A 56,327-nucleotide genomic window follows, 5' to 3' on the forward strand; every position below is an offset into this window, starting at 1 on the left:
CGCAACGTTATCCGTTGCGGCCTCCATTAAGATCTTAACTGACAAGCATTATGCCGATTGGCGGCCCTTTTTTTGTGCGTTTCGTCAGGTGCGCATTTGTGCGTACCAGGTTATCCTGCCCGGCATGAAAACACCTCGCCTGCCCATTGCCCTGCAACAAGCCGTGATGCGCTCGTTGCGTCACCATTTGCAGCTCGCCAATGAAAAGCTGGAGCGTCACTATGACGAGCCGAAGCTGGTGTATCAGCAGCGCGGTACCGCTGCCGGTACGGCCTGGCTGGAGAAATGGGAGATTCGCATCAACCCGGTGCTATTGCTGGAGAATCAGCAGGCCTTTGTGGATGAGGTGGTGCCGCACGAGCTGGCGCACCTGCTGGTATGGAAAACCTTTGGTCGCGTGCCGCCGCACGGCAAAGAGTGGAAGTGGATGATGGAGAGCGTGCTCGGCGTTCCCGCGCGTCGTACCCATCAGTTCGAAATCGCTTCGGTGCGCAGCAACACCTTCCCCTATCGCTGCCGCTGTCAGCAGCACCAGCTCACCGTGCGCCGTCACAACCGCGTGTTACGGGGTGAAAGTGAATACCGCTGCGTGCAATGCGGAACTCTGCTGCAACCTGGTGAATTTTCAGCAGGTTAATCCGTTTATCTGATATCCCATACTGCGCCATTCTGCTACCCTGCCGCCTTTTTACGCATCAGGTAATTTTTGGAATATGTCTCGCAAAACGCTGTTGTTACTCTCCTTATTAGTTGCCCCCATTAGCGCCTTCAGCCTCAGCATTACCCACTACAATCAAAATAACTTCCAGCAGGCCAAAGTGGTCGCCGCGCAGATCAATGCCGATGCTCCGGCAGAATTTTACTGCGGTTGCAAAATCAGCTGGCACGGCAAGAAAGGCGTGCCCGATCTCAGTAGCTGCGGCTACAGCGTCCGTAAAAATGCCAATCGCGCCGAACGTATTGAATGGGAACATGTGATGCCGGCATGGGAGTTCGGCCATCAGCGCCAATGCTGGCAAAACGGCGGTCGTAAAAACTGCAGTAAAGATGCCGATTACCGCCGCATTGAAAGCGACCTGCATAATCTGCAGCCAGCGATTGGTGAAGTGAATGGCGATCGCAATAATTTCCAGTACAGTCAGTGGAACGGCGGCGACGCGCAATATGGTCAGTGCGCAATGAAAGTCGATTTCAAGCAGAAGCTGGCGCAGCCACCCGAGCGCGCACGCGGCGCCATCGCCCGCACCTACTTCTACATGCGTGACCAATATCAGCTGCGTCTGTCACGCCAGCAGACCCAGTTGTTTACCGCCTGGAACAAGCAATATCCGGTAAGCCAATGGGAGTGCGAACGCGACAACCGCATCGCGCAGGTGCAGGGAAATCACAATCCCTATGTACAACAGGCTTGCCAGCGCTAAAAGCGCTACCCTACACTAGCTTTTTTCCGATTGGGCCGTGTCCGATGACACGGCATAACGCTGGCAGGAACCGCATGCGCATACCTCGCATTTATCATCCCGAACCTCTTGAAGTTAACAGTGAAGTCTTCCTCGATGAAGATGCCGCTAACCACGTCGGGCGCGTGCTGCGCATGACCGCCGGTCAACAAATTGAGCTGTTTGATGGCAGTAATCTGACTTTTAACGCCGAAATCACCCAGGCTGATAAAAAGCGTGTAAAAGTAAGGGTCCTTGCCAGTCAGCCTGATGACCGTGAATCTCCGCTCCATCTCCATCTTGGGCAGGTGATGTCGCGCGGCGAAAAAATGGAATTCACCATCCAGAAATCGATCGAACTCGGCGTGAACGTGATTACACCCTTGTTTTCGGAGCGCTGCGGCGTAAAGCTGGATGCTGAAAGACTGGCGAAAAAGATTCAGCAATGGCAAAAAATTGCGATTGCCGCCTGCGAACAGTGCGGCCGTAATCGTGTGCCGGAAATCCGTGAAGCGATGACGCTGGAAGCCTGGTGTGCTGAGCAGGAGAGTGGCTTAAAGCTCAATCTGCATCCACGTGCCAGCCACAGTATTAACACCCTGCCGCAGCCGGTTGAACGTGTTCGCCTGCTAATTGGTCCGGAAGGTGGTCTCTCAGCGGACGAAATTGCCATGACGGCGCAGCAGGGTTTCACCGATATTTTGTTAGGCCCACGCGTGCTGCGCACAGAAACCACTGCGCTCACGGCCATTACGGCACTTCAGGTGAGGTTTGGTGACCTCGGTTAAGGGATACTTTCGGGTTGTAAAACTACGCACGTGAAAAGCCGCAGCGCTGTCACGGAACGGGGCAAGAAATCCCCCTTTGAGGAGAGAATAATGATTAAGCTTGGCATCGTTATGGACCCAATTTCGTCCATCAACATTAAAAAAGACACCAGCTTCGCCATGTTGCTGGAAGCACAGCGCCGTGGTTACGAAATTCATTACATGGAGATGGGCGATCTCTCCCTGCGCGGTGGCGTGACCTACGCCCGCACGCGCCTGCTGAGCGTGGAGCAAAACTACGACAAATGGTATGAGTTAGGCAGTGAGCAGGTGATCCCGCTGGCCGATCTCAACGTAGTGCTGATGCGTAAAGATCCGCCGTTCGATACCGAATTCATCTATGCCACCTACCTGCTGGAACGTGCAGAAGAGCAAGGCACATTGATCGTCAACAAACCGCAGAGCCTGCGTGACTGTAACGAGAAGCTTTACACCGCGTGGTTCGCCGACCTGACGCCAGATACGCTGGTGACCCGCAACAAAGAGCAGTTGCGTGCCTTCTGGCAGGAGCACGGTGATGTGATCCTGAAGCCGCTGGACGGTATGGGCGGTGCCTCGATCTTCCGCGTGAAGCAGGACGACCCGAACTTTGGCGTCATCACCGAAACCCTGACCAACCACGGCCAGAACTTCTGCATGGCGCAAAACTATCTGCCAGCGATTAAAGATGGCGATAAACGCGTGCTGGTGGTGGATGGTGAGCCGGTGCCTTACTGCCTGGCGCGTATCCCACAGGGTGGCGAAACCCGTGGTAACCTTGCAGCGGGTGGCCGCGGTGAAGCACGCCCGTTGAGTGATAGCGACTGGGAAATCGCCCGTCGCGTGGGTCCAACGCTGAAAGCTAAAGGGCTGATTTTTGTCGGTCTGGACATCATTGGTGATAAACTCACCGAAGTTAACGTAACCAGCCCAACCTGCGTGCGTGAAATCGAGGCTGCATTCCCGATCTCGATCACCGGCATGCTGATGGATGCCATTGAGAAACGCCTGGGCTGATGTCAACGGCGTGTAAGCGCCGTGAGAACCCAAAACCGACGTGGCTGCGGCCGCGCCGGTTATTTTTGGTATACGAGTGAGAATGAATTTACAGCACCATTTTTTGATTGCGATGCCGTCGCTGCAGGACCCGCTGTTCAAACGCTCGGTGGTGTATATCTGCGAGCACAATGAAGATGGCGCCATGGGCTTGATCGTGAATAAGCCGATGGAAAACCTGACGGTCGAAGGCATTCTGAAGAAACTTAAAATCAGCCCAACAGAACGTGACCCTGCCATTAAGCTGGACAAGCCGGTGTTCGCTGGCGGCCCGCTGGCGGAAGATCGCGGCTTTATCCTGCACTCGGCCCAGAAAATTTACTCTTCCAGTATCCGTATCTCTGATAACACCGTGATCACCACTTCACGGGATGTGCTGGAAGCGATCGGCACCGCAGAACAGCCTGATAACGTGCTGGTAGCGTTAGGTTACTGCGCATGGGAGAAAGATCAGCTGGAGAACGAGCTGTTGGAAAATGCCTGGCTGACCACCCCGGCGAACAGCAATATTCTGTTCCAGACGCCAATCGCCGAACGCTGGCGCGAAGCTGCGCGCAGCATGGGCATTGATATTCATAATATGACCAGCGACGCAGGGCACGCCTGATGGCCAGTGAAACTTTACTGGGCTTCGATTTCGGCACCAAAAGCATCGGCGTGGCTGTTGGCCAGCAGCTGACCGGCACCGCACGCGCTCTGACCGCGCTTAAAGCGCAAGACGGCACGCCAGACTGGAAGCTGATTGAGAAGCTACTGAAAGAGTGGCAGCCTGATTACGTGGTGGTGGGCTTGCCGTTGAACATGGACGGCACCGAGCAGCCGTTAACCGAACGCGCACGCAAGTTCGCCAATCGCATTCATGGCCGATTTGGCGTGCGCGTTGAGTTGCAGGATGAGCGGTTAAGCACCGTGGAAGCGCGCGCCGACCTGTTCGAACGCGGTGGCTTCCGTGCATTGCAGAAAGGTCAGGTCGATTCACAATCGGCGGTGATCATTCTGGAAGATTGGTTCGACACGCATTGAATAAAATCCAGGTGCGCGTGAATGCGCACCTGGCAAATTATGCCCGCCCTTTTGAATCGACTCGCACACACTCAAATCAATCCCGCCTGTTGACGTGCCTGTTCGCTCTGCGCGAACGTCTGCATCCCTGCCTGCGCGCCGGTTTGCAGCACGCCAGGCAATTGATGCATCTTGCCCTCGCGGATTAAATTGACCACCGCAGGCGTGGCCACCAGCACCTCGAACAAACCAATCCGACCGCCATTTTTTGCCGGCACCAAACGCTGCGCCAGCACCGCTTTCAAACTGCCCGCCAGCTGGGTGCGCACCAGGTTTTTTTCCTCGGCTGGAAACACATCCACCAGCCGATCCACCGCTTGCGTGGCACCGCGCGTGTGCAGCGTTGCCAGTACCAGATGCCCGGTCTCTGCCGCCGTCAGCGCCAGCCGAATGGTCTCGCTGTCCCGTAGCTCACCCAGCAGAATCACATCCGGGTCTTCGCGCAGCGCCGCTTTCAATCCTTGCTGGAATGACGCCGTGTGTGTACCTACTTCCCGCTGCTGTATCAACGAGCGCTGGCTGTGATGCACAAACTCAATCGGATCTTCCAGCGTAATAATGTGGCGTGCCTGTTCGCGATTGAGGCTGTCCACCATCGCCGCCAGCGTGGTGGATTTACCGCTGCCGGTGGCACCCGTGATTAAGATCAGCCCCTCTTCCTGCTGCAACAATTGCTGTGCCACATCGGGCAGTTGCAACTGGTTGATGTTGGGTGCCTGGCTGGCAATCAAGCGCAGCGCCAGCGATAAACCGTGGCGCTGCATAAACAGGTTGGCACGCAAACGCACGCCGCTTTCCAGGGTGATGGCAAAATCAACGTGCCCGCTCGCTTCCAGCTCATCCTGCTGCACGCCGCTGAGCCACTGTTGCAAGAAGGTTTCCAGCCAGTCACCATCCAATGCGGTTTGATGAGGGATCGGCTCCAGCACGCCCTGCCGTCGCCAGTGCGGTAAATGTCCGCTGCAAAGGTGCAGATCGGCGGCGTTATGCTTTACACTAAGGGCCACAACTTCATCCAAATCCATTTAACTTCTCCTGACTATGACTTCCATTGAGCACAACCTACAGCAAGTGCGTGAGCGTATCGCCACTGCCGCTGCACGCTGCGGCCGCGCGCCAGAAGAAATTACCCTGCTTGCAGTGAGCAAAACCAAACCTGCGAGCGCAGTCGCAGAAGCGATTGCTGCGGGTCAGCAGGCATTCGGTGAAAATTACGTACAGGAAGGGGTTGAAAAGGTGGCTGAGCTGGCCGCACATCCTGATCTGCAGTGGCATTTTATCGGGCCGCTACAATCCAATAAAAGCCGACTGGTAGCGGAGAATTTTTCCTGGTGTCACACCGTGGATCGTGAACGCATCGCACAACGTCTGAACGATCAGCGTCCGGCAGCGTTAGCACCGCTTAACGTGTTAATTCAGGTAAATATCAGTGACGAGAACAGCAAATCTGGCATCATGCTGGAGGCGATTCCGGCGCTGGCGGCACAGATAGCCGCATTACCACATCTGCGCTTGCGCGGATTGATGGCGATCCCGGCACCGGAGCCTGATTACGATCGACAGTTCGCGGTATGCCAGCAGATGGCTGACGCGTTTCGCGCCCTGCAACAGAATTACCCTGACGTCGATACGCTTTCTCTGGGAATGAGCGACGACATGGATGCGGCAATCGCCGCAGGCAGCACCATGGTGCGTATTGGCACCGCCGTATTTGGCGCGCGAGATTATGCGCGACCTTCACAACAATAATTGAGGAACCTCATGTTAACAATGACGTTTTTAGTCAAAACGCTGATCGACCTGTACGTGATGGTATTGCTGCTGCGCATCTGGATGCAGTGGTCACGCTGTGATTTCTATAACCCGCTGTCACAGTTTGTGGTGAAGATTACACAGCCGATTATCAAACCGCTGCGTCGCGTGCTGCCAGCAATAGGCCCGATTGACACGGCCTCGCTGGTGTTGGCCTTTGTACTGACCACCCTGAAATATCCGGTGCTACTGTTAATTCAGGTTGGCGTATTCTCCGTGGATCCCACCAATCTGTTGGTCGGCCTGCTGTCACTGGTGAAATCCGCCGGTTATCTGGTGTTCTGGGTGATTATCATTCGTTCACTGATGAGCTGGATCAGCCAGGGACGTGGCCCGATTGATTACGTGTTGATTCAGCTGACTGAACCGCTGATGGCACCGATTCGCCGTATTCTGCCTGCGATGGGCGGCATCGATTTCTCTGCCATGATTGTGATTCTGGTGCTGTACGCGCTGAATTTCCTCGGCATGGACCTGTTCCCAGGCCTCTGGTATTTGCTGTAATTCGTTAATCTGGAACTGTTATGCAAAAAGTCGTACTCGCCACCGGTAATCCGGGCAAAGTTCGTGAACTGGCCGATTTGTTAGCGGCCTTCGACCTCGATATCGTGGCACAAACCGAGCTGGGCGTTGAGTCAGCGGAAGAAACCGGCCTGACCTTTATTGAAAATGCCCTTCTTAAGGCGCGTCATGCGGCGCAGATCACTGGCTTACCAGCGATTGCCGATGACTCTGGTCTGGCGGTAGATGCGCTCGGCGGCGCGCCAGGCATCTACTCTGCGCGCTATGCCGGTGAAGACGCCAGCGATCAGCAAAATCTCGATAAGCTGCTGGTTGCATTAGAAAATGTGCCGGAGGGGCAACGTCAGGCGCAGTTCCACTGTGTGCTGGTTTATGTGCGTCATGCTGAAGATCCCACACCGTTGGTGTTCCACGGCAGTTGGGCGGGTGAAATTACCCGTGCAGCCGCAGGTGAAGGCGGCTTTGGTTACGACCCGATTTTCTATGTTCCTGAACTAGGCAAAACCGCAGCAGAGCTGAGTAAAGATGAAAAGCGTGCTGTTTCTCACCGTTGCAAAGCATTGACGCTGTTACTGGATGCGATGCGCGATGCCTGAGTTACCTCCGTTAAGCCTGTACATCCACATTCCGTGGTGTGTACAGAAGTGCCCGTACTGTGATTTCAACTCTCACGCGTTAAAAGGCGAGGTGCCGCACATCGAGTATGTGCAGCACCTGCTCAGCGATCTTGAACAGGACCTGCCGCTTACCGCTGGCCGTGAAGTGCGCACCATCTTCATTGGCGGCGGCACACCGAGCCTGCTCAGCAGCAACGCCATGCAAATGTTGATGGATGGCGTGCGCGCGCGCCTGCCGCTGGCGGCCGATGCAGAGGTCACCATGGAAGCCAATCCGGGCACCGTGGAAGCGGATCGCTTCAGCGGCTACCAGAAAGCCGGTATTAACCGTATTTCGATTGGCGTGCAGAGTTTTAGCCCGCAGAAGCTGGAGCGCTTAGGGCGCATTCACGGCCCTGATGAAGCGGTACGTGCCGCCCATCTCGCCGCCGGTCTTGGCCTGCGCAGCTTTAACCTCGATCTGATGCACGGTTTGCCCGATCAGTCACTGGAAGAGGCACTGGACGATTTGCGTCAGGCGATTGCGCTGAATCCGCCGCACCTGTCGTGGTATCAGCTAACCATCGAACCGAATACGATGTTCAGCTCGCGTCCGCCGGTATTGCCGGATGACGATGCGCTGTGGGATATCTATGAGCAAGGCCATGAATTGCTAAGTGCCGCTGGTTATCAGCAGTACGAGACTTCAGCCTATGCCAAGCCGGGTTATCGCTGCGAACACAACCTCAACTACTGGCGCTTTGGTGATTACCTTGGCATCGGCTGTGGTGCCCACGGCAAACTGACGCAACCGGATGGCAGAATTGTGCGTACGGTGAAAACCCGTCATCCGCGCGGCTTTATGCAAGGTAAGTATCTCGACAAGCAGCACAACGTGGAGAACGATGATAAGCCGTTTGAGTTCTTTATGAACCGCTTCCGTCTGCTGGAAGCCGCACCGCGTGCAGATTTTAGCCGCTATACCGGGTTGGATGAGCAAGTGATCCGTGCGCAGATGGATGAAGCGATCAAAGCGGGTTACGTGGTGGAAACCACAGAGCAGTGGCAGATAACCGAGAAAGGGAAGTTGTTCCTGAATTCGCTGCTTGAACTGTTTATGTAGGCCAAAGCCCATACGCTTAGACCTTAGTACGAAGCTGCGCTGAGCCGCCCCTATGTTGAGACACCCTTAGTGTTCAAAAAGGCTTAGCCGTCTCCCCTGACATTCAAGGCGGCGGCTAATTCTAAACGGCTTACCCGTCTCCCCTGACATTCAAGGCGGCGGCTAATTCGAAACGGCTTACCAGTCCCCCCTGGCATTCAAGGCGGCGGCTAATTTAAAACGGCTTCGCAACCAGGCCATCAAAGCGGCTAAGCCGCCTGTGCACAGCGGCGCACCTGCTGAAGTGACCCCGTTCCCGAAGACATTCGCTGTCCACATGACGAGGCCTTTTCGAAGGCCGCGACACAACTTACTTAACGTTCTGCACCAAACCTTTACGCTGTGCTTCCAGATCCGTCACGCGATTACACACCTCATGACCGAAATTCTGGAAGTCCTGTTCCTGCTTATTCCATTCCGCCTGAACCGCCTGCTGCAGACCGCCAAGGTTGCCCATAATCGCCTGCAGTGGATTGCTGCCGCTCGCGGCCTGGCTGCTGCCCATCTCGTTCAGGCTGTCCTGCATAATGCCGCCCAGCGTGCTCTGCACCAGCTTTTCGCCATCGGCGCGCACCTGATCAATCGCCTGATGGTGGAAGGTCAAACCATCCGGGCGATGCTCAATGATACGGTTCATCTGCTGCTTTAGCTGTCCATCCAGTTTGGTCAGACGATTGCGCACGTTGCTGTTGGCACCGAGCTTTTCCACAATCACTTTATCCAGCGCTACGCGGCTGCGCTCCAGACGCGTTGATGCACCGTTATCAACCCACGGCAAATCACGGCGTAACGCATTCTGATAGTCGATGGCCTTCTGACGCGTGGCGTTATCCACGTTGGCTTTCTGCCCGTTAAAGGTCACATCGCCCTGCGGTGAGATTTCAAGATTACCGTTAGTGCCCACCACCTGCACACTCTGCGGTTTGATGATCACGTCATCCTGAGGATTAACACTGCACTGATAATCAGCCTGGGCCTGTGATGCAGCAGCCAGCAGCAGTGCGGTAAGAAGCGCCTTACGAACCATGAAATCTCCCTAAAATGAAAAGCCGCCCACGCCTTGCTGTAAGAACAGGTCAGGCACAAGCGGCGCAGCGAATTGGAAAACGGTCAGCGCACAGCAACTGGCGCGCATCGGAGTACATAAGAATGACTCGCGACGCTCGCCCCTTTAGGGGCCGCCCTGTGGGCGTTCAGATTGCTATCGCAACTTGTGCAAGCACTGCCCGGCGCCCAAAGCGCAAGTGAGCTAGCCTGAAGCGATCTCTCAGGCTGGTAAAATAGTTAGTCCCACCAGACGTCAAAGAGTTCAGTCACCTGAACATCTGACAGCTCGCGTTTCTCCAGCCATTTACGCACCAGCTCACGGTGCTCATCAGTGCACTTACCGGTTTCCTGCAGGCAAACCAGGCCTTCCCACACCAGATAACCGCTGCCGTCATACGCCAGGCCATTCGGATCAATCACTTCAGTAATAAACTGATCCAGCGTGGCATCAATTTGCTCCTCGGTGGTGCCTTCGGCAAAACGCCAGGCAACAGAGAAACCTAACTCCTGAAACTCATCGATATGCAGTTTTTTACGTAAACGACGGCTACGCTGTACGGCCATTATTTAATCCTCTCAAACATCAGATCCCAAACGCCGTGGCCCAGTCGCTGCCCGCGCTGCTCAAATTTCGTTAACGGGCGCGTTTCCGGACGCGGCACGTAATCGTTAGCTTCTGACAGGTTTTTATACCCATCCACGCTGCTCATGATTTCCAGCATGTGCGTCGCGTAATCTTCCCAGTCGGTGGCCATATGGAACACGCCGCCCAGTTTCAGCTTACGCATCACCAACTCGGCAAAAGGTACCTGCACAATGCGACGTTTATTGTGGCGCGCTTTATGCCATGGATCCGGGAAGAACAGTTGAACCATGCGCAGTGAGTTATCCGGAATCATCTGCTGCAGCACTTCCACTGCGTCGTGACACATCACGCGCAGGTTTTCCACGCCAGCTTCTTTTGCCGAAGCCAGGCAAGCGCCCACGCCCGGAGCATGGACTTCAAGTCCAAGGAAGTTCTGATGGGGATTGTTTTGCGCCATAGTCACCAGTGAGGCGCCCATACCAAAACCGATTTCCAGCACCACTGGCGCTTCGCGACCAAACAGTGCAGCTAAATCCAGCGGCTCCTGCTGGAACTCGACGCCCATCTCCGGCCAGTAATTATCGAGCGCGAGCTGCTGTCCTTTCGTTAAGCGCCCCTGGCGGCGCACAAAACTGCGGATACGGCGTAATGGCCGCCCGTTCTCATCAAATTCCGGGGTGATGACGTCATTAATCATGTTGAAGCCTGCTGGTTAGCCTTTTCTGGGAAACGGGCATTATGCAAAGTTAGATAGCAGAAGCAAGCCTTTGCAATCTTCCGGTTTACACCCCGATGTCTCTGTGCTGGAATTCCTGCCTGATTGTAGAGCAAACACGGAATATTTCCTCAAATGATGCAAGCGCCGCAGTTCGCGCAACAGGTGCTGGAGTGGTATCAGCGCTTCGGCCGCAAAACCCTGCCGTGGCAGCAGGAGAAGACACCTTATAAAGTGTGGCTCTCTGAAGTGATGCTGCAGCAGACGCAAGTTGCCACCGTTATCCCTTACTTTGAACGCTTTATGGCGCGCTTCCCGACGATTGCCGATCTGGCCGCTGCACCGCTGGACGAAGTACTGCATCTGTGGACCGGCCTCGGCTATTACGCCCGTGCGCGCAATTTGCATAAAGCGGCAAAACAGGTGGTCGATAAGCACGGTGGCGAGTTCCCGCGCAATTTCGATGACGTAGCCGCGCTGCCCGGCGTTGGGCGCTCCACGGCGGGTGCCGTGCTGTCCCTGTCGCTGGGCCTCCACTTCCCGATTCTCGATGGCAACGTCAAGCGCGTGCTGGCACGTTGTTATGCCGTCGGCGGTTGGCCGGGCAAAAAAGACGTTGAGAAACGTCTATGGCAGATCAGTGAAGAAGTGACGCCTGCCGAAGGCGTTAGCCAGTTTAATCAGGCGATGATGGATCTCGGTGCGTTAGTGTGTACTCGCTCACGTCCCAAATGTGAGATTTGCCCGGTCAGCAACGGCTGCGTAGCGTATGCCAACAATAGTTGGGCGGAGTATCCAGGTAAGAAGCCCAAAGTAACGATTCCCGAGCGCACCGGCTGGTTCCTGATGATGCAGCACGGCGACGACGTGTTTCTGGAGCAACGTCCGCCAGTGGGATTATGGGGCGGCCTGTTCTGTTTCCCGCAGTTCACTAGTGAGCAAGCGCTAACTGACTGGCTGGCCGAACGCGGCATTCACGCTAAACCGCAGCAGCTAACGGCGTTTCGTCATACCTTCAGCCATTTCCACTTAGACATTGTGCCTATGTGGCTGGCGTGGCCTTCTGCCGGGTCGCTGATGGATGAAGCGAGCGGTCTCTGGTATAACTTAGCGCAACCACCGTCAGTGGGTTTGGCAGCGCCCGTTGAGCGTTTGCTGCACGAATTGCGCCATCCCCAGCAACTGGCACTGCACACGCGCGTGATCCAAGAGGAAGAGTAATGAGCCGCACCATTTTTTGTACGTTTCTGCAACGCGACGCTGAAGGGCAGGATTTCCAGCTCTATCCAGGTGAGATCGGTAAACGCATCTACAATGATATTTCCAAAGAAGCCTGGCAGCAGTGGATGTCCAAGCAGACCATGTTGATCAACGAGAAGAAGCTCAACATGATGAATCCGGAAGATCGCAAAGTGCTGGAAAAGGAGATGATCAATTTCCTGTTCGAAGGCAAAGATGTGCACATCGAAGGCTTCACCCCGCCAGAAAAATAATCGTTCAGGGCCTTCCTTTGAGGCCCTCTTTTTCGAATCAGGCACGCATTTACAATGAATAAAAAACTGATAGCGCTGTTAGTGATTGCCCCACTTTTGGTTTCCTGCTCCGGACAAAAAAAATCGCAGTATCACGAAGAGTGGGTCAAGGACACCAACGGTTTCGACATCCTGATGGGGCAGTTCGCCGCCAACATTGAAAATATTTGGGGAATCAACGAGGTCCTGATCGCCGGACCGAAAGATTACGTCAAATATAGCGACAGCTATTACACCCGCAGTCACATCAACTTCGACAGCGGTAGCATCACCATTGAGACCATTGCCGGCACCGATCCGATGGCCAGCCTGCGTCAGGCGATCATCACCACGCTGCTGATTGGTGACGATCCCGGTAATGTCGATCTCTACTCCGATGCCAACGATATTCAGATCAGCAAAGAGCCGCTGCTTTACGGCCAGGTACTGGATAACACCGGTCAGCCGATCCGCTGGCAGGGCCGCGCCGCCAGCTTTGCCGATTATCTGATTCAGAACAAACTGCAAAAACGCACTTCCGGTCTGCACGTTATCTGGTCGGTGACCATTCCGATGGTACCGAACCACCTCGACAAACGTGCGCATAAATATCTGCCGCTGGTGCGTAAAGCCGCTGAAGAGTACGGCGTAGATGCATCCCTGATTCTGGCGATTATGCAGACAGAATCGAGCTTCAACCCTTATGCGGTCAGTAACTCTGATGCGCTCGGCTTGATGCAGGTGGTTCAGCACACCGCTGGCGTGGACGTGTTCCGCATGAAGGGCAAATGGGGTAAACCAAGCCGCAGCTATCTGCTCGATCCGGCCAATAACATCGATGCGGGCACGGCCTATCTGTCACTGCTGCAGAAGAGCTATTTAGGCGGAATTCAGGATCCAGTGTCACGCCGTTACGCGGTGATCACCGCCTACAACGGCGGCGCGGGTAGCGTACTGCGCGTGTTCTCCAGCGATAAAGATCGCGCCTTCTCGCTGATTAACGGCATGTCGCCGAATGAAGTGTATCAGACGCTGACCACCAACCACCCATCGGGCGAGTCACGTCGCTATCTGTATAAGGTGAACCAGGCGCAGCGTAGCTATCATCGGTATTAATCGTCTCCGAATGAGATGACGTATCCGTTATTGCAGAGGCAGACAGAGGGATATTGATTGAATCTGACTGCCTCTTTTTTATTGCCATGGGCGATATAAAAGAGGCATCACTGCACATGAATGGTGTCTATTCGCGTACCATCATGTTCGCCACTAAGTGTTTACGACCGCTGTCATCTTCCTCGGTGTAAACCCCTTGCAGCTCCGGCGAGAAGCCCGGCAGCAAGTTGATGCCCTCCTCCAGTGCGAGGAAATAACGCTGCACCGCGCCTCCCCACACTTCTCCTGGCACTACGCACAGTACGCCCGGCGGATAGGGCAGCGCACCTTCGGCAGCAATGCGCCCTTCGGCTTGCGCAATCGCTACCAGCTCGACCTCACCACGGATGTAAGCCTGATGCGCGTCCTGCGGATTCACTTCCACTTTCGGGAAACAGGCTTCGCGGAACATCGCTTTCTGCAGATCTTTCACATCATAGCTGACGTAGAGATCGTGCATCTCCTGGCACAGGCGGCGCAGGGTGTAGCCTTTGTAGCGTTCCATGTTTTTGCGATAGACGCTCGGCAGCACTTCAGCCAGCAGCGCATCCTCTTTCACATGGTGTTCAAACTGCTCGAGCATCGCCACCAGATGCGCCATCTTCTCCGGATTCTCGGCTGGCGTCAGCAGGAACAGGATAGAGTTGAGATCGCACTTCTCCGGCACAATGCCGTTCTCACGCAGGTAGTTCGCCAGAATGGTCGCCGGAATACCGAAGCTGGTGTATTCGCCGCTGGCGGCATCAATGCCAGGCGTGGTCAGCAGCAACTTGCAGGGATCGACCAGATATTGCTCGCTGGCATACCCCTCAAAGCCGTGCCATTTCTCGCCTGGCTCCAGGCTGAAGTAAGCCGGATCGGCGGCGATAACGTCAGTTTCCGCCGACTGCCATAGCTTGCCGTGCACCTTCTCCGGCAGGAACGGCTGAATCATCTCGCAACGTTCCAGAATCGCTTTGCGCGCATCAATGCCGATGGTGACGCATTCGTGCCACATGCTGCGCCCGGCTTCACCTTTGTGCATACGTGCGTTGATATCCAGCGCGGCAAACAGCGGATAGAACGGGCTGGTTGAAGCATGCAGCATGAAAGCGTTGTTGAGACGCTTGTGCGGACAGAAGCGTTTTTGACCGCGGATGTGGTTATCTTTTTTGTGAATCTGCGAGGTCTGCGAGAAGCCCGCCAGCTGTTTGTGCACCGACTGGGTGACAAAAATGCCGGGATCGTTCTCGTTCAGCTTCAGCGTCAGCGGCGAGCAGCCTTCCATCAGCGGGATAAATTGCTCGTAGCCTAGCCACGCAGAATCAAACAGGATGTAATCACACAGATGACCGATGCGATCCACCACCTGGCGCGCGTTGTAGACGGTGCCATCGTAGGTGCCGAGCTGGATGATTGCCAGGCGGAACGGGCGCTGATCTTTAGCACGATGCGGCGCGACTTTCTGCACCTGTTCGCGCAGGTAAGCTTCATCAAAGCAGTGCGCATCAATCCCGCCGATAAAGCCGAACGGGTTACGTGCCGCTTCCAGATACACTGGCGTCGCGCCCGCCTGAATCAGCGCGCCGTGATGGTTGGATTTATGGTTGTTGCGATCAAACAGCACCAGATCGCCGCGCGTCAACATGGCGTTAGTCACCACTTTGTTGGCGCTGGAGGTGCCGTTCAGCACGAAATAGGTTTTGTCTGCGTTGAACACTTTCGCTGCGTACTTCTGCGCATCTTTCGCTGAACCTTCGTGGATCAGCAGGTCGCCCAACTTGACGTCGGCGTTGCACATGTCAGAACGAAACACGTTCTCGCCATAGAATTCATAGAACTGACGCCCGGCCGGATGTTTACGGAAGAACGCCCCGCCCTGATGGCCCGGACAGGCGAAGGTGCTGTTCTGCATATCAACATAGCGCGTCAGGGTATCGAAGAACGGCGGCAGCAGGTCAGACTCATACGCCTGCGCGGCCTCCTCCAGCGCTTCCCACTCTTCCGCTGCACCGTTGATTTCACCGGTCACGCCCGGCAGTTTCAGCACTTCTTCATCGAACGCGTTGGCGACAAACACCGGCAGATTAAAGCCGGTCTGACGCAACAGCGTTAACACGCCACTGCGTGTATCCGCCAGTGAGACGACCACAGCCGCCACATCGGTAAAATCAGTATTGTCGAGTGTCACCACATCACGCGCGGTGTTCAGGCTCAGGCTTGGCGCTACCGCAACGCTGGCAGCGATTTTCAATGGATTCATAACACAAATCCCCGTAATGAAGGATGAGTGGGTGCCAGTGGCACAGCAATGAGGAAAATTCCCCGGCGAATAACGTCTTCGGGCGGATCAACCGCCGCAACCGATAGACATCAGTAAAGTCAGATCGCGTCTGTCTTTAGTCATGTCCAACAGCATAGCGCGTTAAGCTGGCCTCACCGCATGGTGAGCGAGAAATGCGAACAATAGATGACGGAGGGACGCTTATCGTAAAGCGAACGGAGACAAGTGCAAAAGCGCATTGTACCGAGCATGGCGGCGTCCTCAGTGTGAATGGAATCATTGAAAAACTGCGGCGCAATGATGGCATCTTTTTTTTGCTGGAACAACCCGTTGCAACGAGATTGACACGCATAAGCAACATTCAACAACCATTTGATTAATAAGTGAATATTAAATCAACCTTTGATAAAAACGCTTAAATATCCTTGTGTTATGCGAATTTATGCAAGGTGTGTCCGCCTTCGTGTTGCTCCCTGTTTCCAGAGGAGTAATATGACCCGCACTTTCCTCAATCAGCCGGAGGCTGCATGTTCAAAGCATTGGTCATTGAAAATGATGAGCAGGGATACCGCACTTCCCTGCAGGATCTGTCAGAAAAACAGTTGCCCGATCAGGACGTCACCCTCGAAGTCAGCTACTCCACGCTCAACTATAAAGACGCGCTGGCCATCTGCAATAAAGGGCCGATTGTGCGTCAGTTCCCGATGGTGCCGGGCATCGATTTTGTCGGTCGGGTGATCAGCAGCCGCCATCCGGAATGGCAGCAGGACGATGTTGCACTGCTCACCGGTTGGGGCGTAGGTGAGAAACATTGGGGCGGATTGGCACAAAAGGCCAGCGTTTCCGGTGACTGGCTGGTGAAAGTGCCTGCTGCGCTCAGCTCGTTGCAAACCATGGCCATCGGTACCGCCGGGTTCACCGCCATGCTGTGCGTATTGGCGCTGGAGAAACAGGGCATCACGCCACAGCAGGGGCCGGTGCTGGTAACGGGTGCCAGCGGCGGCGTGGGCAGCTTCAGCGTCAGTTTGCTGGCTCGTTTAGGTTATGACGTGGTGGCCTCCAGCGGTCGCGCCAGTGACAGCGACTACCTGATCAATACCCTTGGCGCCTCCTCGATTATCGATCGTGCTGAGTTGAGCGCGCCCGGCAAACCTCTGGCGAAAGAGCGCTGGGCTGCGGCGATTGATAGCGTCGGCAGCCATACCCTGGCCAATGTGCTGGCGGGCATCAAGCGCGATGGCGTGGTGGCTGCGTGCGGCATGGCGCAAGGTCTGGATCTGCCCACCAGCGTGGCACCGTTTATTCTGCGCGGCGTGGTGTTAGCCGGTGTGGATAGCGTGATGTGCGCTAAGCCATTGCGTGAGCAAGCGTGGCAGCGTCTGGCTGAACTGGTGGATGGCGCACTGCTGGAGCAGTTGACCAAAGTGATCCCACTGAGTGAAGCACGTGAAGGTGCTGAAGCCTTGCTGGCGGGCGAAGTCCGTGGCCGTTTGATTGTGGATTGCCGTTAAGAACGTATAGCGGCGCAATTTATTGCGCGTTTGTCAGCAGCATCATCGCTTCAGATATGCGCGATATATCGCGCCGCTACGATTTGAATCGGCTTTAAGCCCGCAGCTGAATTTGCGGCCTGCCCTGCTCTTGCGGCATCACCACGTGCAGCTCAGCCTGATACCAGCGCGTTAGCGTCGTTTCCGTCATCACCTCTTGCGGTGAACCTTGTGCCACCAGCTTGCCCTGATGCAACAGCAGAATGCGATCGGACCACAGCGATGCCAGATTGAGATCGTGCAGCACGGTACAGACGCTAAAGCGGCCGTTACGCGTCAGCTTATGCAGCAATCGCAAACTGTACTGCTGCCAATAGAGATCGAGTGCCGACGTCGGCTCATCAAGAAACAGCCAGCCGCGTGGACCGTCATCGTGCCATAACTGTGCCAGTACTCGCGCCAGCTGCACGCGCTGCTGTTCCCCGCCAGAAAGCGAACGATAATCGCGCTTTGCCAGTTCCAGACTGCCTGTAATCTGCATCACTTCCTCGATCACCGCTTTGGATTTGCTGGCAGGCCAGGGCGCACGGCCCATCGCCACTACTTCTTCAGCAGGCAGCGGGAAAGTTACGCTGTTTTGCTGGCGCATCACCGCACGACGTTGCGCCAGCGGTTCACGCGGCCAATCGCTTAACGGGCGATCGCCGAGCCAGCACTCACCCGCTTCGGGCGCCAGAAATCCAGTCAGCAGGCGCAACAGCGTGGATTTACCCGCGCCGTTGGGGCCAATCAAAGCGATCATTTCGCCTGGCTGTAAGGTGATAGAGACATCATCAATCAGCGCACGCGTGCCATGACTAAAGCGCAGGCCGCGAGCCTGCATTGAATCACTCATTCATCCCCCTTTTCTGGCGCAGAATCAGCCAGAGAAACCATGGACCACCGATCAGGCTGGTGATCAATCCCACCGGCATTTCCGCCGGGACCACCACCGTGCGCGCCAGTGTATCCGCCAGCAATAGCAAGATGGCTCCCGCCAGCGCCGAACCCGGCAACATCCAGCGATGATCGCTCCCGACATAGAAACGCATCACGTGCGGCACCACCAATCCGACAAAGCCGATAATCCCGCTCACCGACACCGCCGTGCCCACCAGCAGCGCACTCAGTACCAGTAACTCACGCTGGGTGCGCTTCACATCAATCCCCATGTAATGCGCGTCTTCCTCACCGAGTTGCAGCAGATTAAGACGGCGCGCACGGGTCTGGATGGCAATTAGCGCAGGAAGAATCAGTACAGCACACACCGCCAGACTCGGCCATTGTGCGGCGCTCAAACTGCCCATCCCCCACAGCGCCAGCTGGCGTAACTGCTGATCATTACTGAGCCAGGAGAGCACGCCCACTGCCGCACCGCACAAGGCGTTGATGGCGATACCGATCAGTAGCAAACGTGACAAATTCCCCAGCGCCAGCCGACTAAAACTAAAAATCAGCAGTGTGACGATCAGGCTGCCGATAAACGCTGCAATCGATGGCAGCCACAGCGCCAGTAATGGCGGCAAACTGAGCGGCACTACAATCGAAACCGCTACCGCCAGCCCGGCCCCGCTGCTGATGCCGAGCAACCCCGGATCGGCCAGCGGATTGCGAAACAGGCCCTGCATCACTGCGCCAGACACCGCCAATGCCATACCGAGCAACACCGCCAGTAACACGCGAGGCAGGCGGATGTTCAGCCAGATTTGCCACGCCATATCGCTGAGTGGCGCATGGAACAGCGTGCGCATCGACAGCGGCATGGCGCCAAAATTGGCGGCCATCAGCATGCAAATCACCATGCTGATGCCCATCAATAGCAGCCAGCGCATCACGGCACTGTTAGTCATGTTTTACCGCTTCGGCGGCTTTGCGCAGCTTCACGATAGTCTCCGGTGTATCGAGACCAAAGCTCAGTAGCGCCATCTCATCCACCACCAGCAGCGCGTGGTGCTGGCCCGCTGGCGTCAACGCCAGCCCCGGCAGCGACCAGATTTTCTCTTCGCCGCCGAGGGTGCGCAGGCCATCTTCACCCACCACCACCAGATCCGGCGCGGCAGCAACCACACCTTCCTGTGACAGCTGCTGATAATGCGGGATCGCCGCCATGGCGTTGACCAGACCGGCACTGCGGATTGCGGCATCAGCGCCCGTTTGGTTGCCTGCTGCCTGAGTGCGCATGCCACCGTGCGCCATTACAAACAGCACCTTCACCGGCAACGGCTGCTGGGGAATCTGCGCGCGCTGCTTGTTCACTTTCTCGATCAGCGCCTTCGCTTCGGCATCACGATGCAGCGCTTTGCCGATGGTGGCGATCTTTTCCGGGATGGCGTCGAGGCTGGTTTTGCCGGTGACATCCACCACCTTCACCCCAGCGCTCTCAACCTGCTGCAACACCAGCGACGGTTTCGCCAGCTCGCTGGTCAATACCAGCGTGGGCTTCATGGCCAGAATGCCTTCGGCATTGAGCTGGCGCATATAGCCGATGTCCGGCAGCTTGTTAGCCTGCGCCGGATGCTGGCTGGTGCTGTCGCGCGCCACCAGATCGGCCTGCGCATCCAGCGCATAAATGATTTGTGTCACATCACCGCCGATGGAGATCACCCGTTCAGCAGCAAATGCCGGCAGCGCCAGCGCGCCCAGCAGTAATAGGGTCAGACGTTTCATGCTGTCGCTCCCAGCGCGGTGACCTGCTCACGCCAGCGCGCCTGCTCTGGCGTCCCTTCGCTGCGCTGACCATACAGTTGCGCGATCTGCGTGCCGTCGGCGGCAAACAGTTCGAGGCTGGTGACAAAGCCATCGCCACTCGGTTTCCGCGTTACCCAGCTCTCGGCGATATGATCGGCCATCAGGTGCAGCGTAAAGGTTGGGTTGAAGATGTTGACCCAGTTGTCCATCGGCATCAGTTTCTCCACCGCACCAGTGAAGATCTGCGTGCAACCACGGTTGCCGATAAAGATCATGATTTCGTTACCATCCTGCTGCGCCTGCTCCAGCAGTTGAGCCAGTGAATCGTTGCTGACCTGGCGTGCCAGATCTTCGGGCACCGCGTGAAACGCTTGCTGGCGTGAAATATTGTGGCGCTTCAGTAGGCCAAAGAACTGATGCACATCGGTCATGGCGCGCCATTCGGCTTCCACTTTGCTGGCATCAATGGCGCGGCTATGTTCTGGCGCGGCGGCAGGTTGTGGATCGAGTGCCGCAGCGGCTTCGACGGTGAATTCTGCGATCAGCGTATCCCATGCCGCCATGTCGGTATTGTCGGTGGTGTAGATTTTCAGCACCGCATCCGCATGGCGATCAAAAATCTGGATGCTTTGACGCTCACCGCGCGCGGTCTGCTCACGCAGGAAGAAGGCGCTGTGCCACTGTGCCGGGAACAGACGCTGATCGAGCGCGCGTGGGTTAAGAATCAGTCCGGCATGTTCACCGAGGTGCAGGTTTTCATATTTGCCCACCTGCTCATGCACCGCATATTCGTTGCGGGTGATGCTTTTGGTTTCGCCGACGGCTGCCAGTGCCTTCAGCAACGCCGGGAAATCCGCTTTTAACGCTTGCGCATCCTGGTCGACGCGCGCTTCACACAGCTGCGCTTCGCCAATGCCCATCAGGGCCGCCAGATCGCGGGCATACTTCTTCGGATGTTCGCCTTTCAGCGCCAGGTAGTGATCGTAACGTGGGTTCATTGCACTTGCTCCATGAAAAGGCCCTGCGCGAACGCAGGGCGAAAATGCGATTAGAAGTCGACGTTCACACCGAGCTGGAAGGTGCGGCCTGGCTGAGTTGCCAGTGCGATATCGTTGCGATCCTGTGCGGTATCGCTGGTCATTTCGCGGCTGCTCAGGTAATCCCAATATTTACGATCTGTCAGGTTATACACGCCACCGCTCAGCTTGACGTTCTTCGCCACCTGCCAGTACGCCGTCAGATCGACCATCCCGTAACCCGGCACACGCGCGTAATCGGTGGTGGAATCGGTCAGTGCAGAACCGGTATTGGTATAGCTCTGGCGGTTGGTCGCCGTGGCCTTCTTGCCCTTCACGAAGGTTGCCGTCACCGCTGCACCATACTGGTTCTGTGGCGCATCCCAACCCAGCCCCAGCACCGCTTTCATTGGCGGTACGCTTTCCAGATCGACGTAACGGTCGCCGAGGTAGCTCGACTTCGATTTACCTTCGTTATAGCTAAAAGCAAAGCGTGCGCTCAGGCCCTGCACATCTTCATACCAGGTGCCGAAATTCACTTTTCCACTCAACTCTGCACCATAGATATAGGCTTTATCGCGGTTCTCTGCCTGATAAGTGGTGTAAATGTTGCTCGGAACGTTAGTGAATTTATTCGGGTTGCCGGAACGGGTGTAACGGTTATAGGCGATGAAGTTTTTGTAGGCGTTGTAGTAAACCGCCGTGTTCATCACCACGCCTTCGGTCGGCTGTCCTTTCAGACCCCATTCGAAGTTGTTGCTGGTTTCAGTGTCCAGATCCGCGTTACCAATCAGCGCATATTGCGCTCTACCCGCATAGCTGGAACCCAGGTTCCATGAACCATACAGCTGGCTGGCGTTCGGGAACTGCGCGCCGCGTTTGTATTGCAGATAAGTCATCAGGGTTGGCGTGAGCTCATACTGGAATGCCAGCGATGGCAGAACTTGCGTATCGCTGTTGCCAGAGCCGTACAGCGTGTCGACTCCTGATTCGGTCAGCACGGAGCTGCCGCTGGTCAGGCTGCTGAGGTTCTCGGGCTTGGTATTTTGGTACGCCACGCGCACGCCCGGCACCACCGCAAAGTTGTGGCTATCCAGGTCGAAGTTGATCTTATCCTGCACAAAACCGCCGAGCGTATAGCTGCGGCTATCTGCTTCAGGCTGCATGATCACACTGAATGTACTTGGTGTCGGTGACTGGCGGAATGGGCGTTCGGTTTTTTCCAGACATCCATTCAAACCGGCAGTCAGCTCATGACGACCCAGCGTTTTAGCCAGATTGGTTTCAAAACCGTAGCTGTCCGTGTTGTAGTCAGAGTAGACCGTCTCATAGGCTGTCGCGCTTGAAGGCATATAAGTATTGTCATGCGCTTCGGTGTGCTGCCAGTAGACACGTGAGGTCAGGCTGTCGATGAAATCGTTGTACGGCGTGTATTCGTCCGCCAGGCTCAAGCCAAAGCGACGGGTATCGCTCTGCTGTTGTGCCGTGCCGTAAACGGTATTGCCTGAAGTATCCCAGCTGTCGTAATGGGTGTGATTAGTTTTGTGATAGAAGTCGGCGGTACCGGTGATTTTGTGCGCATCATTCGGCTCCCACACCACGCTGCCCAGCAGTGCGTCAGAGTGCCAGTTGGCTGGATATGCCCCACGGCTCGCATCGTTGTTTTGCGTTTCCTGACCATCGCGGCGGCTGTAGACAAAGATACCGCGCAGTTCCTCATCACCTGCTGCCGCAGTGATGCCGTTGTGCCAGCTGCGATTGGAAGAATCGAAGTCGCTCTGGTAGCCAAAATAGGTGGTTTTATCCGGATGTAAGTAGTCGTCTGGCGTCTTATTACGGAACGAGACCGCACCACCAATCGCGGTGTTGGGCTGAGAGACAGACGTCGCGCCTTTATCGATATCCACGCGACCAAACATATAAGGGTCGATGTAATCGCGGCCAATACCAAAGGTATCTAAACCGGCGCGGCTGACGTAGCTGCGTCCGGTAGCATCCGGCAGAGAAACGCCGTCAACGTTGATATCGACGCGGTTACTTTCCAGACCACGGATGTTGTAGCCAGTGTAACCCGCACGATCGAAGCCACTTTTACCCGCAGAAGAACCACCGCTGGCACCGGTTGCTGTTACGCCGGGTTCGTAGCGCATGATGGTACCGAAATCATTGCCGCCATCACGCTGCATATCGGCGGCGGTAATGGTGCTTTTGCTACCGGCTTGTTTCTCCAGCTTCGGTGCAGTGACCGTCATGACCGACTCTGCAGTGGTGGATTTGTCAGAAGATAAAGCAAGTGTCGTGTTATCGCTGGCCGCGTAGCTGCAAGCGGCGTGAATAGCGGAAGACAAAATGGCAACTTTAAACAGACGTTGCTGGGTCATTCCCTGAAAGAGTGAAGACATGCGCGAAATACCTGGTTAATTGTTAGTATTCGCTCACTGGATTGCCGCCAAAAAAACGCGATATGCGTTAATAAACCGTAAAATGTGTGGACTTATTTTATGTAATAAATAATTTCGTCAGGAATGTAATGCAATTGGTAATCATTATCAATAAACTTTACACTAAGATGTATCTTAGACCGCACATTTTGTTAACTTGTTTATAATCAATAATTAAGAAGAGGCTCCTGATGGCGCAAAAACCGGCTGTGACCATTTACTACTGCACTCAATGCAACTGGCTGCTGCGTTCGGCGTGGATGGCACAAGAACTGTTGCACACTTTTGCCGAAGATTTGAGCGCAGTGACGCTAAAACCCGGCACCGGCGGTGTGTTCGAAATCAGCATTGATGGCACGGTGATTTGGGAGCGTAAACAGGAAGGCGGATTCCCGGATGCAGCGGCGCTGAAACAGCGCGTGCGTGATTTCTGCTGGCCGGATCGCGAGTTAGGACATGTGGATAAGAAGAAGCCGGGCTAATCCCCGAGCGGATAGATGCGCACATTCGAATGGCAATGAACATTCCAGAACGGCGATTTATTGCGATCAATGGCTTAATTATCGGCCTGCTGTTTCAGCGGCTGTGACGGGCGATTTTTCGCGATGACTAACGTGGCCATGTCAGAAAGTGAGATAGCTAATCGGCACGGAAGGCATTTATTCTGCTGGCCAGGTACGATTAGCTATTCGCGATTTTCTCTGTCGCTTCGTTCAGTGCATTTATCACAATTTCCAGCGACTCAGGCGAAATATCTTCTTGTGATAAACGATGATTCAGCGTGTGGCGAATATGATGAATGGCCTGCTCGACTTCTGGAATACTGCGATTATTGACCAATATCGCCAGCGAAGTCAGACGCTCAATAATATTGGCAATATTCTCGCCGTTCTCGGCTAATAACGCGCGACCGCCATCATTGAGCGCATAAGCTTTACGCGATGCATGCGCATCCACCACGCGGATCGCATCCATCTCTTCGAGCAACGTGAGGTTAGGATAGATGATGCCAGGGCTGGGAGAGTATTCCCCTTTGGACAGCTCTTCTACTGACTTGATCAGCTCATAGCCATGCGCAGAACCGTTGGCGAGGAAGTGCATCATTAACAGGCGGATATCACTGGCATCCAGCATCCTTTCGCGGCGCTTTTTACGCGCACCAGCACAGATTGCACGTTGTGCATTATCGGACTGCCATGGAAAATCCCGCTGCTGTTTCATTGCCTTCCCTGAGGTCAATTAAGGGAGGTTGATAGTAGTCTGCCGCCTGGCAAAATTCAACACAGGCGGCAGCGGGCGCGGCGAAGTCAGTTATTTCTGATGCCAGTACGCCACCGCACGCACGAAGTCGGTGTGGGCACCACGGCGTTGCGTGAAGTAGTCGCTCAGCAGTTTTACCGCCTCACCTTCACCCGTCAGCCAGATGAAATACTCTTCTGTTGGCAGTGAGATCTTATCCAGCTGCGCAATCAGCGGGCCGAGGTTATCCACCTGCATGCTGCCACTGCCGAGCCAGGTCACCTGCACATTCGGCAGATCACCGAGGTAATCGCGCCCGGTGGTTTCATCGGCGTAGGCCAGCAGATGGATCTGCTGCGCCTGCATCTCAGCGTAACGACGCTTAAAGGCTGGCAGCCCGGTCTCATCGCACACGTAAATCTGGCAGGCATAATCCACGGGCACTACGCAGGAGCCACGCGGGCCGCCCATGGCGATCTGATCGCCTGGCTTCGCCTCATTCGCCCAGTTGCTGGCGACGCCGCCATCATGGATATAGAAATCGAGCGTCAGTGAATCGGTGCCGTTGAACGCCAGCGGGGTGTAATCGCGAGCTGCCGGGCGTACGCCGCCCGGCCAGACGATCCCCTCTTCGGTCATTTGCGGCAAAGCCAATGCGCTGCCCGCATTGTCCGGGAAGAAAACTTTAATGTGATCGTCGAATGACGGTGAATTAAAGCCCGCCAGATCGCTGCCGGTAAACTCAATGCGCCAGAATTCACCGGCAATTAAAGTTTTGCTCGCCACGGTGATATGACGGAAGCGTAATTCGTTGCGTACGCGCTTGGGTGCGCGATCGTTAATGTTTTTTTGCAAGTGTTCTCTCCAGGCAAAGGCGTGAATGAGTGTGCCCCTGCGATGACTTATCCTGAGTGGCAAGATGCCTCCCCTAAACTGAGATTACCGCAGCTTGAGAGTCGTTCACGCCAAACGTTATCGAAAATCATTCTCATCTGACGTTGGCTAGCATAGTTATGATATATCTTCGATGCAATGCCGAAAAATGCTATTGGGAAAAGTTGCAGAATTTTCGGCGTGGCTTGCACCGGTTGGAGCAGGGACTAACGCCAACTGAGTTTTAGGGGGAGAACCGCAGTTAATGCAGTTAATGCAGTTAATGCAGTTAATGCACTTAAAGAGGATTGCGTTCGATGAGCGGGCAACGTCAGGCAACGATCGCGCCGCAACAAACGTGCGGCGTGTCATCGATAGTCATGGGGTAACGCGCGGTAAAACGAGAGGGAAATCAGGCCTGATGATTACCGCAGTTAACGAAGCTATTGTCATCCTGGCTGTGTTGCGGCAGCGGGTTATCGCCCAAAATTTCATGCTGCTGGCAGTGAGTCTGATGAGGATGCAGGCCGCCCGGCGGAGAGAAAGGCTCAGCCATCTGTGCACTTGCCAGCGAGGAAAACGCCACAAGCGCTGTCATGAGGAACAACGGTAAAAGTCGCATAATTTTTTCTTTTTCACTTTGACGGTCCAGAGCGGACCAGGAATGCAGGTGATTATCCAGCCTGATGTATGGCGGCTGGTGTTTTACGCGGCCAATCAGGTTTCGATGAAGGATTTTACGCCAGTTACGGCGAATATTTTATAAAATCGTGCGGTTAGTCACAGTTAACCGCACGATTTATGCATTAGCAGGTGGAGACCGGAATGTAGAACGTGCCCTGCAACAAATCAGGCGTGCTGTATTTCAGATCCAGTTTTAGCAGATCTTTACCTGCCCGACGCGCCACGCCCAGTGCCGGCAAGTGGTTGTAGTAAATTTCTGCGGTAAATGCATTGATCTCTTCCGGTGCGCCATGCCAGTCAATCTCGGCATACAAGCCGCTTTCTCCGGTCCAGTTCTGCACATTGCGCGGCAGCACATCGGCATACTGGCTTTCCAGCGCCTGGAATAAGCTAATGTGCTGCTGGTCGGCAGAATTCACGCCTGGGCTGAACTGGAATCCCAGCCAGCCACGGCTGACATGCTTACCGGCAAAGCGGACAAAATCGCGGGTATGCTGCGCGACCACCTGATTATGATGATCGATGTACTCGCCAAAGCGGCATTCCCACTCAATCACTTCACCACACAGTTGCAACTCCGGCTTCTCGGCCAGACGCGCGTTGACCCACGAACGCTGCGTGGAAATACGACTGTGGAAATCCTTCATCAGCATGTCCGGGATGCGGCGATAGGCGCCGGGCGTCATGGAGAAGTGGCTTTTGAATACCCTCGTGAAATTCTGCTGGTTATCGAAGCCAAAGCGCACGGCAATATCGATGAGCGGCATGCTGGTCAAACGCAGCGCCATCGCTGACATGGTCAGGCGACGCTTACGCGTATATGAGGCCAGCGTTTGGCCGGTCATCTCTTTGAACATGCGCTGCATGTGCCACTTGGAGTAACCAGATTTCAGGGTAATCAGATCGATATTGAGCTCATCGGTCAGATTCGCCTCTATCCAGTCCACCAGATCGTTGATGTACTGTTTTTTAAGATTCAGGCTGAGCATGATTTTTTCAATCGAGTGATAAGTGTGAAGGTAATGAATTTGCGCGATTAGTCACATAAATATAACAAAAACGTATTACTTACGTAAGGAAGAGTAAAGGCAGCGAGGCGGGAAAAGCATTAATTGCTTAGGTTACTAACGTTTTCAGGTCAATTTTACGCTGCGATAATGTGAATAAGGTCGCCATTACCGGCGACCTTCACGCGATTTTTGTAATGGAGTGCACACTGTTGTAAATCTTGTTACTCCGCAAACCTAGTGCGTATGCATGCCTGCTGCGTTCATCATCATACGAAACAGTGATGCCACTACAGCGAGTGCCAGCACACTGGCTCCATAGATGATGACCAGCCACATCACCCGCTTCCACCATGGAGACGGCGTTACTCCGTCTTTCATTTTGCTGACTTCGATTGGCATATTAATGGTACCCCTCATCGGCTTTGATTTTTCCGCGAAACACGTAATAACTCCAGAAGGTGTAACCCAGAATCACCGGGATAATCAGTAAACCGCCCACCAACATAAACGCCTGGCTGCTGGCCGGAGACGCGGCCTGCCAGATGGTGATCGACGGTGGCACGATGTTTGGCCAGATGCTAATGCCCAGTCCGGAGAAGCCGAGGAAAATCAGCGCCAGCGTTAAAAGAAACGGTGAGTAATGCGCCTCACGTTTGATGGCACGCACAATCCCCCACGAGCACAGCACCACCAGCAGCGGAACAGGCAGGAACCAGAACAGGTTCGGTCGTGAGAACCAGCGTTGCGCGATATCCGCGTGGGTGAGCGGCGTCCAGATACTGATAATGCCGACCACCAGTAGTAACGTCAGGGTGAGTGGCGTCGCCAGCGCTGACATTTTGCGGTGCAGGTCGTGCTCGGTTTTCATAATCAGCCAGGTGCAGCCCAGCAGTGCATAAGCGATCACTAAGCCCACACCGCAGAACAGTGGGAACGGTGCCAGCCAGACCATTGCTGAACCGACATATTCACGGCCTGATACCGGGAAGCCATTAAGGATGGCGCCCACTGCAACGCCCTGACTAAAGGTCGCCAGCAGCGAACCGGCGATGAACGACTTATCCCAGAACGGACGATGCTCTTCGGTGGCCTTGAATCGGAACTCAAATGCCACACCGCGGAAAATCAAGCCGATTAGCATCGTGGTTAATGGGATCGATAACGCATCCAGCAGCACCGAATAGGCCAGAGGGAATGCACCAAATAGCGCAGCACCACCCAGTACCAGCCAGGTTTCGTTACCGTCCCAAACGGGAGCCACAGTATTGACCATCATGTCGCGCTCAATCGGATCTTTATTGAACGGCAGTAGCAGACCAATGCCCAAATCGAAGCCATCCATTACGATGTACATCAGGGTGCCAAACACGATGATGGCGAACCAGATAATAGAAAAGTCGATCATGGTTACTGCTCCCCGCGCTTATGAGTATTGGCAGCAGATAACGGGCGAGCTGGAGTGAGCTGCTCTCCGGGACCACCGTGCGCTACTTCTCTGCCTTCTCCGGTCACTGGACCTTCTTTAATCAGCCGCATCATGTAGTGATAGCCGACCCCAAACACCGAGCAGTAGACCAAAATGAAGGCCATCAGGCTGATGCTCATGTGCAGATTGCCATGGGCAGAGACCGCATCAATAGTGCGCTGCACGCCATACACTACCCACGGCTGGCGGCCCATTTCGGTGGTAATCCAGCCAGCCAGAATGGCGATCAGTCCCGATGGCCCCATCAACAAACAGAACCACAGGAATGGTCGCGACTGATACAAACGCTTCTTCACCCGCAGCCACAGGCTGATCACGCCCATGCCGATCATTAACAGGCCTAGCGCCACCATCACGCGGAACGACCAGAAAATCACGGTAGAGTTTGGGCGATCCTCTTTCGGGAAGGTTTTCAGTGCCGGAATTTGCTTCTCCAGACTGTGGGTCAGAATCAGACTGCCAAGGTAGGGAATCTCCAACGCATATTTGGTGCGCTCCTGCTCTATATCCGGCACGCCGAACAAAATCAATGGCGTGGGCTCACCCGGCTTGTTTTCCCAGTGCCCTTCAATCGCCGCAATTTTCGCAGGCTGGTATTCCAGAGTATTCAGACCGTGCGCATCGCCGAGAAATGCCTGAACTGGCGAGACGATTAATGCCATCCACAATGCCATGGAGAACATCTTGCGCACTGCGGGATTGTCATTGCCGCGCAGCAGATGCCAGGCCGCAGAGGCGCCGACAAAGAAGGCACTGGCGAGAAAAGCCGCGGTGGACATGTGCAGTAAACGGAACGGGAATGACGGATTGAAGATGATTTTCAACCAGTCCTGCGGCACCACGACCCCATTCTCAATAATGTAACCCTGAGGGGTGTGCATCCAGCTGTTAGAGGCCAGGATCCAGAACGTTGAGAAGATGGTGCCCAATGCCACCATGCAGGTAGCAAAGAAGTGCAGCCCCGGCCCCACGCGGTTCCAACCGAATAGCATCACGCCAAGGAAACCGGCTTCAAGGAAGAAGGCGGTTAACACTTCATAAGTGAGCAGTGGCCCGGTGATACTGCCGGCAAACTGAGAGAAACCACTCCAGTTAGTCCCGAATTGGTAAGCCATTACCAGCCCGGAGACCACGCCCATACCGAAGTTCACGGCAAAGGCTTTAGACCAGAAATGATAGAGATCGCGATAGGTCTCATTACGGGTTTTCAGCCACATCCCTTCGAGCACCGCCAGGAAACTGGCGAGGCCGATGGTGATAGCCGGAAAAATAATATGGAAGGAGACAGTAAAGGCGAACTGTATCCTTGCCAGGTGAAAGGCATCTAATCCAAACATTGCTTACCTCATTGCCACAAAGTGCACTGGAATTTTTACTTATAATGAACAACAGCGTGCGGGAATCTATTTCGTCTTATCGGATGAAAGGTCGCACTAATGTAAAAGGAAGCAGTCAGAACGAAAATAAACAGAGGAAGTCTTTAAAACTATAACAGTGTTTGTTGATAACGATCATTGTCTTCATCAAAGACTAATTGATTGATATCACAGACCTAAGGTTAACAACCCTCGGTTATTGTAGCGATGTTGTTATTAATCTTCGCGCTAAGATCTCATCGTTACCAGTTAACTCTCTCATTTGATTATTTTTTAGTGCGGATAACAGGAAGGTTAATTCAATCTTTCGCCAGATAGCGTGTCAATAATTCCAGACAATATGATGTTATCTCGATTGTTAATTAAAATAGCCCTCTTTTAAAACCAAAGGATATATTTTCACATGCCTGGGCCAGACACATTTCGCTCCTCTCTCTCTTAACGCTTTGCGGCATAGCGTTTGCAAGCGTTAACCCACTGTGCTTTTTTAGAGCAGCAAAGCCATCGGTTAATCAGCGAAGGAGAGGTTATGACCCGTCTTACCGCACAAGATTTTCCCCAGGAACTGCTTGAGTTATATGACTATTACGCGCACGGCAGGATCAGCAAACGTGAATTCATCACCCTTGCAGCTAAGTTCACCATCGCCGGCATGACCGGCGCCACCTTGCTCAGCGCCATGAGCCCCAACTACGCGCTGGCGCAGCAGGTTGAATTCACCGATCCCGACATTAAACCCGAATACATTCACTATCCCTCACCACAAGGCCACGGTGAGGTGCGAGGCTATCTGGTGCGCCCGGCCAAAGCCAGCAGCAAAGTGGGTGCAGTGGTGGTGGTGCATGAGAATCGCGGATTGAATCCTTATATAGAGGATGTCGCACGCCGCGTGGCGAAGGCCGGATATATCGCACTGGCACCGGATGGCCTGAGTTCAATGGGCGGTTATCCCGGCAATGACGAAGAAGGCCGAGCGATGCAGGCCAAAGTCGATCCGACTAAGCTCATGAACGACTTTTTTGCCGCCGTCGATTTCCTGATGCACCACGAAGAGGGCACCGGCAAAGTTGGCATCACCGGCTTCTGTTACGGCGGCGGCGTGGCGAATGCTGCTGCCGTGGCCTTCCCGGAACTGGCTTGTGCGGTGCCGTTTTATGGCCGCCAGCCTAAAGCGGAAGACGTGCAGCGCATTAATGCCCCACTGCTGCTGCACTATGCCGCGTTAGACAAAGGCATCAACGAAGGCTGGCCAGCCTATGAAGAGGCGCTGAAGGCCAACCACAAAACCTATGAAGCCTATATCTATCCTGGCGTGAATCATGGGTTCCACAACGATTCGACCCCACGTTATGACAAAGCGGCAGCCGAACTGGCGTGGAGCCGGACATTGGGGTGGTTTGAGAAGTATCTGCACGGCTGATGATGCGGTGAATACATGCCCTACGACAACTTTGTATGCTTGTCGTAGGGCTTAACAACGATCGAAATTGCTTAACTAGCAGGCATTGCGCGATAAATTGCACCGTTACGCCTCTGCATTCGCCTTCACAATACGGTGCACATTGCTTTCCAGCCAGTCGGCCAGGCCAATCACATGCCCTTCAACTTCACGCCCGAGTGGCGTCAGGTGGTATTCCACATGCGGTGGCACCACTTCATAGGCGATGCGTTCGATAAACCCATCTTCTTCCATATAGCGCAGCGTTTGCGCCAGCATGCGTTCACTAACGCCACCGATCTTGCGGCGCAGTTCACTAAAACGCAGCGTTTCTTCGCGCAGCGCTAATAATACCAATACGCTCCAGCGGCTGGTGATGCGCTTGAGCACGTCGCGTGAAGGACAATTTACATTGAGCAGCTCGCCACGGATAAATTTATTACTCAATTTTTCAGACATTTATGCTGCTTCCCTCAAACTAACAAATCTGTAAGTACTTACTAAAAGTTAGTTTATCCCTTAGGCTGATTTCATTCCAGCTCAAACTGAAGGAGAACATCATGATTGCGATTACCGGTGCCACAGGCCAATTGGGCCGTTTGGTGATTAACGAGTTACTGAAAAAAGTGCCTGCCAGCGAAGTGATTGCGGCAGTGCGTTCACCTGAGAAAGCAGACGATCTCAAAGCGCTGGGCGTAACATTGCGCGCGGCGGATTACAGTAAACCAGACACGCTGAAAAGCGCGTTCAGCGGCGTCGATAAACTGCTGCTGATCTCTTCCAGCGAAGTGGGTCAGCGTGAAGCCCAGCACCAGGCGGTGATTGATGCGGCAAAAGCGGCGGGCGTGAAGTTTATCGCCTACACCAGCCTGCTGCATGCAGATACCACCATGCTGGGTCTGGGCGTCGAGCACCGCGCCACGGAAGCGATGCTCAAGGCCTCAGGCGTGCCCTATGCCCTGCTGCGTAATGGCTGGTACACCGAGAACTATGCCGCCAGCATTGCCCCAGCGCTGGCGCATCACGCCTTTATTGGTGCAGTGGGTGAAGGCCGCATCTCATCGGCCGCCCGCGTGGACTACGCCGCTGCTGCCGCTGAAGTGATCAGCCGTGACGATCAGGCAGGTAAAGTGTATGAACTCGCAGGCGATGAGAGCTATACGCTGGCCGAGTTCAGCGCCGAGATTGCTAAACAGTCTGGTGAGCAAGTGGATTACATCAACCTGCCGCCTGCTGAGTTCGAGGCGGCATTGAAAGGGGCTGGTTTGCCGGATGCATTAGCAGAACTGCTGGCGGATTCTGATGCCGGTGCTGCACAAGGCGGATTGTTCGATGACAGTCATGCACTGAGCAAACTGATTGGCCGCCCGACCACGCCCTATGCTGAAGTGATTAAAGCCACACTGGCGAAGTAATGTCTCATCAGGCCAGCGCACGCTGGCCTGATTCCCGTCTCGTATGCCACCAAATGATCAAAGCAAAGCGCGCTACTTAAGCCAAATAATGGCGATTTTCTTATTTACAGATAATTCTGTGCGCTGATTTGAACCACCATTTAAAACACTGCTTTCACTTCCTGAAATATAGCTTGTTGTAATCGCTGTAAATTCACTAAAAAGCCGGATCAATCGACAAGATTTATTACGTTCATAGATATTTCGCATTGTTGTCTCAGCTATTCAAAGCTCTATAATTTGTGCTTTGAGCAACCAGGCAATTTCAGGAGGCCGCTATTAATACTAACCACCAGCAACGTCAAGCTTTCGGGGAACACGAAGCCCATGCTGATTTGGGGTATCAATACGATCCTCACGAATTTATCCGCGAAGGCATGGAGGATTCCGAGCCGGAACCGGAGCTGATCCAGGGTCTGCCCGCGCCAGATGCGCTCACCCCTGCCGATCGCTATCTTGAACTGTTCGAGCATGTGCAGATGTCGCGCATATTTCCGGATGGAAAAACATTCCCGGACTGCGCGCCAAAATATGATCCGCTGGATATATTAATCCGCTATCGTCGCACGCGTCGCTCGGCCGAATTCGATCTCGAAAAATTCGTGCACGACCATTTTTATTTGCCACAGGTGAATGAAAGTTTTTATGTTTCCAATCCGGATAAATCGCTGACGGAACATATTGACGAGCTGTGGCCGGTGTTAACCAAAATGCCGCAACAGCATTTACCGCACTCATCGCTGCTGCCGCTGCCAAAACCCTATGTGGTGCCCGGCGGACGCTTTGGTGAGACCTATTACTGGGACTCCTATTTCAGCATGCTCGGCCTTGCCGATGCCGGGCGTGACGATTTGCTGCGCGACATGGCAGATAACTTCGCATGGCTGATCGATAACTACGGCCACGTGCCAAACGGCAACCGGACTTATTATCTCAGCCGCTCACAGCCTCCGGTGTTTGCCCTGATGGTTGAGCTGTTTGAAGAGGATGGGATTCGCGGTGCCAAGCGTTATCTCGACCAGCTGATGAAAGAGTATCAATTCTGGATGGATGGCGCGGGCGAGCTGATGCCACATCAGGCGTATCGCCACGTGGTGCGGATGCCGGATGGTTCACTGCTCAACCGTTACTGGGATGACCGCGACACGCCGCGTGATGAGTCGTGGATGGAAGACGTGGAAACCGCCAGCAAATCAAGCCGTCCGGCTAATGAGGTGTACCGCGATTTGCGTGCCGGTGCCGCATCGGGTTGGGATTACTCCTCACGCTGGTTGCGCGATCCACAGCGTCTGGCCAGCATTCGTACTACCCAGTTTATTCCGGTGGATTTGAATGCGTTTCTCTACAAGCTGGAGCTGATGATCTCCACGCTGTCACACGCCAAAGGTGAAGAGCTAACGGCGCTGGCATGGCAGAAAAAAGCCGATACGCGTAAGCAGGCGATTCATCGTTACCTGTGGGATGACACCGCAGGCGTGTACCGTGATTACAACTGGCGCGACGAACGCTTTGGTGCCTTCACGGCTGCAGCTGTGGTGCCGCTGTTCCTTGGCCTGGCTTCGCCGGAGCAAGCGCATCTGCAGGCGGTGGCGCTGCGTCAGCTGCTGCTGACTCAGGGCGGCCTGGTGACATCAATGGTAGAGAGCGGTGAACAGTGGGATAAACCCAACGGCTGGGCGCCATTACAATGGATGGCGGTGGTGGGTCTGAATCATTACGGTGAAGAGACGCTGGCGACAGAGATCGCCGTTAACTGGCTGACCACGGTGAAGAACTTCTATTCACTGCATCACAAGCTGGTGGAGAAGTATGACATCAGCGGCGATCGTGCCCGTCCGGGTGGCGGTGGTGAGTATCCACTGCAGGATGGCTTCGGCTGGACCAACGGCGTGACGCGTCGGTTGATGACCATGTACGGGCATTTGCTGGCGGATTAAAAAACACAAAGGGCGCCTCAGCGCCCTTTTTTATGACCCGCCGCGCAATGTATGGCGAATTTGATAGCAGCAACACCGCTGCCAGTTAGCGCAATCAATCGCGGCGCATCGAAACCTGCGATTATTTATTTCCCTGCAGGAACGCCAGCAAGTCGTCGTTCAGTTGGTCCTGATGCGTCACCGCAAAACCGTGCGGGCCGTTCTCGTACACTTTCAGCTCTGAACCTTCGATCATCTCGTGTACCAGCTTACCGGTGGCTTCAAACGGCACGATCTGGTCATTGCTGCCGTGGATCACCAGCGTTGGCACATCCACTTTGGCAATATCAGCGCGGAAATCGGTTTCCGCAAACGCCGTGACACAATCGATCGTGCCTTTCAGTGAGGCCAGCAGCGCGATATTCAGCGTCTGTGTCATCACGCCCTCAGAAATGGTCTGTCCGGCATTGGCGCCATAAAACGGTGTGGCGAAGTCTTTAATAAACTGCGCCCGGTCTTTACGCAGGCCCGCTTTGATGCCATCAAATACCGCTTTTTCAACGCCTTCCGGATGATCATCGGTTTTGCCGAAGATGGGCGTCACCGCACCCAATAGCACCAGCCCCTTCACCTTCGCCGTGCCGTAACGACCGATATAACGTGAAACGTCACCGCCGCCCATTGAGAAGCCCACCAGCGTGATGTCATCCAGTTGCAGATGTTCAATCAGCGCATGGATATCATCGGCGAAGGTATCGTAATCGTAGCCTTCCCACGGCTGTTCAGAGCGACCAAAGCCGCGACGGTCAAACGCAATGGCACGATAGCCACGTTCAGCGAGAAAATTGAGCTGGCTCTCCCACATATCTGCGTCCAGCGGCCAGCCGTGGCTGAACAGGACTGGCTGACCTTTGCCCCAATCTTTGTAGTAGAGGTTAACGCCGTCTTTCGTTTTGAATGTGCTCATGTTTTTAACTCCGTTAGTGAGTGATGTTGTGTCTGCCAATCAAACTACATCGGTCTAACTGAAAAACCTAAAGCAGAGATTTTGACAACTTGTTCAAAGATTTTTGCCCTGCGAGGCTGTCAAAAAAGCCTGAACAAGTTGGCCGATTTTTTCCGCTATCAAGCGTCTCACGGGCTTCGTAAGGTGCATACATCGCACATTTACAGGAACACGATGATGAGCCAGCAAAACCCTACGACGCCACGCGGCGGCGCTTTTTCTCCCTTCGCCTACGGGCTGTTCGCCTTAATCTGGACCGCCTCAGTACTCGGCAACACCGGTAGCTTTATCCGCGACGTTGCCAGCGCCTGGCTGGTGACCGGATTATCCGATAACCCGACCGCCGTGGCGTTAATGCAAACGGCGGCCACCCTGCCGGTGTTTTTACTGGCACTGCCAGCGGGTGTGCTCTCTGATATTGTCGATCGCCGCCGATTACTCATCGTGGTGCAAATCCTGATGGCCAGCGTCAGCGGCACCCTGCTGGTGCTGTCGCACAATCACTGGCTTACCGTAGAGTGGCTGATCGGCCTGACCTTCGTCGGCGGTATCGGCGCAGCGCTATTCGGCCCAGCATGGCAGGCGATTGTGCCGGAACTGGTGCCGCGTCATGAGCTGAAAAACGCGGTTGCGCTTAACTCGCTAGGCATCAATATTGCCCGCGCCATCGGTCCTGCCACCGGCGGTTTGCTGCTGGCAAGTTTAGGCGCCATGGCGGCATATGGTGCCGATGTGGCGAGTTATTTTTTCGTTATTGCTGCCCTGCTGTACTGGAAACGCCCGGCGAAAGCCAAGACCGAGCTGAATGAGCACTTCTTTGGCGCCTTCCGTGCTGGCCTGCGCTATGTCAAAGCCAGCCGCGAACTGCACCGTGTGCTGTTGCGTGCAGCAATGTATTTCGCCTTTGCCAGTGCCATCTGGGCGCTGTTGCCATTGGTGGCACGCACCATGCTGCACGGTACCGCAGGCTTTTACGGCTTGCTATTGGGTGCGGTGGGCGCCGGTGCGATTGCCGGTGCGCTGCTGCTGCCGCGTCTGCGCAGCAAACTGAGCAACGATGGTTTGCTGCTGCTCTCTGCGGTGCTGAGCGCGCTGGTCATGCTGGCATTAGCGATGAGCCCGCCGCAGTGGCTGGCGCTGCTGTTGATGCTGGTGCTGGGCGTCGGCTGGATTATTGCGCTGACCACACTGAACGGCGTAGCGCAGGCGGTATTGCCGGATTGGGTGCGCGGTCGTGGTCTGGCGGTGTATCTGATGGTGTTTAACGGCACATTGGCCGGTGGCAGTCTTGCGTGGGGCCTGATCGCACAGCAGCTCGGTCTGGCCACCACTTTGCTGATTGCCGGGGCCGGTCTGGTGATCACTGGCGTACTGCTGAAACGTCTGGCGCTGCCTGCAGGTGAAGCGGATTTGCAACCCGCTGAGCATTGGGCCGCACCGGTGGTGCACAACGATGTCGATGTGCGTCATGGTCCGGTGTTGATTCAGATTCGCTACCGCGTACCGCAGGAAGATCGCGCCGCCTTCAAAAAAGCGATTCACAAACTGGCACAGTCACGCCGTCGTGATGGCGCCTATTCATGGGGCTTAATGGAACAAACCGACGATCCGACGGCATTGCTGGAGTGGTTTATGGTGGAGTCCTGGCAGGAGCATATGCGTCAGCACCAGCGTGTGTCGCACGCCGATGCTGAGTTGCAGCAAGCGGTTTTGCAATATCATCAAGGCGAGGAAGCCCCGCAGGTCAGTCACCACATTGCGATATAACGACGCTTTACGCGGGAGAATAAATCTCCTGTAAACCCGGCAGCGTGAGCAGGTGCTCACGCCACCAGGTTGCCGCATTGCCGGTTGCTGTTTCATTCCACGCCAGATACGCCATATCGCGGCGGCATTCGCTATCCAGCTGGCGTGCCACCAGCGCCCCGCTCTCCAGATGCGGTCTCGCCAGGTACAGCGGCAGATAGCCACAGCCCAAACCATCCAGCTGCGCCTGCAGTTTCGCCGGGAAGTCATGCACGCTCAGGGTTTTCTGTTCATCCAGCACGCGTAAATCGATGCCTGCGCCATGACGAGACGAGTCGTGTACGGTAACCGCGCGGTACTGGCGGATCTGCTCACGCAGCAGCGGTTCCGGTGCTGAAGCAAGAGGATGTTCCGGCGCGACTGCAAACACATAATCCAGCCAGCCGAGCGGTTGGCAGACAATCTCTTTGCGCGTGGCGGGTTCCTGCACCGCGCCAAAGACAATGTCCGCTTCGCCATAGTTGAGCGCTTCCCAGCAGCCAGCCAGTACGTCCTGACGGAATTGCAGCTGAGTATGCGGATGCTCCTGATAAAACCGATCAATCAGCGGCGTGAGAATACGAAACGGCAGTGAGGCATCCACGCTGATCACCAGCTGGCTTTCCCAGCCACTCTCAACATAGCGCGCCTGTTGTTCTAACTCGTTGACCGCGCGAAGCAGAGTGCGGCCTTTTTCCAGCATCAAACGCCCGGTTGGGGTGAAAGTGGCGCGATGGCCGGAGCGATCGAGCAGTGTGATCTTCAGATCGCTCTCCATCTTCTGAACGGTATAGCTCAACGCCGATGCGGTTTTAAACAGTCGCGCAGCCGCAGCGGCAAAGGTGCCGTGGCGATCCAACGCATCCAAAATCAGCAGCGCCTCAAGGTTTAAACGCATTCCCCATGCCTCCCCAAAAATTGTTGAACAACAACCCAAAATCTATCCGTTATCAATAAACGCTCTCATTTCGTATTTTTTTACTCAACGACGCAAGCACTTTCACCAGCGGAAACTCAGGAACTTACGATGAATTACTCACAGCAAGCCAACCACGTGACGCTGGTGATTACCCACAGCATCCTGCCAGAACAGCAGGCCCGTTATGAGCTGTGGCTCGACACCATTATGCCGCAGGCCGCGAGCTTTCCCGGCCATCTCGGCGTCAATGTGCTGCGCCCGGTGCACGGCGACAACGCTTACACCGTGCTGATTCGCTTTACCGGGCTGGATGAGCTGTACGCCTGGCTGAAATCGGACCAACGCAACGCGTTAATCAAAGACCTGCCGACGATGCTGGCACAGCCGGAACATATTGAAGTGCGACCTGGCGCCGCGTTCTGGTTCACCCCCACGCAAAAAGGCCAGGTCAAACCGGCTAAATGGAAACAATACTTACTGACACTGGGAGTCATTTTTCCTTCTACCAACCTGGTGCCGTGGTTATGGAATCAGGTATTGCCCGCCGCGCACGGCACGCTGTGGGGCCACTTACTGAATGATGCCAGCGTGGTGGCACTGGTGGTGTTCTTGTGGATGCCGATGGTAACTCGTGTTTTAAAACAGTGGCTTATTGGCCGCAACGCGTAATCTAACTGGAGAAGAGATAATGACAACGGCCTCACTGATTTTTACCAACGGCAAATTCCACACCGTGGATCGCGCCAACCCTTTAGCCACCGCTGTGGCGATCAAAGACGGCAAGTTTCTCGCGGTGGGCAGCGAAGCGGAAGTGATGCGCTTTGCCGGCAGCGATACGCAAATTATTGATGCCAAGGGTCACACCGGTATTCCCGGCCTCAACGACTCGCACCTGCACCTGATTCGTGGCGGCCTCAACTACAATCTTGAGCTGCGCTGGGAGGGCGTGCCGTCGCTGGCCGATGCACTACGCATGTTGCGTGAGCAGGCCCTGCGCACCCCTTCACCGCAGTGGGTCCGTGTCGTCGGCGGCTGGAGCGAATTCCAGTTTGCTGAACGCCGCATGCCAACGCTGGATGAGATCAACGCCGCCGCGCCCGATACTCCGGTGTTTATTCTGCACCTGTATGACCGTGCCCTGCTGAACCGCGCCGCACTGCGGGTGGTGGGTTACACCAAAGACACGCCGAACCCGCCGGGCGGTGAAATCCAGCGCGACAGCAATGGCAATCCCACCGGTATGCTGATTGCGCGTCCGAATGCCATGCTGCTGTACGCCACGCTGGCGAAAGGCCCGAAGCTGCCGCTGGAGCAGCAGGTCAACTCCACACGTCAGTTTATGCGTGAGCTGAACCGCCTCGGCCTGACCAGCGCGATTGATGCGGGCGGCGGCTTCCAGAACTATCCCGATGATTACGATGTGATTTCGGAACTGCACGCCAAAAAGCAGCTGACGGTGCGCATTGCCTACAATCTGTTTACCCAGCGTCCCGGCCATGAGCTGGAAGATTTCGAGAAGTGGACCGACATGCTGAAGCCGGGTCAGGGCACTGATTTCCTGCGTCACAACGGTGCGGGCGAGATGCTGGTGTTCTCGGCGGCAGATTTCGAAGACTTCCTCGAACCGCGCCCCGATCTGGCCCCCGGCATGGAAGATGAGCTGGAGCGCGTGGTGCGCCATCTGGTTGAGCATCGCTGGCCGTTCCGTCTGCATGCCACCTACAACGAATCGATCAGCCGCATGCTGGACGTGTTCGAAAAAGTAAACTGCGATATTCCGTTTAACGGCCTGCACTGGTTCTTTGACCACGCCGAGACCATCACCGAAGCCAATATTGAGCGCGTCAAAGCGCTGGGTGGCGGGCTGGCCGTGCAGCATCGTATGGCGTTCCAGGGTGAATACTTTGTCGATCGCTACGGTAAAGAAGCCGCCAAACAGACGCCGCCAGTGGCGCGCATGCTGGATGCGGAAGTGCCCGTCGGTTTGGGCACGGATGCCACCCGTGTCGCCAGCTACAACCCGTGGACCGCGCTCTACTGGCTGGTTTCTGGTCGCACCGTCGGCGGCATGCAGTTGTACGATGACAATGCGCGAATTGACCGTGAGACCGCGCTGATGCTGTGGACCAAAGGCAGCGCCTGGTTCTCCAGCGAGCAAAACGCCAAAGGTGAAATCAAAGTGGGTCAGTTAGCGGATCTGGTGCTGCTGTCGAAAGATTTCTTCAGCGTGCCGGAAGAGGAGATTAAAGGGATTGAATCGGTGTTGACGCTGGTCGATGGCGAAGTGGTGTATGCCGCGGGCGGCTTCACGCCGCTGTCGCCGCCACCGGTACCAGTGTTGCCAGAGTGGTCTCCGGTGGTCACCGTGCCGGGCCACTATCGTAGCGCGCCACCGCAAGCCAGTGGTCGTGCGGCGATGATGCCGAAAGTGCACCAGTGCAGCGGCCCTTGTGGTGTACACAGCCACTCGCACGATGTGGCACGCCAGTCTTCGGTGCCGGTGTCGGATAACCATGCCTTCTGGGGTGCGCTGGGCTGTTCGTGTTTCGCGTTTTGAGTTAAAGGCGGTTTATGGCCCTCTCCTGGTGAGAGGCTTTGCTGCAAATTGGGACACAGACTTTGGCGCTGGCGCGGGTCTGTTTCCCCAACCGCAAAAGATTACCCCGCCAGGCCAAACCCTTGCTTGCCGTTCTTCTTAATCTGGTACATCGCTTCATCGGCACGCGTCAGCGCGTCATCAAAACTAAAGTTCGGCTGCACCGTCGCCACGCCAATGGAAGCACCAATCTGCGCATGGCCGTTATCGACATCGAACGGCGTCAGCGCGGCATCCAGCACCGCCTGCATCATGATGCGCACTTTGGGGAAATCGATCAGGAACGGCATCAGCAGCACAAACTCATCCCCGCCCAGACGCCCCACCACCACGTTTGGCGGCACCTGGTCAAGAATGCGCTGGCTGAGCTGAATCAGCACTTCATCGCCACTGCGATGGCCCAGCGTATCGTTAACATGCTTAAAATTATCGAGATCGATAAATGCCACGCACAGCGGCCCCTGCGTTTTCATTTTGCTGAAATGCGTTTGCAGCGCATGGCGGTTGGTCAGACCGGTTAGCGGATCGTGATGAGCCAATGAAGAGAGCTGCGCTTCATACTGCTTCTCTTTGGTCATATCGATATGCGTGCCGGTAACTTTGAGCGGATTCCCCTCTTCATCCCACTCGGTCACGCGCCCGCGATCCAACACCCAGGTAATTTTGTCGTTCTTACCCAGCATGCGATGCAGCGCTTCATAGTAAGGCGCACGCCCTTCGATGTGATCGTAAAACGCCCTGAGCACTTCATCGGCGTCCTCGGGGTGCAGGCGTTCGCGCCAGACCTCAAACTGCGCTTTGGTCTCTTTCGGCTGAAAACCCAGCATCGAACCCCAGCGTCGATTGAAAATCACCAGCTTGCCGCTGGGAATATCCAGCTGCCACAAACATAAACCGGTTCCGTCCAGCGCCGCACTCAGCTTGTTTCGCGCGTCATGCGCTATGCGCTTTAAGCGCGCATTATGCTTTTTCAGGTTCTGAATCTGCTGACGCAGCGCTTCTTCGGACATGATGGCTGACGGAGAGGAAATAAGGGTTATTCTGCCTGCCAGGAAGTTTCTGATAAATAAAACAAATGAAAAGCCGATCAGTAGCGGAAAATTGCATCAAGCTCAGAGGGAACGGCGAAGCATTGAGGTTATTTCAGCTAACAAAACTTTCTTTATTCCTGCAAAGCAGTGGAAAACGCGCCAGCAAAATGACGCATGTCTCCTTATCGTTCTCTTTGGGTGAGCGTCCGCATTAAAGTCAGGCCGCATAAATCCTCCACTCCCCCTGCCTCGACTAAGAAATTGTGTTCTGTGACGCGGATCAACAGATATTCGCGAGTCGATGCTGGGATCATGTTTACTAGAATGGTAGTTTAACAGTTATCGCAGCAACACGATGACGGTGGATGAGATTATGCAACTGACAATGCGTTGGTTTGGTCCCAAAGAAGATAAAGTTTCGCTGGAATATATTCGCCAGGTGCCGGGTGTCCGTGGCGTGGTGGGCGCGTTGTATGACGTGCCGGTCGGGGAAACCTGGCCGAAAGATAAGATTCAAACGCTGGTTGATCAGGTGCATGCCGCCGGTCTGACGGTGGAAGTGATCGAGAGCGTCAACATTCACGACGACATCAAAATCGGCCTGCCGAGCCGCGATCAATATATCGAGAACTACAAGCAGAGCATCCGCAACCTCGCCGAAGTGGGCGTGAAAGTGATCTGCTACAACTTCATGCCGGTATTTGACTGGATGAAGACCGACATGAACTACGTGCTGCCAGACGGCTCACTTACCATGGCGTTCGAGAAGAAAGGCATTGATAAGAGCCTCGACGAAGTGGTGCAGGAGGTGTTGGGCAACTCAAACGGTTTCGCACTGCCGGGTTGGGAGCCAGAGCGTCTGGCGAAGGTGCAGGATCTGTTTGCGCAATACAAAGACGTTGATGACAACAAGCTGCGTGAAAACCTCGCATACTTCCTGAAAGCGGTGATCCCGGTGTGTGAAGAAGTGGGCGTGAAGATGGCGATCCATCCTGACGATCCACCGTACTCGATCTTCGGTCTGCCACGCATTGTGAAGAATCGCGAAGACCTCGACTGGATCTGTAACGTTGTGGATTCGGAGGCTAACGGCATCACGCTGTGTACCGGATCGATTGCGGAAGATCCGCAGAATGATGTGTACGGTATTCTGGCCGAGTTCTCGCGTCGCAAACGCATTCCGTTTGCGCACGTGCGTAACATCAAGATTATACAGGACAAAGATTTCTACGAGTGTGCACACCCGACCGAATACGGCTCGCTGGATATGTACAAAGTGCTGCAATCGATGCACGACAACGGCTTCGATGGCTATATCCGTTCCGATCATGGCCGCTTTATCTGGGGCGAAACCGGTCGTCCGGGCTATGGCTTGTATGACCGCGCACTCGGTACCACTTACCTGATGGGGCTGTGGGAAGCGCTGGAAAAGCGCTAATTCACCCCGCCCTCCAGGCCGCTGTTAACAGCGGCCTTTTTAATTGCCGTTAGTCTTCCCAACACGTTAACGGATAACCTCATCCCAACCCTTAAACAGCAGGCTGGCATTCACGCCACCAAAACCGAAGCCGTTTGACAGCACATACTGCATCGCCATCGGCTGCGGTTTCAGCGCCACCAGGTTCAGTCCGGCGGCGGCTTCATCGGGGTGCAGCAGATTGAGCGTGGGCGGCGCGATTTGATCGCGCAACGCAAGGATTGAGAAGATCGCCTCCACGCCGCCCGCTGCCCCCAGCAAATGCCCGGTGGCAGATTTCGTCGAGGTGATCGCCACATTGCTGTCCGCAAACAGCGTACGAATGGCCGCCAGCTCGCCCTTGTCACCCACCGGCGTGGAGGTGGCATGCGCGTTGATATGCTGCACCTCTGCTGGGGTGATGCCCGCCTGCGCCAGTGCAGTCTCCATCGCACGACGAGCGCCTTCACCGGTTTCCGGTCCGGCGGTGAGATGATAGGCATCAGCACTGGTGCCATAGCCGACTAACTCAGCCAGCGGTGTCGCACCGCGTGCCAGCGCATGCTCCAGTGATTCAATCACCAGCAGGCCAGCGCCTTCTCCCATGACAAAGCCATCACGATCGCGATCAAACGGACGAGATGCTTGTTCAGGATGATCGTTAAAACCACCCGACATCGCTTTCGCGGCAGCAAAGCCCGCCAGACTCACACGATGGATCGCCGCTTCTGTACCACCGCACAGCGCGATATCCGCTTCGCCGCTGCGAATCAACCGTGCCGCATCGCCAATCGCCTGCGCGCCCGCCGCACAGGCTGTGACGGGTGCGCCAATCGGGCCACTAAAGCCGTGGGCAATCGATACATGCCCCGCCGCCAGGTTGGCGAGGAAGGAAGGTATGGTAAACGGCGATAAGCGGCGCGGCCCGCGATTGGCGGTGGTATCCACCGCATTGGCAATTTCGTTGAAGCCGCCGATTCCAGTGGCGATCACCGTGGCGGTACGCTGGCGCAGCGTCTCATCCTGCGGGAACCAGTTGGCTTGCGTCAGGGCTTCGTGCGCCGCCACCAGCGCGAACTCAATAAAGCGATCCATTTTCTTGCGATCTTTCGGTGCGATCACGCGTTCGGGATCGAAGCCATGCTGAGGATCTTGCTCCAGCGTGGGCACCTGTCCTGCGACTTTGCAGCTAATGTCTTGCACCGTCTCTTCCAGTAAGGCGCTGATGCCCGATTTTCCTGCCAGCAGTGACTGCCACACGGCTTCTGTGCCGCAGCCAAGCGGGGACACCATGCCCATACCTGTAATCACAATACGTTTCATTGATAACTCCTTAAGCTGCGGGCTTTTTCATAAAAGGAACCAGCAGCGCAGCGATACAAAATCCGACCATAATCAGCCAGAATGCGTCCGAAAAGGCCTGGGTGCGCGCCTCACGCAACGTGAGTGAAGCCAGAGATTGCAGCGCCGCCGTGTGCGCCGCATCCGGGCTGAGTCCGTTGAAAATCAGGGCTGCGGTGCGCGATTGCAGATAGTCGCCCAAGGACAAACTGGCGCTGTTGAGGTGATCGGCCAGGCGGCTGAAGTGCAGATTGGTGCGGTCATTTAACACGGTGCCGCACAGCGCAATGCCGATAGCACCCCCGAGATTACGCATCAGATTAAACAGTCCTGACGCTAATTTTAGTCGTGCGGGCGGTAAGCTGCCGAGCGTCAACGTCACCGTAGGCGCGACGGCAAATTGCTGTGCCATGCCGCGAAACGCCTGCGGGAACAGCAGCTCTTTCGCCCCCCAGTCATGGGTGATCGGCACAAAGAAAAACATCGATACGCCAAAACTTATCAGGCCAAACGCCAGCAAAATGCGCAGATCGACGCGATTCGCCAGCCAGGCATAAAACGTGATCGACAGGATCTGAAAGATGCCGGTAGAGAAGATCGCTAAACCGATCTCCAGCGCACTAAAACCGCGCACCTGGCTGAGAAACAGCGGCGTGAGATAGATGGTGGCGAAGATCCCCACGCCAGCCATAAACGAGAAATAACAGCCGAGGGTAAAGCCCGGATCTTTCAGGGCGCGGAGATCCATGATCGGCTTCGCGTGATACAGGGTACGGATAACGAACAGCACGCCACACACCAAGGCGATCCAGCCCGTGGTGCTGATGGTGCTATCGTCAAACCAGCCCCAGCGCGGCCCCTCTTCCAGCGTGTACTCCAGACAGCCCAGCGACAGTGCCAGTAACAGAATGCTGAAGTAATCCGCTCCACGTAGCAGGTCACGGTTGGGGCTGTCGATCTTCACCAGGATCGGCACCGCAATGGCAATATAAATGCCGGGGATGATGTTGATATAAAACAGCCAGTGCCAGCTGAAGTTATCGGTGATCCAACCACCGACCGTCGGCCCCAGCGTTGGTGCTAATGAGGCCAACGCCCCCACTGTGGCAGCCGCAATCACTCGCTGCTTGCCCTGAAAAAAGGCAAAAGCCGTGGTGAACACCAACGGGATCATCGAGCCGCCCGCCAATCCCTGTAACGCCCGGAAGGCGATCATGCTCTGGATGTTCCACGCCCAGGCACAAAGTAAACTCATCAGCGTGAAGCCACAGGCGGAGACGGCAAACAGCCAGCGTGTGGACATCACGCTCGCCAGCCAGCCGGAAAGCGGAATAATGATGATTTCCGCAATCAAATAGCTGGTTTGCACCCACACGGTTTCATCATCGCCCGCCGACAGCCCCCCGCCGATATCCCGTAACGAGGCGGAGACAATCTGGATATCCAGTAAGGCGATAAACATGCCGATGCACATCGTGGCGAAAGCAAAGACCTTTTTGCTGATCGGCATCTCCGCCGGTGCCAGCAGCGCGGCGACGCTGCTCATCGCGCGCTTCTCTCATCCACCGTCACCGTGACGGAAAGACCCGGCCGTAACAGGCCGAGCACTGCCGCATCACCGTCCAGCACAATGCGCACCGGCACACGTTGGACGATTTTGGTGAAGTTGCCGGTGGCATTTTCCGCCGGGAGAATGCTAAAACGCGAGCCGGTGGCCGGTGATAAGCTGCCAACATGACCGTCGAAGGTACGGCCGGGTAAAACGTCCGCCACGATATGCGCCGTTTGTCCGGGCCGCATATTGGCCAGCTGGCTCTCTTTGAAGTTGGCATCGATCCACAGCCCCTGCGCCGGCACCAGCGACAGCAATTGTGTACCGCTGCTGACAAAGGAACCTGACCACGCACGACGATTGCCGACTACGCCATCAAAAGGGGCGCGGATCTCGGTGTATTCGAGATTGAGCTTCGCCATCGCCAACCCCGCTTGTGCCTGGGTCAAAGCTGCTTTGGCCTGCTGCTCACGCGCATCCAGCACCTGCAACTGACGCTCGGCGACGGTTTTATCCGCACGGGTTTTGCTCTCTTCCGCCATCGCCTGATGGTAGTCCGCTTGTGCATGATCGCGGATTTGCTGTGAGACCGCTGAACTGCTGGCCAGCGCACTGTAGCGGCGCTGATCTGAGGTGGTTTTCAGCGTCACTGCCTGCGCCGCCAGCAGAGAAGCATGCGTGCCGGCGATGGTCGCGAGCTGTAGCTGCCGCGTGGCAGCAATGTCGCTTAACGCGGCTTGCTGTGCCGCCACTTCCCCTGCGGCCTGATCCACCGCGGCCAGATAATCCCGGTTATCCAGTTGTACCAGCAGATCACCCTTTTTCACCCATGCGTTATCCTGCACCGCCAGCGTGTGGATATAGCCGGAGACTTTCGCCGAGATGGCACTGATATCGGCGCCGACATAGGCATCATCGGTGGAAGGCATAAAGCGCGCGGTGTGCCACCAGTAATAGCCATAACCTGCCGCCGCTAAACCGCCGATCGTCAGCGCCAGCAACAGCGCCGATTTTTTGCGGGTGAGCGTCATGATTGCTTCTCTGACAGCGCGGGCGGCGCGAATTTCTGTGTGGTATCGCCGGCGCGTTTTTTCTGCAGGTAATCATGGCGATAGTGCATCATTGGTACCGCCGCTGGACCCGGCACCATTTGGTATTTGTCGAGCGTCAGCGGCTGGCCATTTTCACTGTCGACCAGTTGCAGCTTCACCGGACGTTGCGTGGCGGTTTCCACCAACTGCATCTGACGTCCTTCCGGCGAGAAGTGATTGCTGCCCCACTCGGCCAGCGCCAGAATCACACCGCGAAAATCACGTCCGGCCGGAGTGAGATGGTATTCGTAGCGAGCGGGCGTGGTGCTGTAGCACACCTTTTCCAGCAAACCGTCTTCCACCAGCTCTTTCAGGCGACGTGACAGGATGTTGGGTGCCACGCCGCTGCTTTTTTGGAACTCATCAAAGCGGGTGAAGCCAGCCAGTGCATCGCGCATGATCAGCATGCTCCAGCCATCGCCGACGCGGCCCAGGCTGCGGGCGATAGGACAAGGCATGTGGTAAAGCGGTTCGTTTTTCATGGGAAGTATTCCGCAAAGGTCTGATGCGGAGTACTGTTGCAGAGTGACTTTCATTTTGCAAGTAACTTGCAAAATGAAAGCAAGGGGTGTTCATTGTGAAACGCATAACATTGCGCCGCTATCAGAGAGCAGCAAGCCCGGTAGTGCGCGCAAATTTGCCAAAAAAAACGGCAGCCACACTGGGCTGCCGTTTCATCACAACTGAGCAATCTCTAGGTGCGCACGCGCAGCGCCGCCTCGATCTTGTCGGCGATCTTAGTGACCACATAGGCAATCACCATATAGAACACCACTGCAATCAGGAAGGCTTCGAGGTAGTAGAAGTTCAGTGCCGCCGTCAGCTGCGCCTGGGCAAAGATATCCACCACTTCGATGGCAAACGCCAGCGACAGGGCTTTCATGATCACCATAAAGGCATTCGCCAGATCGGGGATCGCCGCCACAATAATCTGTGGGAACATCACCCGACGGAACAGCTGTCCGCCGCTGTAGCCCAGCGATAAAGCCGCATCGGATTGTCCGCTGTCGAACGAGTTCAGTGCGCCTTTCCACACTTCGGCCTGGAATGCCGCAACACAGGCACTCAGCGCCACAATGATGATCACCCAGTTCGGCAGTGAGTGGGCATTCACCTCGACGCCAAACAGCGTGGCAACAAAGTGCAGCGCCGGTGGCAAGCCGTAATAGGCGAGGAAAATCACCACCACCATTGGCACGCCTTTGAAAGCGATTTTGTAGGTGATCACCAACTGGCGCAGCAGCGGAATGCGGCGATGCTCAATAAAGGCAAACAGCCCGCCCAATAGCGTCGAACAAATAAACACCGTGACCGCCATCAGCAGCGTCACCGGTACCGCATCGAGAATGCTCCAGAAGTCCGGCAGCAAAACCTCAGCATCAAACATGGTTTGTCTCCCCTTCTCAGACGCTGGTAGTGAACTTCACGCGTGGCGCAGACTTCGAGCTGTACTTCGCATGGCGTTGTTCAAAGAAGCGGATCACCAGCCACGCCACACCGCACAGCAGTGAATAGAGCACGGCCAACACCAGATAGGTGCCGAACTGATACTGGTTGTAATCGCGTTCCATGATCAGGTGCGCGGTTGCCATCACATCCGCCGCCCCGATGTACATCACCAGCGCCACGTTATGAATCAGATAGATAATCGCATTGCCGTAGCCCGGAAGTGCAAAATGCACCGCCTGCGGCCCAATCACGCGCAGCATTTTCTGGCGGAAGCTGTAGCCGAGGCTGTCGGTGGCATCGTGCTGACCGCGCTCAACCGCAAGATATGCCGGGCGCATCACTTCCGATAAGTAACCGCCGTGGTACAGGCTCAGGCCAATCATCGCCGCCACGTTGGCGGTAAAGAAGTCGCCAAAACCAAAGTTATCGGTAATCAGCGGCATGCCGTAGAAGGCCACAAACAGCTGTAAAACCACCGGCACGCTGCGCGCGTAGGAAACGTAGAGATCGGCCAACTGGCTGATCACGGGAATACGGCGCACGCGGAAAAACGTCGCGATCAGTGCCAGAAAGAACCCGACAATCATCGCGACAAACATGATGCCGAGCGTCAGTGGTAGCGCCGACAGCAGTTCTGGAATCATGGAGGATAGATTCACGGTGAAACACTCCTGCTAAAAAGGACAGCATGCGCCCGGCTCAACACCGGGCGCAGTGAATCTATTACTTCATGTATTTAGTGACTTCTTCGCCGAACCACTTCTGCGCCAGCTTATCCAGCGTGCCGTCATCTTTCAGTTCTTTCAGCGCTTTGTTCACGTCATCGTTCAGGGCCTGATTTTCGGCAGAACGGTGGATCAGCACATAGGTGTTGTTAATCACCACTGGCTCACTGGCTTTGATCGCCAGTTTCTGGTTGTCGATCACCGTCTGCTCACCGAGGTTTGAAGGCAGGATCAGCGCATCGTATTTACCGTTCTGCACTTCCTTCAGACGATCCGGGTAAGGCACACCCGCACTGGAAGCTTTGATGGTGATTTTGTCGTTCGGGTTATCCTGCTGCCACTGAGTGACGAACTTATACACGCCGCCGCCTGCGGTGACCGGCACGATATTCTTACCGACCAGATCCTTCATACCATTGATATTGCTGTCGCTGCGGCTGTAGATCTTCATCAGGCTGGCACCGATTGGTGCATCCGGGATCAGGAACTGTTTGCTGCGTGCTGGCGCTTTGTAGTAACCGCCGGTCGCCATGTCGTACTTGCCGGTCACCAGGCCGGTTTCCTGCGCGATATCCGCCGCGCCTTCCATCACAAATTTGTATTGTGGCAATTTAGCGTTGATGGCTTTGAGCACGTCCGGCTCGTAACCCTCAGGTTCGTGACCGATCGCGCCCCATGACAGCGGTTTAGATTCCGCAGCGGTGGCGATTTTGATGGTGCGAACCGCGTCAGCAAAGCTATTACCGCTGATCAGGGCTAAAGCTATGATGCCAGGCGCGGCCAGGCGACGTAATGTGGTTTTGATTGCAGGCATGTCTTTGATTCCTTTAATTATTAGAATGCTCGTTCTGAACTGAGGAACTGTGCAAGGCGCGGCAGGGTTGGGTTATCAAACATCTCTGCCGGACTGCCCTGCGCGGCCACGACACCCTGATCCATAAACACGATGCGATTCGAAATGCTTTTCGCGAACTGCATCTCATGCGTCACCAGCAGCGAGGTAATGCCGGATGACGCCACGTCTTTAATCACTTTCAGCACTTCACCCACCAGCTCAGGATCGAGCGATGAAGTCGGTTCATCAAACAGCATCACATCCGGACGCACCGCCAAAGCACGGGCGATACCGGTACGCTGTAACTGGCCACCAGAGAGCTGCGACGGATAGTGATCGAGCCTGGCACCCAGACCCACGCGTTCCAGCTCCTGCACGGCGATGTCGCGCGCTTGCTGTTTGGTTTTACGCTGGATGACGATCAGCGGATCCATCACGTTTTCCAGCACCGTCATGTTTTTGAATACGTTGAACTGCTGGAATACCATGGCGGTGCGCAAGCGGATCGCCTGGATCGCCGCTTTATCCGGTGACTGATAATCCATGCGGATCTGATCCAGCTGAATCGTCCCGGCTGATGGCTTCGCCAGATAGTTGATGCAGCGCAGCAGCGTGGTTTTACCGGTGCCGCTTGGCCCGATGATCGATACCACATCGCCGCGTTTTACCGACAGATCAACCCCTTTCAGGATCGGATTGCTGCCGTAAGAGAGCGTAATATTGTTGAGTTCTAACATCCGGTGCAGCCCTTATTTGTTCAGGTCAGCATGGCCGAGCACATGCATCAGACGGTTGGCCCAGCCGAAAATGGCGATGGCGTGGATCAGATCGATAATCTCCTGATCGTTCATGCCGACGGCACGCAGTGCCGCCACATCTTCCGGTGTGGCCTCAGAAGGCGTAACCGATAAACGGCGAGCAAAGCGATAGATCGCCGCATCGCGTTCACCTAATACATCCGCTCTATCAAAATAGATGGCACTGACCACGGCGTCACTGTCAGCTAACTGTGCATGACGGCGCGCATGTACCACCGCGCAATAACGGCAGCCGTTGACGATCGAAGCCCCCAGCGCGCCCAGCTCACGATCGGCGCGATCGAGGCCACCTTCGACATACATAATGGCGTTGAACAGCCCGGTACGTGCGGTGTAACTCTCGGGATCGTGCACCAGCGTGCGCACGTACTCGGAGATCTTCTTGTTGGACGGCGTGACTTTCATCGCATCCAGCTGCGCCGGTGTCGCCTGTTCTACATCGACTGGCGTGATGTACGGATGCCAGTGCAGCGGCTTGAGATTTACCGACGGAATCATGCGGACCTCATCAAACGTAAGCCAGCCGCCACGCGCGTCTGGAAGTTAACAAAGGCGATCAGCTCAGAGAGCGCAACAATTTGCGGTTTGCTCAAACCGGCCTGCTCCAGCAAGCGAATATGCTGTTCGGTAGCCTGAATGGGCTGTTGCGTGACCATGTCGGCATGGCGCGCAATCGTGGCCAGCGGCTCTTCCGCTACGGCGCAACCCGAGGCCAGCGCCAGCAGGGCTTCAGACGGATTTAACGCCGCCAGCTGCGCCTGGTAATCACGTTGCAGCGGCGCATCGTAGTTCAACACCGCCATACGCTGCGCCAGTGCCAGACGCAGATCCGCAGGCAAACCTTGATCGTCTTCCGGCGTAAGTACAGACACACGGCACGCTTCCGCACCCTCAACAAATTCGGGACGCAGGCGGCGCGTCTGATACAACGCCTCTTCTGGTGTTAATCCGGCTGCTTGATCAATAGCGTCGCTCACAACGCGTTCTCCTGTTTTAGTAACGGGGTTGAATCCACCCATTCATCGCCCTGTAGTTCAGGGGTGTCAAAAGCTTGTAAGTTGGCGTAGTGCTGCTCGACGTCCTCGGCAAACAGTGAGGCAGTGATACCGCGCACCAGGCGATCGGCCCCGGCGCTCACCGCAGGAATATCGCCGGAGACTTTGCCGTGCGTCAGCATCGCGGCATCGTTGAAGCAGTGGATGTGTGCCAGCATTGAGCAGGCATCAGGCGTCAATTCGCGGAACTCGAACGAAGGGCCGAGATCCGGCGCTTCCAGCAGGCTGTGGCGCGGATTGCCCATCTCAGGTTGATAGCGACCGTCAGACCAGCTGCGAATATGCGGCGCGATAGCGGCAAACTCCGGGCGGCCGTGGAAATCGTTGGTGAAGCCCGTCGCGGCGATCAAAAAATCGTAGTGCAGTGCACCCTGGGTGGTTTCAATCACCAGTCCGTTTTCTTCCTGTTTGACGGCGTTAATTCCGCAGTCGAGGAAGAAGCGCGCATTTTCATGGCGTGATACACGCAGGGTTGAAGAGCGCGGCGGTGGCGTTTGGGTGGCGGCGGTATAATCGACGAATTTCCATTTCCACGCGTCTGGCAACTGATGCATGCCGTGCACCACGCCCTGGCTACCAATCCCGGTCATTTTATTGATGCGCGGCATCTCTTTACGACGAATCAGCAGATCCACTGCGCCCGCGCCCTGCTCCAGCGCGGTAGCCGCGTTGTCCATCGACGATGCGCCTGCGCCAATCACGGCAATGCGCTTGCCTTTTAAGGCCGTGAAATCGATGTCATCAGCGGAGTGTGCCCAGAACTGACGATCAATGCCCTGCAGGAAATCCGGTACGGCGAAACCACCGAGACCAGAACGTCCAGTGGCGAGCACCAGGCGACGCGTGTAAACCCGATCGGTTTCGGCACCGTCCAGATCCAGCGCAATCAAATCCCCGGCCTGCGCAATGTGAGTGACGCGCACATTGTTCTGTACCGGCAGATTCAATACCTTGCGATACCAAATCAGGTAATCCATCCACTGCGCTTTAGGGATCTTGTCCAGCGCCTGCCATGCCTCTTTGCCCCACTGCGCCGTGAACCAGGCGCGGAAGGTCAGCTGTGCGAGGCCGAGTGCCGGGCCGTGCAACGTTTTCGGTGAGCGCAGGGTTTCCATACGCGCAAAAGTGATCCACGGACCCTCCAGCCCAGCGGGTGCGGCGTCATAAGCCACCACATTGCTGATGCCGGTGAACTGCAATTTGGCGAGTGCCGCCAGACCGCACATGCCTGCGCCAATCACCACCACATCGCGGACCGGCGCACTCTGAAAGGTGCGTTCCGGTACCCAGGATTTGGCGGGCAGTTCCAGAAATTCCAGATCCTGCTGAAGCTGAGCTTCTAATGCGGCAAGACCGTTGGCGGCATATGTCATAGAGAGATTTCCCTGGTGTCAGCGATCGCGTTGAGAGCGAGCGAAAACGATGAAAACACGCCGATGACCCTACCTTTTTTATTATCTATAAAACGCATAATAGGTAGCTAACAATCATCAATACGCATAGTGAGAGCTAAGTTTTCGCATAATCCTCTTGCCCTAAATGTGAGTCAAGATTTTCGCTCAGGATTTGACCAATGGATTTCTTATATCTTATGCCGAAAAAGTTATAAGCGTTGAAAATGAAGGGATTCATCACGCTGGTGAGTCAGGAAGATGCTGTGTTATATCTTGCCGCTGTAGCGAAATTGGGCTACTACGTGACGTGATGCATTCGGTTCTGATGCGTAGCGGTGCGCTTCATCTCTTGTTGAAGCGCTAATGCTGTTGGATGAACTCAATCGCCCCGCTATGACTCCTGGTTGATCACTCGCATGATGCGCGGATGTTCGCTGGCGGGCAGGCGTTCAAATCCTGGCAGCAACTCGGCCGCAACATCTGCCAACGCTTCCACCAGCGCCTGGGCCGCGCTGGAAATCTGCCGACCTTGCGGCGTGATCACGCCAAAGAAGTAAGGGATGTCTTCCTGAATCGGACGGATTGCCACCCCGGCCAGTGGCATGCCCCAGCCCGTCACCGGTTCGAGGATCGCCACGCCCAATCCGGCACGCACGCAGCCCAGAATATTCGCCGAGGAGTTGGTTTCGATGGTTTCCAGCAGAGGCGCTTTGACTTTCTTCAGCGCTTTTTCGTAACGACCACGCAGGCGTTGCGGACTCCATGGCGCAATCAAACGGCGGCCTGCAAGCTGGCTCAGCGATAGCTCGCTGTGCGCAGCCAGCTCATCCTCTTCCGGCAGCGCAATCACGCACTGTGATTGCCCAATCCAGTGCAACTCCACCGCATGATGCTCCAGCGGCAAGCTACATAATCCAATATCGGCTTCAGCGGTGATCACCGCATGCGCGGTCTGCTCCGCCGATTCACTGATAATCTGCACTTTGTTTTGCAGGTTCAATGCCGCCAGCGCCTGGGGCAGCAACCCGGCGGCCAATGCCGGCGTGGCGGCAATACTGAGCGGACGATGCTGCTGATGGGCAATCTCTTGTGCGCGTAAGCGGATCTGCTGCAATGACAGCAGCGCTTTCTGTACATACTGATGCAGCTGCAGTGCTTCTTCCGAGGGGTGAATACGCGGGCCGTTGCGGATAAACAGCGGATAACCCAGCGACTGCTCCAGCTCCTGAATCAGGCGGGAGACGGCGGGCTGCGAACGATTGAGCGCTTTGGCAGCCGCCGTCACGCTGCCCGCTGAAATTACCGCCGAGAAGGCTTCCAGCTGACGCAGATCGAGGTCGTTTAACAGAGTCATCGCGTGGTTACTTCCCTAAGTCACTGATCGTTCCCGACAATAACGCGGGAAAAAATTCATCATAGAGAGAGTTATGCGAATTAGCCACTGCGGGAAAAACTGCGCGGTGGTCGTCATGCTCGTCAGTTAAGCGACGGGTGACAACGCAGTCTGGTGCCAGCACTGAAGCTTTAGTGATTGTTGTGAAAAAGGGCGCGATAGTGGAGACCAAAGCGCCTCTGCTGCTGCAAGGGCTATCCACAGCGCGCATAATTTCAGGATGCACATTGGTCACTACCGGTCATTGCAGGGTGCGCATTAATGCGCACCGGAAGCAGCACCTTAATATTTAGCGCACCTTATTCTGCGCAAACTCACTGTAATTTTCCCGGGTAATCAGTTGATAAGGAATAAAGGTATCCTTCGCCACCTTATCGCCTTTCACCAGCGCAACCGCCGATTGCACCGCACCATCGCCCTGACCTTTTGCATCCTGAAACACCGTCAGGCTCATCTCGCCACTCTTGATGAACTGCAACGCATCCGGTGTGCCGTCAATGCCCGCCACCTGCACGTTCTTCGCGCCCGCCTGCTTGAGTGCCAGAATGGCACCGATCGCCATCTCATCATTGTTGGCGACGATGGCGTTGATATCCTGGCCGGTAAGCAGCCAGTTGGTGGTGACATCATTGGCTTCTTTGCGGAAGAACAGCGCGGATTGCTTATCCAGCACCTTCATGCCCGGATGCTGCGCAATCACCTCTTCTACCCCTTTGGTGCGTTCACGAGTATCTTCGCCCGACAGATTCCCCATCAGGATCATCACGTTGCCTTTATCCCCCATCTTCTTCGCCAGTGCTTCCATCTGCATTTTTCCAGCCAGACGTGGATCCGATCCAACATAGGCCATGCGATCACTCAACGGGGTTTCTGGCCGACGGTTAACGAATACCAGCGGCACGTTAGATCGCTGCGCCAGAGCGATAATCGGTTTCATTGCCTGGGTATCGGTAGGCGTGACGATGATGGCGTCAACGCCCTGGCCGATAAAGGATTCCA

Annotated in this window: 56 protein-coding genes (1 of these 56 running past the window's edge); 22 read left to right on the forward strand and 34 right to left on the reverse strand. The window is 55.4% G+C overall.

Going from position 1 to position 56,327, the window contains the following annotated elements; translation table 11 throughout:
• Positions 1 to 124 precede the first annotated feature (124 nt).
• From IAE30_RS11895 to ruvX, 6 genes are all read left to right on the forward strand, one after another.
• Positions 125 to 637 (forward strand): SprT family zinc-dependent metalloprotease, encoded by a 513-nt coding sequence (locus IAE30_RS11895; RefSeq protein ID WP_045831736.1) that lies wholly within the window; start codon positions 125 to 127, stop codon positions 635 to 637.
• A gap of 76 nt (positions 638 to 713) precedes the next feature.
• Positions 714 to 1,421 carry a deoxyribonuclease I gene (gene endA / locus IAE30_RS11900; RefSeq protein ID WP_034823262.1) on the forward strand — a complete coding sequence of 236 codons (708 nt, stop codon included), beginning with the start codon at positions 714 to 716 and terminating at the stop codon, positions 1,419 to 1,421.
• A gap of 74 nt (positions 1,422 to 1,495) precedes the next feature.
• Positions 1,496 to 2,227 (forward strand): 16S rRNA (uracil(1498)-N(3))-methyltransferase, encoded by a 732-nt coding sequence (gene rsmE, locus IAE30_RS11905; protein WP_038644914.1) that lies wholly within the window; start codon positions 1,496 to 1,498, stop codon positions 2,225 to 2,227.
• Positions 2,228 to 2,317: 90 nt separating this feature from the next.
• Positions 2,318 to 3,262, forward strand: a complete 945-nt coding sequence (gshB, locus tag IAE30_RS11910; protein ID WP_038644912.1) for a glutathione synthase — start codon at positions 2,318 to 2,320, stop codon at positions 3,260 to 3,262.
• Between the two features lie 82 nt (positions 3,263 to 3,344).
• Complete coding sequence (locus IAE30_RS11915; protein WP_038644910.1) at positions 3,345 to 3,908, forward strand: YqgE/AlgH family protein; 564 nt, start codon at positions 3,345 to 3,347, stop codon at positions 3,906 to 3,908.
• Entirely contained in the window at positions 3,908 to 4,324 is a 417-nt protein-coding gene (ruvX, locus tag IAE30_RS11920) for a Holliday junction resolvase RuvX (RefSeq protein ID WP_038644908.1), read from the forward strand. Before IAE30_RS11915 ends, ruvX begins: the two co-directional genes overlap by 1 nt.
• Positions 4,325 to 4,395: 71 nt before the next feature.
• Here ruvX and IAE30_RS11925 read toward each other — a convergent pair whose 3' ends face one another.
• Complete coding sequence (locus IAE30_RS11925) at positions 4,396 to 5,388, reverse strand: type IV pilus twitching motility protein PilT (protein ID WP_038644906.1); 993 nt, start codon at positions 5,386 to 5,388, stop codon at positions 4,396 to 4,398.
• Between the two features lie 16 nt (positions 5,389 to 5,404).
• Between IAE30_RS11925 and IAE30_RS11930 the strand changes: the two genes are divergently transcribed.
• Genes IAE30_RS11930 through hemW form a run of 4 tightly spaced genes read left to right on the forward strand, consistent with a single transcriptional unit; the run spans position 5,405 to position 8,416 of the window.
• On the forward strand, positions 5,405 to 6,112 hold the full coding sequence (locus tag IAE30_RS11930; protein WP_200536729.1) for a YggS family pyridoxal phosphate-dependent enzyme: 708 nt from the start codon (positions 5,405 to 5,407) through the stop codon (positions 6,110 to 6,112).
• Positions 6,113 to 6,124: 12 nt separating this feature from the next.
• Positions 6,125 to 6,679 carry a YggT family protein gene (locus tag IAE30_RS11935; RefSeq protein ID WP_034823271.1) on the forward strand — a complete coding sequence of 185 codons (555 nt, stop codon included), beginning with the start codon at positions 6,125 to 6,127 and terminating at the stop codon, positions 6,677 to 6,679.
• Between the two features lie 20 nt (positions 6,680 to 6,699).
• Entirely contained in the window at positions 6,700 to 7,293 is a 594-nt protein-coding gene (locus IAE30_RS11940; RefSeq protein WP_200679771.1) for an XTP/dITP diphosphatase, read from the forward strand.
• Positions 7,286 to 8,416 carry a radical SAM family heme chaperone HemW gene (gene hemW / locus IAE30_RS11945; RefSeq protein ID WP_200536728.1) on the forward strand — a complete coding sequence of 377 codons (1,131 nt, stop codon included), beginning with the start codon at positions 7,286 to 7,288 and terminating at the stop codon, positions 8,414 to 8,416. Before IAE30_RS11940 ends, hemW begins: the two co-directional genes overlap by 8 nt.
• A gap of 349 nt (positions 8,417 to 8,765) precedes the next feature.
• On the opposite strand, the gene IAE30_RS11950 is transcribed toward hemW, so the two are convergent.
• The 3 genes from IAE30_RS11950 to trmB all read right to left on the reverse strand — a co-directional run bounded on the left by IAE30_RS11950 (position 8,766) and on the right by trmB (position 10,785).
• Positions 8,766 to 9,482 (reverse strand): DUF2884 domain-containing protein, encoded by a 717-nt coding sequence (locus tag IAE30_RS11950; RefSeq protein WP_045814705.1) that lies wholly within the window; start codon positions 9,480 to 9,482, stop codon positions 8,766 to 8,768.
• Positions 9,483 to 9,739: 257 nt separating this feature from the next.
• On the reverse strand, positions 9,740 to 10,066 hold the full coding sequence (locus IAE30_RS11955) for a YggL family protein (protein WP_034823275.1): 327 nt from the start codon (positions 10,064 to 10,066) through the stop codon (positions 9,740 to 9,742).
• Positions 10,066 to 10,785, reverse strand: a complete 720-nt coding sequence (gene trmB, locus IAE30_RS11960; RefSeq protein WP_038644896.1) for a tRNA (guanosine(46)-N7)-methyltransferase TrmB — start codon at positions 10,783 to 10,785, stop codon at positions 10,066 to 10,068. Before trmB ends, IAE30_RS11955 begins: the two co-directional genes overlap by 1 nt.
• A gap of 153 nt (positions 10,786 to 10,938) precedes the next feature.
• Here trmB and mutY point away from each other — a divergent pair, with 153 nt between their 5' ends.
• From mutY to mltC, 3 genes are read left to right on the forward strand one after another with little or no spacing between them, the layout of a single operon-like run.
• Positions 10,939 to 12,024, forward strand: a complete 1,086-nt coding sequence (gene mutY, locus IAE30_RS11965) for an A/G-specific adenine glycosylase (RefSeq protein WP_200679773.1) — start codon at positions 10,939 to 10,941, stop codon at positions 12,022 to 12,024.
• Entirely contained in the window at positions 12,024 to 12,296 is a 273-nt protein-coding gene (locus IAE30_RS11970; RefSeq protein WP_038644892.1) for an oxidative damage protection protein, read from the forward strand. Before mutY ends, IAE30_RS11970 begins: the two co-directional genes overlap by 1 nt.
• Positions 12,297 to 12,350: 54 nt before the next feature.
• Positions 12,351 to 13,430 (forward strand): membrane-bound lytic murein transglycosylase MltC, encoded by a 1,080-nt coding sequence (gene mltC, locus IAE30_RS11975; protein ID WP_038644890.1) that lies wholly within the window; start codon positions 12,351 to 12,353, stop codon positions 13,428 to 13,430.
• A gap of 127 nt (positions 13,431 to 13,557) precedes the next feature.
• Here the strand turns inward: mltC and IAE30_RS11980 are convergent, their stop codons facing one another.
• A complete protein-coding gene (locus tag IAE30_RS11980; RefSeq protein WP_200679774.1) occupies positions 13,558 to 15,711 on the reverse strand; it encodes an ornithine decarboxylase in 2,154 nt (717 codons plus the stop codon).
• A 548-nt stretch (positions 15,712 to 16,259) separates the two neighbouring features.
• Here IAE30_RS11980 and IAE30_RS11985 point away from each other — a divergent pair.
• Positions 16,260 to 17,243, forward strand: coding sequence for an MDR family oxidoreductase (locus IAE30_RS11985; RefSeq protein ID WP_200679777.1), 984 nt, complete (start codon positions 16,260 to 16,262; stop codon positions 17,241 to 17,243).
• Positions 17,244 to 17,337: 94 nt separating this feature from the next.
• On the opposite strand, the gene IAE30_RS11990 is transcribed toward IAE30_RS11985, so the two are convergent.
• From IAE30_RS11990 to IAE30_RS12010, 5 genes are read right to left on the reverse strand one after another with little or no spacing between them, the layout of a single operon-like run.
• Complete coding sequence (locus IAE30_RS11990; protein WP_200679779.1) at positions 17,338 to 18,117, reverse strand: heme ABC transporter ATP-binding protein; 780 nt, start codon at positions 18,115 to 18,117, stop codon at positions 17,338 to 17,340.
• On the reverse strand, positions 18,110 to 19,111 hold the full coding sequence (locus tag IAE30_RS11995; protein WP_234472743.1) for an iron ABC transporter permease: 1,002 nt from the start codon (positions 19,109 to 19,111) through the stop codon (positions 18,110 to 18,112). The genes IAE30_RS11990 and IAE30_RS11995 overlap by 8 nt, the downstream gene beginning before the upstream one ends.
• Positions 19,104 to 19,928, reverse strand: coding sequence for a hemin ABC transporter substrate-binding protein (locus IAE30_RS12000; protein WP_200536723.1), 825 nt, complete (start codon positions 19,926 to 19,928; stop codon positions 19,104 to 19,106). Before IAE30_RS12000 ends, IAE30_RS11995 begins: the two co-directional genes overlap by 8 nt.
• Entirely contained in the window at positions 19,925 to 20,947 is a 1,023-nt protein-coding gene (locus IAE30_RS12005; protein ID WP_200536722.1) for a hemin-degrading factor, read from the reverse strand. The genes IAE30_RS12000 and IAE30_RS12005 overlap by 4 nt, the downstream gene beginning before the upstream one ends.
• A gap of 50 nt (positions 20,948 to 20,997) precedes the next feature.
• The gene (locus tag IAE30_RS12010) at positions 20,998 to 23,367 is read right to left on the reverse strand and encodes a TonB-dependent receptor domain-containing protein (protein WP_200679781.1); all 2,370 of its coding nucleotides are present in this window, start codon (positions 23,365 to 23,367) and stop codon (positions 20,998 to 21,000) included.
• A gap of 230 nt (positions 23,368 to 23,597) precedes the next feature.
• Between IAE30_RS12010 and IAE30_RS12015 the strand changes: the two genes are divergently transcribed.
• On the forward strand, positions 23,598 to 23,888 hold the full coding sequence (locus IAE30_RS12015) for a SelT/SelW/SelH family protein (protein WP_045814714.1): 291 nt from the start codon (positions 23,598 to 23,600) through the stop codon (positions 23,886 to 23,888).
• A gap of 199 nt (positions 23,889 to 24,087) precedes the next feature.
• On the opposite strand, the gene IAE30_RS12020 is transcribed toward IAE30_RS12015, so the two are convergent.
• From IAE30_RS12020 to IAE30_RS12050, 7 genes are all read right to left on the reverse strand, one after another.
• Positions 24,088 to 24,627 (reverse strand): PadR family transcriptional regulator, encoded by a 540-nt coding sequence (locus IAE30_RS12020; protein WP_052696526.1) that lies wholly within the window; start codon positions 24,625 to 24,627, stop codon positions 24,088 to 24,090.
• A 90-nt stretch (positions 24,628 to 24,717) separates the two neighbouring features.
• Entirely contained in the window at positions 24,718 to 25,500 is a 783-nt protein-coding gene (locus IAE30_RS12025) for a siderophore-interacting protein (protein ID WP_200679783.1), read from the reverse strand.
• 430 nt (positions 25,501 to 25,930) lie between these two features.
• Positions 25,931 to 26,140, reverse strand: coding sequence for a hypothetical protein (locus IAE30_RS12030; protein ID WP_038644869.1), 210 nt, complete (start codon positions 26,138 to 26,140; stop codon positions 25,931 to 25,933).
• Between the two features lie 184 nt (positions 26,141 to 26,324).
• Entirely contained in the window at positions 26,325 to 27,191 is an 867-nt protein-coding gene (locus tag IAE30_RS12035) for a helix-turn-helix domain-containing protein (protein WP_045814716.1), read from the reverse strand.
• A 255-nt stretch (positions 27,192 to 27,446) separates the two neighbouring features.
• Entirely contained in the window at positions 27,447 to 27,611 is a 165-nt protein-coding gene (locus IAE30_RS12040; RefSeq protein WP_071845593.1) for a DUF2474 domain-containing protein, read from the reverse strand.
• Between the two features lies 1 nt (position 27,612).
• Positions 27,613 to 28,617 (reverse strand): cytochrome d ubiquinol oxidase subunit II, encoded by a 1,005-nt coding sequence (gene cydB, locus IAE30_RS12045; RefSeq protein WP_045814717.1) that lies wholly within the window; start codon positions 28,615 to 28,617, stop codon positions 27,613 to 27,615.
• 2 nt (positions 28,618 to 28,619) lie between these two features.
• Complete coding sequence (locus IAE30_RS12050) at positions 28,620 to 30,035, reverse strand: cytochrome ubiquinol oxidase subunit I (protein WP_200679785.1); 1,416 nt, start codon at positions 30,033 to 30,035, stop codon at positions 28,620 to 28,622.
• 568 nt (positions 30,036 to 30,603) lie between these two features.
• On the opposite strand from IAE30_RS12050, the gene yghX reads away from it, so the two are divergent.
• Positions 30,604 to 31,494, forward strand: a complete 891-nt coding sequence (gene yghX / locus IAE30_RS12055) for a YghX family hydrolase (protein ID WP_200679786.1) — start codon at positions 30,604 to 30,606, stop codon at positions 31,492 to 31,494.
• Positions 31,495 to 31,599: 105 nt separating this feature from the next.
• On the opposite strand, the gene IAE30_RS12060 is transcribed toward yghX, so the two are convergent.
• Complete coding sequence (locus tag IAE30_RS12060) at positions 31,600 to 31,971, reverse strand: helix-turn-helix domain-containing protein (protein ID WP_200679787.1); 372 nt, start codon at positions 31,969 to 31,971, stop codon at positions 31,600 to 31,602.
• Positions 31,972 to 32,072: 101 nt separating this feature from the next.
• Between IAE30_RS12060 and IAE30_RS12065 the strand changes: the two genes are divergently transcribed.
• Together IAE30_RS12065 and treF are read left to right on the forward strand one after the other, a co-directional pair.
• The gene (locus tag IAE30_RS12065; protein WP_038644850.1) at positions 32,073 to 32,927 is read left to right on the forward strand and encodes an SDR family oxidoreductase; all 855 of its coding nucleotides are present in this window, start codon (positions 32,073 to 32,075) and stop codon (positions 32,925 to 32,927) included.
• A gap of 317 nt (positions 32,928 to 33,244) precedes the next feature.
• Complete coding sequence (gene treF / locus IAE30_RS12070) at positions 33,245 to 34,903, forward strand: alpha,alpha-trehalase TreF (protein ID WP_052059359.1); 1,659 nt, start codon at positions 33,245 to 33,247, stop codon at positions 34,901 to 34,903.
• A 121-nt stretch (positions 34,904 to 35,024) separates the two neighbouring features.
• On the opposite strand, the gene IAE30_RS12075 is transcribed toward treF, so the two are convergent.
• Complete coding sequence (locus IAE30_RS12075; RefSeq protein WP_200679789.1) at positions 35,025 to 35,849, reverse strand: alpha/beta fold hydrolase; 825 nt, start codon at positions 35,847 to 35,849, stop codon at positions 35,025 to 35,027.
• Positions 35,850 to 36,065: 216 nt separating this feature from the next.
• Here IAE30_RS12075 and IAE30_RS12080 point away from each other — a divergent pair, with 216 nt between their 5' ends.
• On the forward strand, positions 36,066 to 37,655 hold the full coding sequence (locus IAE30_RS12080; RefSeq protein ID WP_038644844.1) for an MFS transporter: 1,590 nt from the start codon (positions 36,066 to 36,068) through the stop codon (positions 37,653 to 37,655).
• Between the two features lie 7 nt (positions 37,656 to 37,662).
• Here IAE30_RS12080 and IAE30_RS12085 read toward each other — a convergent pair whose 3' ends face one another.
• On the reverse strand, positions 37,663 to 38,571 hold the full coding sequence (locus IAE30_RS12085) for a LysR family transcriptional regulator (RefSeq protein WP_038644842.1): 909 nt from the start codon (positions 38,569 to 38,571) through the stop codon (positions 37,663 to 37,665).
• Positions 38,572 to 38,700: 129 nt separating this feature from the next.
• Between IAE30_RS12085 and IAE30_RS12090 the strand changes: the two genes are divergently transcribed.
• Together IAE30_RS12090 and IAE30_RS12095 are read left to right on the forward strand one after the other, a co-directional pair.
• The gene (locus IAE30_RS12090; protein WP_200679794.1) at positions 38,701 to 39,261 is read left to right on the forward strand and encodes an antibiotic biosynthesis monooxygenase; all 561 of its coding nucleotides are present in this window, start codon (positions 38,701 to 38,703) and stop codon (positions 39,259 to 39,261) included.
• A gap of 19 nt (positions 39,262 to 39,280) precedes the next feature.
• Positions 39,281 to 41,149, forward strand: a complete 1,869-nt coding sequence (locus tag IAE30_RS12095) for an amidohydrolase (RefSeq protein ID WP_200679796.1) — start codon at positions 39,281 to 39,283, stop codon at positions 41,147 to 41,149.
• A 101-nt stretch (positions 41,150 to 41,250) separates the two neighbouring features.
• On the opposite strand, the gene IAE30_RS12100 is transcribed toward IAE30_RS12095, so the two are convergent.
• Positions 41,251 to 42,198, reverse strand: coding sequence for a sensor domain-containing diguanylate cyclase (locus tag IAE30_RS12100; RefSeq protein WP_200679798.1), 948 nt, complete (start codon positions 42,196 to 42,198; stop codon positions 41,251 to 41,253).
• Between the two features lie 394 nt (positions 42,199 to 42,592).
• Here IAE30_RS12100 and uxuA point away from each other — a divergent pair, with 394 nt between their 5' ends.
• Positions 42,593 to 43,657, forward strand: coding sequence for a mannonate dehydratase (gene uxuA, locus IAE30_RS12105; protein ID WP_038649887.1), 1,065 nt, complete (start codon positions 42,593 to 42,595; stop codon positions 43,655 to 43,657).
• Between the two features lie 66 nt (positions 43,658 to 43,723).
• On the opposite strand, the gene fabF is transcribed toward uxuA, so the two are convergent.
• The 13 genes from fabF to IAE30_RS12170 form a co-directional block, all read right to left on the reverse strand.
• On the reverse strand, positions 43,724 to 44,998 hold the full coding sequence (gene fabF / locus IAE30_RS12110; protein ID WP_200679800.1) for a beta-ketoacyl-ACP synthase II: 1,275 nt from the start codon (positions 44,996 to 44,998) through the stop codon (positions 43,724 to 43,726).
• 10 nt (positions 44,999 to 45,008) lie between these two features.
• Positions 45,009 to 46,562, reverse strand: a complete 1,554-nt coding sequence (locus IAE30_RS12115; RefSeq protein ID WP_200679801.1) for a DHA2 family efflux MFS transporter permease subunit — start codon at positions 46,560 to 46,562, stop codon at positions 45,009 to 45,011.
• Positions 46,559 to 47,599, reverse strand: a complete 1,041-nt coding sequence (locus IAE30_RS12120) for an HlyD family secretion protein (protein ID WP_200536705.1) — start codon at positions 47,597 to 47,599, stop codon at positions 46,559 to 46,561. Before IAE30_RS12120 ends, IAE30_RS12115 begins: the two co-directional genes overlap by 4 nt.
• Complete coding sequence (locus IAE30_RS12125) at positions 47,596 to 48,141, reverse strand: helix-turn-helix domain-containing protein (protein WP_038644826.1); 546 nt, start codon at positions 48,139 to 48,141, stop codon at positions 47,596 to 47,598. The genes IAE30_RS12120 and IAE30_RS12125 overlap by 4 nt, the downstream gene beginning before the upstream one ends.
• A gap of 212 nt (positions 48,142 to 48,353) precedes the next feature.
• The gene (locus IAE30_RS12130) at positions 48,354 to 49,046 is read right to left on the reverse strand and encodes an amino acid ABC transporter permease (RefSeq protein WP_038644824.1); all 693 of its coding nucleotides are present in this window, start codon (positions 49,044 to 49,046) and stop codon (positions 48,354 to 48,356) included.
• A 16-nt stretch (positions 49,047 to 49,062) separates the two neighbouring features.
• Positions 49,063 to 49,752, reverse strand: a complete 690-nt coding sequence (locus tag IAE30_RS12135) for an amino acid ABC transporter permease (RefSeq protein WP_200577555.1) — start codon at positions 49,750 to 49,752, stop codon at positions 49,063 to 49,065.
• A 79-nt stretch (positions 49,753 to 49,831) separates the two neighbouring features.
• Entirely contained in the window at positions 49,832 to 50,647 is an 816-nt protein-coding gene (locus IAE30_RS12140; RefSeq protein ID WP_034823325.1) for a transporter substrate-binding domain-containing protein, read from the reverse strand.
• A gap of 20 nt (positions 50,648 to 50,667) precedes the next feature.
• Positions 50,668 to 51,405: an amino acid ABC transporter ATP-binding protein gene (locus IAE30_RS12145; RefSeq protein WP_045814737.1), complete on the reverse strand. Its 738-nt coding sequence runs from the start codon at positions 51,403 to 51,405 to the stop codon at positions 50,668 to 50,670.
• Between the two features lie 12 nt (positions 51,406 to 51,417).
• Positions 51,418 to 51,984: a peroxidase-related enzyme gene (locus IAE30_RS12150; RefSeq protein WP_045814738.1), complete on the reverse strand. Its 567-nt coding sequence runs from the start codon at positions 51,982 to 51,984 to the stop codon at positions 51,418 to 51,420.
• Positions 51,981 to 52,463, reverse strand: coding sequence for a hypothetical protein (locus IAE30_RS12155; RefSeq protein WP_200679802.1), 483 nt, complete (start codon positions 52,461 to 52,463; stop codon positions 51,981 to 51,983). Before IAE30_RS12155 ends, IAE30_RS12150 begins: the two co-directional genes overlap by 4 nt.
• On the reverse strand, positions 52,460 to 53,914 hold the full coding sequence (locus IAE30_RS12160; protein WP_200679803.1) for an NAD(P)-binding domain-containing protein: 1,455 nt from the start codon (positions 53,912 to 53,914) through the stop codon (positions 52,460 to 52,462). The genes IAE30_RS12155 and IAE30_RS12160 overlap by 4 nt, the downstream gene beginning before the upstream one ends.
• A gap of 412 nt (positions 53,915 to 54,326) precedes the next feature.
• On the reverse strand, positions 54,327 to 55,289 hold the full coding sequence (locus IAE30_RS12165) for a LysR family transcriptional regulator (protein WP_200679804.1): 963 nt from the start codon (positions 55,287 to 55,289) through the stop codon (positions 54,327 to 54,329).
• Positions 55,290 to 55,617: 328 nt separating this feature from the next.
• A protein-coding gene (locus tag IAE30_RS12170; RefSeq protein ID WP_045831769.1) for a sugar ABC transporter substrate-binding protein crosses the window boundary here: on the reverse strand, positions 55,618 to 56,327 show its 3' portion. 220 nt of this gene lie beyond the right edge of the window; the window shows 710 of its 930 coding nt (coding positions 221–930); its start codon lies off the right edge, out of view — the gene reads right to left on this strand; its stop codon occupies positions 55,618 to 55,620.

This window comes from Pantoea sp. S61, assembly GCF_016625145.1.
Taxonomy (GTDB): domain Bacteria; phylum Pseudomonadota; class Gammaproteobacteria; order Enterobacterales; family Enterobacteriaceae; genus Pantoea; species Pantoea rwandensis_B.

Excerpts from the sequence above, each read along its gene's own strand:
- IAE30_RS12030 (WP_038644869.1), bottom strand. The coding sequence starts at position 26,140 with ATGCGACTTTTACCGTTGTTCCTCATGACAGCGCTTGTGGCGTTTTCC.
- IAE30_RS11990 (WP_200679779.1), bottom strand. The coding sequence starts at position 18,117 with ATGAGTGATTCAATGCAGGCTCGCGGCCTGCGCTTTAGTCATGGCACG.
- IAE30_RS11970 (WP_038644892.1), top strand. The coding sequence starts at position 12,024 with ATGAGCCGCACCATTTTTTGTACGTTTCTGCAACGCGACGCTGAAGGG.
- IAE30_RS11895 (WP_045831736.1), top strand. The coding sequence starts at position 125 with ATGAAAACACCTCGCCTGCCCATTGCCCTGCAACAAGCCGTGATGCGC.
- IAE30_RS12160 (WP_200679803.1), bottom strand. The coding sequence starts at position 53,914 with ATGACATATGCCGCCAACGGTCTTGCCGCATTAGAAGCTCAGCTTCAG.
- IAE30_RS12085 (WP_038644842.1), bottom strand. The coding sequence starts at position 38,571 with ATGCGTTTAAACCTTGAGGCGCTGCTGATTTTGGATGCGTTGGATCGC.
- IAE30_RS11940 (WP_200679771.1), top strand. The coding sequence starts at position 6,700 with ATGCAAAAAGTCGTACTCGCCACCGGTAATCCGGGCAAAGTTCGTGAA.
- IAE30_RS12100 (WP_200679798.1), bottom strand. The coding sequence starts at position 42,198 with ATGTCCGAAGAAGCGCTGCGTCAGCAGATTCAGAACCTGAAAAAGCAT.
- mutY (WP_200679773.1), top strand. The coding sequence starts at position 10,939 with ATGATGCAAGCGCCGCAGTTCGCGCAACAGGTGCTGGAGTGGTATCAG.
- IAE30_RS11950 (WP_045814705.1), bottom strand. The coding sequence starts at position 9,482 with ATGGTTCGTAAGGCGCTTCTTACCGCACTGCTGCTGGCTGCTGCATCA.
- IAE30_RS12150 (WP_045814738.1), bottom strand. The coding sequence starts at position 51,984 with ATGATTCCGTCGGTAAATCTCAAGCCGCTGCACTGGCATCCGTACATC.
- mltC (WP_038644890.1), top strand. The coding sequence starts at position 12,351 with ATGAATAAAAAACTGATAGCGCTGTTAGTGATTGCCCCACTTTTGGTT.
- hemW (WP_200536728.1), top strand. The coding sequence starts at position 7,286 with ATGCCTGAGTTACCTCCGTTAAGCCTGTACATCCACATTCCGTGGTGT.
- IAE30_RS11935 (WP_034823271.1), top strand. The coding sequence starts at position 6,125 with ATGTTAACAATGACGTTTTTAGTCAAAACGCTGATCGACCTGTACGTG.
- IAE30_RS12165 (WP_200679804.1), bottom strand. The coding sequence starts at position 55,289 with ATGACTCTGTTAAACGACCTCGATCTGCGTCAGCTGGAAGCCTTCTCG.
- cydB (WP_045814717.1), bottom strand. The coding sequence starts at position 28,617 with ATGATCGACTTTTCTATTATCTGGTTCGCCATCATCGTGTTTGGCACC.
- endA (WP_034823262.1), top strand. The coding sequence starts at position 714 with ATGTCTCGCAAAACGCTGTTGTTACTCTCCTTATTAGTTGCCCCCATT.
- IAE30_RS12130 (WP_038644824.1), bottom strand. The coding sequence starts at position 49,046 with ATGTTTGATGCTGAGGTTTTGCTGCCGGACTTCTGGAGCATTCTCGAT.
- IAE30_RS11955 (WP_034823275.1), bottom strand. The coding sequence starts at position 10,066 with ATGGCCGTACAGCGTAGCCGTCGTTTACGTAAAAAACTGCATATCGAT.
- IAE30_RS12005 (WP_200536722.1), bottom strand. The coding sequence starts at position 20,947 with ATGAACCCACGTTACGATCACTACCTGGCGCTGAAAGGCGAACATCCG.
- ruvX (WP_038644908.1), top strand. The coding sequence starts at position 3,908 with ATGGCCAGTGAAACTTTACTGGGCTTCGATTTCGGCACCAAAAGCATC.
- IAE30_RS12065 (WP_038644850.1), top strand. The coding sequence starts at position 32,073 with ATGATTGCGATTACCGGTGCCACAGGCCAATTGGGCCGTTTGGTGATT.
- IAE30_RS11915 (WP_038644910.1), top strand. The coding sequence starts at position 3,345 with ATGAATTTACAGCACCATTTTTTGATTGCGATGCCGTCGCTGCAGGAC.
- IAE30_RS12060 (WP_200679787.1), bottom strand. The coding sequence starts at position 31,971 with ATGTCTGAAAAATTGAGTAATAAATTTATCCGTGGCGAGCTGCTCAAT.
- IAE30_RS12135 (WP_200577555.1), bottom strand. The coding sequence starts at position 49,752 with ATGATTCCAGAACTGCTGTCGGCGCTACCACTGACGCTCGGCATCATG.
- IAE30_RS12035 (WP_045814716.1), bottom strand. The coding sequence starts at position 27,191 with ATGCTCAGCCTGAATCTTAAAAAACAGTACATCAACGATCTGGTGGAC.
- IAE30_RS12050 (WP_200679785.1), bottom strand. The coding sequence starts at position 30,035 with ATGTTTGGATTAGATGCCTTTCACCTGGCAAGGATACAGTTCGCCTTT.
- IAE30_RS11995 (WP_234472743.1), bottom strand. The coding sequence starts at position 19,111 with ATGACTAACAGTGCCGTGATGCGCTGGCTGCTATTGATGGGCATCAGC.
- IAE30_RS12040 (WP_071845593.1), bottom strand. The coding sequence starts at position 27,611 with ATGCCAATCGAAGTCAGCAAAATGAAAGACGGAGTAACGCCGTCTCCA.
- IAE30_RS12015 (WP_045814714.1), top strand. The coding sequence starts at position 23,598 with ATGGCGCAAAAACCGGCTGTGACCATTTACTACTGCACTCAATGCAAC.
- IAE30_RS12125 (WP_038644826.1), bottom strand. The coding sequence starts at position 48,141 with ATGAAAAACGAACCGCTTTACCACATGCCTTGTCCTATCGCCCGCAGC.
- IAE30_RS12145 (WP_045814737.1), bottom strand. The coding sequence starts at position 51,405 with ATGTTAGAACTCAACAATATTACGCTCTCTTACGGCAGCAATCCGATC.
- IAE30_RS12090 (WP_200679794.1), top strand. The coding sequence starts at position 38,701 with ATGAATTACTCACAGCAAGCCAACCACGTGACGCTGGTGATTACCCAC.
- yghX (WP_200679786.1), top strand. The coding sequence starts at position 30,604 with ATGACCCGTCTTACCGCACAAGATTTTCCCCAGGAACTGCTTGAGTTA.
- IAE30_RS12115 (WP_200679801.1), bottom strand. The coding sequence starts at position 46,562 with ATGAGCAGCGTCGCCGCGCTGCTGGCACCGGCGGAGATGCCGATCAGC.
- IAE30_RS12075 (WP_200679789.1), bottom strand. The coding sequence starts at position 35,849 with ATGAGCACATTCAAAACGAAAGACGGCGTTAACCTCTACTACAAAGAT.
- IAE30_RS12020 (WP_052696526.1), bottom strand. The coding sequence starts at position 24,627 with ATGAAACAGCAGCGGGATTTTCCATGGCAGTCCGATAATGCACAACGT.
- IAE30_RS12080 (WP_038644844.1), top strand. The coding sequence starts at position 36,066 with ATGAGCCAGCAAAACCCTACGACGCCACGCGGCGGCGCTTTTTCTCCC.
- IAE30_RS12010 (WP_200679781.1), bottom strand. The coding sequence starts at position 23,367 with ATGTCTTCACTCTTTCAGGGAATGACCCAGCAACGTCTGTTTAAAGTT.
- IAE30_RS11985 (WP_200679777.1), top strand. The coding sequence starts at position 16,260 with ATGTTCAAAGCATTGGTCATTGAAAATGATGAGCAGGGATACCGCACT.
- IAE30_RS11925 (WP_038644906.1), bottom strand. The coding sequence starts at position 5,388 with ATGGATTTGGATGAAGTTGTGGCCCTTAGTGTAAAGCATAACGCCGCC.
- IAE30_RS11930 (WP_200536729.1), top strand. The coding sequence starts at position 5,405 with ATGACTTCCATTGAGCACAACCTACAGCAAGTGCGTGAGCGTATCGCC.
- trmB (WP_038644896.1), bottom strand. The coding sequence starts at position 10,785 with ATGATTAATGACGTCATCACCCCGGAATTTGATGAGAACGGGCGGCCA.
- IAE30_RS11980 (WP_200679774.1), bottom strand. The coding sequence starts at position 15,711 with ATGAATCCATTGAAAATCGCTGCCAGCGTTGCGGTAGCGCCAAGCCTG.
- IAE30_RS12000 (WP_200536723.1), bottom strand. The coding sequence starts at position 19,928 with ATGAAACGTCTGACCCTATTACTGCTGGGCGCGCTGGCGCTGCCGGCA.
- IAE30_RS12120 (WP_200536705.1), bottom strand. The coding sequence starts at position 47,599 with ATGACGCTCACCCGCAAAAAATCGGCGCTGTTGCTGGCGCTGACGATC.
- uxuA (WP_038649887.1), top strand. The coding sequence starts at position 42,593 with ATGCAACTGACAATGCGTTGGTTTGGTCCCAAAGAAGATAAAGTTTCG.
- fabF (WP_200679800.1), bottom strand. The coding sequence starts at position 44,998 with ATGAAACGTATTGTGATTACAGGTATGGGCATGGTGTCCCCGCTTGGC.
- IAE30_RS12140 (WP_034823325.1), bottom strand. The coding sequence starts at position 50,647 with ATGCCTGCAATCAAAACCACATTACGTCGCCTGGCCGCGCCTGGCATC.
- rsmE (WP_038644914.1), top strand. The coding sequence starts at position 1,496 with ATGCGCATACCTCGCATTTATCATCCCGAACCTCTTGAAGTTAACAGT.
- IAE30_RS12095 (WP_200679796.1), top strand. The coding sequence starts at position 39,281 with ATGACAACGGCCTCACTGATTTTTACCAACGGCAAATTCCACACCGTG.
- gshB (WP_038644912.1), top strand. The coding sequence starts at position 2,318 with ATGATTAAGCTTGGCATCGTTATGGACCCAATTTCGTCCATCAACATT.